Genomic DNA, 42,568 nt, shown 5'->3' on the forward strand with positions numbered 1-42,568 from the left:
GAGCCACTCGGGAAAAAGATCCCGCAGCGAGGAAGCCGCTGAGGTTCCGCCACCCGACCACCAAAGCAGAACGAGCCCGAAACTCAGAGCTTCGTCAACGGAACACTTCCGATCAGCATGAGGCGGACCGTGCCCGAGCTGCCGAAGTCGATGGTGGCCGTCGCGCGCGGCCCTTCGCCTTCGGTGGCCAGCACCGTGCCCAGGCCGTACTTGTCGTGGGTCACCCGGTCCCCGGCGTCCAGCTTGATCGACACCGTGTCCTTCCAACCCGGCGCTCCCGTGCTGCGCAGCCCGCGCGCCGCCACCGATGCCTGCGCCGAGTCCGAGCCGCCCCGGTCGAAGCCGCTGCGCCCGCCCCACGTGCTGCGCACCTGCGGCGCGGAGCGTTCCGGCTCGATGCGGCGCCACTCCAGCAGTTCCTCGGGGATTTCACCGAGGAACCGCGAAGCCGGGTTCGTCATGGGCTGACCCCACGCCGAGCGCATCAGCGCCCGCGACAGGTACAGCCGCTGCCGGGCGCGGGTGATGCCCACGTAGGCGAGCCTGCGCTCCTCCGCGAGCTCCGCGGGATCGCTCAGCGCCCGCATGTGCGGGAAGATCCCGTCCTCCCAGCCGGTGGAGAACACCACCGGGAATTCGAGGCCCTTCGCGGTGTGCAGCGTCATGAGGGTGACCACGCCGTCGCCGGACTCCGGCAACGAGTCGGCGTCCGCGACCAGCGACACGCGTTCCAGGAACGCGGACAGCGAATCGTCGGCGGGCAGGCCCAGCGCCTGCTCCTCGGTGTCCTCCACGGCCGGTTCGGGCGGGGCCACCACGGCTTCCGCCGACGGGTCGGTGGCGTTTGCGGCGACCTCGCCTGCTTGGGGCGCCCGAGCTTCGGTGAACTCCCTGGCCACGGTGACCAGTTCCGTCAGGTTCTCCACCCGCGTCGCGTCCTGCGGGTCGTCGCTGGCTTCCAGCTCGCCGCGGTAGCCGGTGCGTTCCAGCACCTTGTCGAGGACCTCGGCCACGTCGGATTCGCGGGCCGCCTCGCCGAGTTCGTCGAGCAGCGCCACGAATCCGGCGATCTGCTTCTGCGCGCGCGTGGCCAGCGCCGGGATCCGGTTCTGCGAAGCCAGCCGCAGGGCGGCGGCGAACGAGATCCGCTGCTGGTCGGCGTGCGCGGCGACGACCGCCTCCGCCCGGTCCCCGATGCCGCGCTTGGGCACGTTCAGGATGCGCCGCAGGCTCACCGTGTCGTCCGGGTTGTCCAGCACCCGCAGGTAGGCCAGCGCGTCCCGCACTTCGCGGCGCTCGTAGAACCGCACGCCGCCCACCACGCGGTAGGGCAGGCCGAGGCGGATGAAGACCTCTTCGAAGACGCGGGACTGGTTGTTGGTCCGGTAGAACACGGCGATGTCGTTGAAGGTGACCTCGCCGCCGTCGACGAGCCGGTCGATCTCACCGGCCACGAACGCGGCCTCGTCGTGCTCGTTGTCGGCGACGTAGCCGACGATCGGCGCCCCGTCACCGGCGTCGCTCCACAACCGCTTGTCCCGGCGGTTCGGGTTGCGGCGGATCACCGAGTTGGCCGCGGTCAGGATCGTCTGGGTGGAGCGGTAGTTCTGCTCCAGCAGGATCGTGCGCGCCTGCGGGTAGTCCCGCTCGAACTCCTCGATGTTGCGGATCGTCGCACCGCGGAACGCGTAGATCGACTGGTCGGCGTCGCCGACCACGCACAGCTCCGCGGGCGGGGTGCCCAGCTCGGTGTCCTCGGTGCCGACGAGCTCCCGGACCAGCGCGTACTGCGCGTGGTTGGTGTCCTGGTACTCGTCGACCATCACGTGCCGGAAGCGGCGCCGGTAGTGCTCGGCGATGTCCGGGTGGCCCCGCAGCAGGTCGACCGTGCGCATGATCAGGTCGTCGAAGTCCATCGCCTGCGAATCGGCGAGCCTGCGCTGGTAGGCGGCGTAGACCTGCGCGACCTTGCGCTCCATGTCGTTGCCCGCGCGCTCAGCCGCCTCCTCCGGCGTGACGAGCTCGTTCTTCAGGTTCGACACCTGGATCGACAGGGTCCGCGCCGGATAGCGCTTCGAGTCGAGCTCCAGCTCCCGGCCGATCATCGTGATCAGCCGCTTGGAGTCGTCGGAGTCGTAGATGGAGAAGTTCGACGACAGCCCCAGCGTCTTCGCCTCGCGGCGCAGCACCCGCACGCACATCGAGTGGAACGTGGAGACCCACATCGCGTTCGCCCGGCGCCCCACCAGGTCGCCGACGCGTTCCTTCATCTCCGCGGCGGCCTTGTTGGTGAAGGTGATCGCCATGATCTGGCCGGGGTGCACGCCCTGCGCCAGCAGGTGGGCGATGCGGCTCGTGAGCACCCTGGTCTTGCCGGAACCGGCGCCCGCGACGATCAGCAGCGGCGAACCGGAGTGCACCACGGCGTCGCGCTGCTGCGAGTTCAAGCCCGCCAGCAGGGCGTCCGGTGCGTGCCCCGCCGGGCCGGAACCGGACTCGGAGGAACCGTCGTGCGGGAGATCGAAGAGGGTGCTCATCGCCGGTCCACGTTACCGGCAGCCCCCGACAGCCCACGCCCGCGCCCGGCCGCCCGAACGCCCCCGGAACCGGTCCCACCCACCGGGAGCACCCTCCCGGCTGGTGGCCGGTGGGTTGCGGGCTGTGGCAGACTGGAAGGCGTGCTGACACGGAAGCGCATCTCCTGCGCGAACTTTTTCTACGGGCGGACCGGGATTCCGACGCCCGTAGCCGTGTGAGCGCACACCACTACGACGCCCCGGAGTCCTCGGACTCGGGGCGTTTCACATGTCCGGTCCGGGGTGGGGCCGATTCGGAGGACGAGTCATGAACGCCGCTGTGGACGGTGACCAGCACCAACCCGAACCGACCGATCCCTCGGACGCCGCCGCGCCTCCTGCCACGGAGGTCATCTCCGGCTTCCGCGAGGAGATCGACTACCTCGACGCCGAGATCATGCGCCTGATCAAGCGCCGCGCCGAGGTCTCCCGGCAGGTCGGCGAGGCCAGGATGGCCGACGGCGGCCCCCGCATCGTCTACAACCGCGAGATGGACGTGCTCGCCCGCTACCGCGAACTGGGCCCGGAAGGCCGCGAACTCGCCATGATCCTGCTCCGCCTGGGGCGTGGACGGCTTGGACGCTGACGTCGAGCATGCGAGTCTCGCTCGGCTTGGCGGGTGAGGGGTTTTGGGGCCTTCCCCGGTTTGGGCGTGTGGTTGGTGCGGTGCGGTGGAAGGTCTTCTTCAGTGATTGCTTCCACGGCTCTTTTTGCTCTGGTGTCCGGGTAGCGGAACCTCAGCGGCTTCCTCGCTGCGGGATCATTTTTCCAAGTGGCTCCGCCACGAGGAAAAATGCTGTCCTCGCGAGGAAGCCGCTGAGAACCCGCCGGTGAGCGGCTTGTGGACGTGGGCTATGCGCTTCGCGCATACAGGCACGGCCTTCGGCCGCAAGGCAAGCATCGCTTCGCTCGCCCATTGCACGGACTTCGACCGCAAGGCACGGCTACGCCGCGAGGCAGGCGGGCTTCGCCGCCTACTGCACGGCTTCGCCGCTAAGCACGGCTTCGCCGAGCGGGCGTGGCTTTGCCGCCAGGGTCAGTGGGCGGTCCAGCCGCCGTCCATGGGGAAGGACGATCCGGTCACCGAGGCGGTGTTGGGGCCGCACAGCCAGTAGATGAGATCGGCCACCTCGTCGGGTTCCACCAGGCGCTTGACCGGGGTTCGGGCCAGCAGGACGTCTTCCACCACTTGTTCTTCCGGCACTCGGTGCAGCTCCGCCTGCTCCGCCACTTGGCGCTCGACCAGCGGGGTGCGCACGAAACCGGGGCAGATGCAGTTGGAGGTGACTCCGTAGCCGGCCGCCTCGACGGCGATGGTCTTGGACAGGCCTTCCAGCCCGTGCTTGGCGGCCACGTAGGCGCTCTTGTAGGGCGAGGCGCGCAGGCCGTGGACCGAGGAGATGTTGACGATGCGCCCCCAACCTCGTTCGTACATCCCGGGCAAGGCCGCCCTGGCCAGGCGGAACGGGGTTTCCAGCATCACCTTCACCAGCTTGGTGAACATCTCCGGCGGGAACTGGTGCACGGGTGCGACGTGTTGCAGGCCGGCGTTGTTGACGACGATGTCGGCGTGCTCGCCCAGCGGCGCCGCCGCGGCGGGATCTTCCAGGTCGACGATGCGGACTTCGGCGCCGATCTCCTCGGCGATCAGCTGCACGGCTTCGGCTTCGCGGTCGACGACGATGACGGTCGCGCCGCCTTCGGCGAGGCGGCGGGCGGCGGCGGTGCCGATGCCGCTGGCGGCGCCGGTGACGACCGCCCGCTTGCCTGCCAGGGAGTACGGGTCCGGGAGGCCAGGAGACGGGGAACCAGCCGGGCGATCACTCATAGCCTGAGAACCTATGCGTGATGCCGATCTCAATCCAGTGGATCGGCACAACCGCTTTCGAGGCCTGCGGCACAACCCCAGCTCGGCGGCGAACTTGCCCGGCGGGGCCTCAGGGAAATCACCCATACCGGACGGGAGCGGGACAGGGCAGACTGGAGGCATGGGTGCACTCATCGGGATCGTCGCGTTGCTCGTGACCTTGGTGGCGGTCGTCGCCGCCGTCGGGCACGGAGCTTATTTGGGGATGCTGACCTCGGCGGCGAAGAAGCGGCCCGGCGGTCAGCCCGTGGTCGACTTCGCCCGCAAGCGCCTGCCCGTCGCGGGCGCGACGGTGGGCGTCACGTTGGTGAGCCTGCTGATCGCTCTCAGCGGGGGCGTGGGTGCGGACGTGTTCGCGATGCTGCTCGGTGCCGGTGGTGGCGCGGCGTCGCTCAAGGCGCTGCAGACCAGCCAGTCGAAGTTCCGCAACAACGACTACTGAGCCGCACGAGCCGTTCCGCCGAAGGCGCGCGGTCCGCTCCGCGCAGGAGCGGACCGCCACCCGGAACCGACGTCGCCGCGATCGGCTCCGCCAGGATTTCGCAAGATGAAATCCGGTAGGACCTGTAGCTCGTTCGGGCGGTCCTCGCCGCAATCACCGCCTCGTGTGACGCGCGAGGCGGGTGATGCTGCCTAGCCTCCCCGACCATGACCCCTTCGGCGGTGCCGCGTCCAGCGGTGCCCTCCGCGTCGGCGCAGACCGGTGCTCAGACCGCTGATCGCCCCGCCCCGTCGTGGCCTCCGCAGGCTTCTCCCGGCGCTACCCGGAGCATCAGCTGGAGCGGCTTGATCGAGCAGCCCGCTCCGGGCGCGGGACCGCACCGGATCCGGGCGGTGAGCGCCTGCACTGCGGACACCGGCAGGCACGACCCGTTCGACTTCACCGGCACCGGTGCGCTGCCCGCGCTCAGATCGGTCGTCCCGGTGAGCGCGGCCGAGCCGTCCCGCGACGAGCCCACCGATGATCTTCCCGGTGCGGACCCGTTCAGCGACACCACGCCGGTGGGCGGGCTGCACAAGTTCGACCTCGGCATGGTGCCCGCCTCCGTCACGCCGCCGCGCTCCTCGCGGCGCGCCGCGTGGTTCGCGGTGGCGTCGTCCGGTGCCGCGTTCGGCGGCCTGCTGCTGGTCGCGACCGCCCTGGTGGGCCCGACCACGTCGATCGAAGGCCTGCAACTGCCCGGGATGCCGCGCGCCACGCACTTTCCCGCTCCCGCCCCGGAACGCGTGATCGCCGGGCCGCCTTCGCTCTCCGAGCCGTCGCCCACGTCGGCACCCGGGCACCTGCCGCAGCGGGGAGGAGCACCGCTCCCGCCCCCGTTCCCGCACCTGCCACCGGCCCCGGCGGATCTACCGGCCGCCGCCGCGGCACCGCCACCGGAGGCCTCCGCCGCATCGGCTCCGGCACCCGAGCAGTCGGGAGCGGCAGCCCCGCCACCGGAGCACTCGTCCACCGCGGCGGCGCCGTCGCCGTCGATCACCTATCGCGGCGAGCTGCTGACGCTGACCGATCCGCGGACGGTGGCGGCGCGCTCCGGGAACTACTTCGCCGCGGTGCGCGGCGGCGACCTCCAGGCCGCGTACGCGATGACGACCGGGCGCCTGCGCGACGGCGGCTTCGCGGCGTTCGCCGCTCCGTACCGGGACGCCGCGTCGATCGAGGTGCTCGGCGTGTCCGCCTCCTCGTCGAGCACGGTGACCACGCTGCGCATCACCCGGGCCGACGGCGAGGTGTCGCAGCAGCAACGGCGCTTGCGCTTCACCTCGGGCTACGACCCGCGGATCTACGCCGACGACGCCGCTACCTGACCAGAGAAGCCGCTACCCGGAGTGATCGGTTGGGCTGTTCGAGACCACCGCTCAGCGAGACCGAATCCCTTTCAGGTGAAGTCCCACCGAGAAACCGCCCGAGCACGCTCAGTGAGGAGTAGGAGTGCAGCCAGAGCCGCCGTGTGACACCCGATCCGGCTACGCAGGACTGCCACTCGGTCGGCCTCGACCCGAAGGAGGCTCGGCGAACCGAGATGCGGCACCGAAACCCCACGCCGAGGGGAAGCCGTCACCAGGACGAACCGCAAGACACTGGAACGCGCGCCGACCGGCTCCCGGAACCCGTCGCGCTCCCGCCGACGACGTGGCGCCGGACCGGACGGCACGAGAAGTGCCGATGTCACACCGAAAGCGCCTCGGACGAACCGGCCACCGCGCGCACCACCGGCTCCCGGAAGGACAAGGACACCGAACCGCTCGTCCTGCGCCCCGTCTTCATCGAGGCGAACCCGCCAGGCCGCGCGTCCCGGCCGGGTTACGGCACCGTCGCCGAACTGGTGCGCCGCAGGCCGAAACCGCTCTGGTTCGCACCGCAACCGCTGCGGCTGAGCGCGGAGGAATCGGCCCGCACCGAGCAGCTCGTCAACGACCTGCTCGCCGCCGACGAACCGACCTTCGCCCAGCCGGAGTCACCGGGAGCCCGCGTCCTGGTGGGCACGCTGTGCACCGCGCTGATGGTCGGGGCGGCGGTCGCGACGGCGACGCTCACCGGGGCCGCCCCGCCCGGCGGCGAAACCGCGCGCGCCCCTCGACCGGAGGCGTTCGCGCCCGGCCTCGCCGTCGAAGTGGAGCGACCGGCCCACCACGCGGTGCTGGTCGACCCGGCCGCGGGCAGCGAACGCGCCGCGGCGGCGTCGGCCCGGGAGTTCTACCGCCGCCTGGACCGGTCCCCCGAGCGCGCCGAGCAGCGGCTCCTGGCGGACGTGCCCACCAACGGCCACGCCCCCTGGCACGAGGTGATCGGGGTGCGACCGCTGCGGGTGCACGCGGAATCCGCACGCCGGGTGCTGGCCACCGTCGAGGTCGCGCACCGGGACGGGTCGCGGTCGGTGCTGCGCCAGCGACTCGCCCTCGGCACGACCGGCGGACCGGAGCGGATCGGGGCGGAAACGCTGTCGCTGCAACACTTCCCCCGCTGACGGCGCACCTCGGGAACGGGCGTACCGTCGAGGTGGCAATCACAACGATGCGACAACGACGTTCCGGCGTCCGTCGCAGCAGAGTCCGCTGCCGGGTCCGTTCCGGCACGAACCGGACACCCGCCGCACGCGCGGTGCCGGTGCGGGCACGCTCCGCCGCCGAACCGAGCGCTCCACGTGTGGACTGCGGAAACACTTCGGGCGGCGGGAGCGATCAGACCTACGACGGCAGCTCGCAGGACGCCGCGGGAGATCGGTACCGCGGATCTCACGACTTCGGGTCTACGGCGCGAAGGCGTCGGCTAGGCTGCCGTACCGCGGCCAGTTACGGCCCCCGGCCGAACCGGGTCGCGCTGAACGAACGTGTTACTTGTCGGAGGGCCGAACCGGTCCGCTCAAAACGCCGATGCCCGACGGGGCGGTGCCGATCCGGATGTGTCCGGGTGGAATCCGCACCGAGCGGGCATCGATAGCAGTACGGGGAGACGTCGGTGAGCGACGAAGGTCGCCTGGTCGCCGGACGCTACCGAGTGCAGCGACGCATCGGCAGTGGCGCGATGGGCGTGGTGTGGGAATGTATTGACGAACGCCTGCATCGCACTGTCGCGGTCAAGCAGTTGCTGTTGCAGCCCGGACTGGACCCGGGTGAGGCCGAGGAAGCGCGGCAGCGGGCAATGCGGGAAGGCCGCATCGCGGCGCGCCTGCAGCACCAGCACGCGATCTCGGTCTACGACGTAGCCGAGGACGAAGGCCAGCCTGTGCTGGTCATGGAGTACCTGCCCTCCACCAGCCTGGCGGCGATGATGTCCGACCACGGGCCGTTGCCGCCTCGGGAGGTGGCTCGAATCGGTGCTCAGGCGGCAGCCGCGCTCGGTGCCGCGCACGCGGCGGGAGTGGTGCACCGCGACATCAAGCCGGGCAACATCCTGCTCGGCGACAACGGCACGGTGAAGATCACCGACTTCGGCATCTCACGCGCTCAGGGCGACGTGCAGGTGACGAAGACGGGGATGCTGGCGGGCACGCCCGCCTACTTGTCGCCGGACGTCGCGATGGGCCAGGAGCCCTCCGGCGCCTCCGACGTGTTCTCGCTGGGCGCGACGCTCTACGCCGCGATCGAGGGCAGGCCGCCGTTCGGCTTGAACGAGAACACGCTGGCGCTGCTGCACTCGGTGGCCGCGGGCCGCATCGAACCGCCGCAGCAGTCGGGCGCGATGGCCCAGCCGCTGATGGCGATGATGCAGGTGCGCGTCGAGGACCGGCCGGACATGGCTCAGGTCCGGGAGATGCTGCTGGCGGTCGCCGACGGCAACGCGGTCACCTCGGTGCCCACGATGGCCGCGCCGATCCCGCCGGCGATCAGCCCGGAGCACGGCGGCAGCAGGCCGGACCTGCAGCCGACCAGCGTCGTCGGGCACGACTACGGCAACGGCACCGCGTACTACGACGAGGACCCGTACGGCGCGCAGGACTCCAATCCGCGCACCGCGTACCTGGGCGGCGCCGATTCGCGCAGCGACGTGGCGCTGGAGGACCGGCCGAAGCGCAGCAAGCGCCCGGTGGTGATCTCCGGGATCGCCCTGGCCGCGGCGGCAGTGGTCGCGGTGCTGGTGACGTCGGCGTTCCTCAGCGGCGGCAACGAGACGGACCCGGCGGGCAACCAGACCGGGACCAGCCAGCAACCGCAGATCCCGGTTCCGCCGCCGCAGACGACGGCGTCCTCGGAGAGCCAGACCTACGAGGAGGAGACCTCCTCGGAGGAGACCTCCAGCACCCCGACGTCCTCGCAGCCGTCGTCGCAGCCGACCACGACGCAGCAGCCGACCTCGACGCAGTCGGAGCCGACCGAGACGTCCGACGACAGCGACGATCAGCCGACCTCCACCCAGGAGACCGGCGCGAGCGAGTCGAACTCGCCGCAATCGGGCAACGTCACCGCGTACCGGCTTCCGGGCTGATCGGCCCGGGTGAGTCGCTCTCCGGGCCGGGGACGGGCATCTGCGGATGCGTGTCCCCGGCCCGGTGCGTTTGGTCCGGGTCGGTTCGCGCACCCGGACCTAGTGCGTTCAGCAGCCACCGCACCAGTAACGTGAAGCCGATGAGCATGAGCCGGTCTCGGGGGCCCGGTCCGTACCGTCGAAGCCGCCACCACTGCAGCATCAGGAGAGACCTGTGAGCGCCGAGGGCCGTTTGATCACGGGCCGTTACCGGTTGGAAAAGCGCATCGGCAGCGGCGCCATGGGAATCGTGTGGCGCGCGGTCGACGAGCGGCTGCACCGCACGGTTGCGGTCAAGCAGCTGCTCCTCCAGCCCGGTTACACCGATGAGGAGACCGAGGAGGCGCGCCAGCGCTCGATGCGCGAGGGCCGCATCGCCGCCCGGTTGCAGCACCAGAACGCCATCGTGGTCTTCGACGTGGCCGAGGACGAGGGCCAGCCGGTGCTCGTCATGGAGTACCTGCCGTCGCAGAGCCTGGCGACCGTGCTCAGCGAGCAGGGCGTGCTGCCGCCGCAGTCGGTGGCCCGGATCGGTTCGCAGGTCGCGGGCGCGCTCGCGGCGGCGCACATGGCGGGCATCGTGCACCGCGACCTCAAGCCCGGCAACATCCTGCTCGGCGACAACGGCATCGCGAAGATCACCGACTTCGGCATCTCGCGCGCCATAGGCGACGTCGCGGTGACCAAGAGCGGCATCCTCGCCGGCACCCCCGCCTACCTGTCCCCCGAGGTGGCGCTGGGCCGCGACCCGGCTCCCGCCTCAGACGTGTTCTCGCTGGGCGCCACGCTGTACGCGGCGGTGGAGGGCGAGCCCCCGTTCGGCACGGACGAGAACGCGATCAGCCTGCTGCACCGGGTGGCGCGCGGCCAGGTGGAACCGCCGCGCCAGGCGGGGCCGCTGGCTCCCGCGCTGATGCAGCTGCTGCTGCCGGACCCGGTGGACCGGCCGACGATGGCGCAGACCAGGAGCATGCTGCTCGCGGTGGCGGAGGGACGACCGCTGCCCGGCGGGTCGACGCCGTCCTCCGGCTGGCAGCGCCCGGCCGCGGCGCCGCAGCAGGGCAGGCAGCGAGATGCCGCGGCGACCCGGGTGGGCGCCCCAGCGCCCGCGGGCTCCGGCAATCCCCCGACCCAGGTGGGTCAGCCCGCGGTGGCCGAACCGGCCGGTGGCGGTTCCTCGTCGCGCAAGGCGGTGCTGCTGTGGGCGGCGGCGCTGCTGGTCGCGGTGCTGGTGGGAGTGCTCACGGCGAGCGCGTTCGGCTCCGGTTCGGATCAGCGCGACCAGTCGCAACCGGCTCCGACCGCCCCTCCTCCCGTTCCCGAGCCGGTGCCGACGACGACGGCACCGACCACGACGTCCGCGCCGACGTCCTCGGCTTCGCCGACGACGAGCAGCACGTCCAGCTCGGCCACCTCCAGCAAGGATGACGACGACGAGCAGCCGTCGAAGGACGAGATCGAGGACGTGGTGAAGACCTACTACTCCACGGTGCCGGACGACCTGGACAAGTCCTGGTCGCTGCTGGGGCCGGGGTTGCAGTCGGTCGGCAAGGACAGCTACAAGTCGTTCTGGCAGTCGATCGACGACGTGAAGATCGTGTCCGGCCCCAAGTCCGCGGGGTCGAAGGTGCTGGTGGTCCTGCAGTTCGAGAAGGACGGCAAGACCAGCAAGGAGCGCCACGTGCTCGGCATGGTCGCTCGGGACGGCAAAGCGCTGATCAACAGCGACTCCCGGATGTGAGGGGGGCCGCCGCCTCAGGCCCCGGCGGCGGCGGTCAGCGCCGCCAGCAGTGAGCGGGTGGCCGGTTGGTCGGCCACGGTTTCGCGCGTCGCGACGTGGATGCGGCGGATCGGTTCGGGCCTGCGCACCTCGCGGACGACGACGCCGGGGTGCAGGACGCGGGTCGCCAGGCGCGGTTGCAGGCCGACGCCCAGCCCGGCGGCGACGAAGCCCTGCGCCGAGTAGTCCCCACCGGTCTCCAGTGCGATCCGCGGCGTGAACCCGGCGGCGCCGAAGGCGTCCCGCAGCGATTCCGCGCACGGCCCCGCGCGCATGGCGTCCCCGAGCACGAAGGGCTCGTCGGCGAGCCGGGCGAGGTCGATCCGCTCCTCGTCGCACAGCGGATGCCCGAGCGGCAGCACCAGGTGGTACGGCTCGTCCACGAGGTGTTCGACGCGGACTCCGCGCGCTCGGGGCACGTCGCGACCGACGACGATCACCGCGATGTCGGCTTCGCCGGTGGCGACCTCGCCGAGGATCCCCTCGTCGATCATCTTCAGGTCGAGCCGCACCTCGGGCCGCTCCGCGCGGAACTTCGCCACGGCGGGCGGGATGAGCCCGACCCCGGCGGTGTTGAAGTAGCGGACGCGCAGCACTCCGGTGCGGCCCGCGCGCAGGTCGGCGAGTTCGGCGTCGGCGTCGGCGAGCAGCCCGGCCAGTTCGGTGGCGCGTTCGGCCAGCAGCCGCCCGGCCGCGGTGGGGCGCACGCCGCGGCCCACCTTCTCCAGCAGCGCGGTACCCGCTTCGCGTTCCAGGGTGGTGATCTGCTGGCTGATCGCCGAGGGCGTGTAGCCGAGGTTGGTGGCGGCGCTGCTGATCGAGCCGCCGGCGACGACGGCTCTGAGGACCTGCATCCGGCGGGCGTCGAGCATGCCCTCAACACTACAGCAGACCTGAAGAGTTCATTCACTTTATTTCGATTGTGCTAATCGGTCGTCCGCTGGATCGTGGTGTTCGCGATCGCACGCTCACACCACTGCTCCACCGCCCCGTCCACTGGACGGGGCGGATTCTCGAAGGGACGAACGATGAATCATCCGGCGAGCTACCTGCGGGTCGGCGCGTTGGCGCTGCTGTGGGGAGCCAGCTTCCTGCTGATCAAGCTCGCGCTGACCGCGCTGTCACCGGTGCAGGTCGCGTTCACCCGCATCGCGCTCGGCGCGGCGGTGCTGGTGGTGCTGTGCGCGGTGCGCGGAATCCGGTTGCGCGGGGATCGGCGGCTGTGGACGCACGTCGCGGTGGCCGGGTTCTTCGCGAGCGCGCTGCCGTGGGTGCTGTTCAGCATGGCCGAGCGCACCGTGGATTCCGGGCTGGCCGGCGTGCTGAACGCGACGACACCGCTGTGGACGATCCTGTTCGGCTTCCTGGCTGGCACGGAGCGCGGCCTGTCACCGCGGATGCTGGCGGGCCTGGCCATCGGGTTCGGCGGCGTGCTGCTGATCATGGCGCCCTGGGACGGCGCTGCGAGCGGGATCGGGCTGGTGGCGTGCCTCGGCGCGACGGCCAGCTACGGGATCGCCTACGTGCACATCGGCCGGAACCTGACCGGCTCGCGCGACGGCGGGCCCGCACCCGTGCCGCTGGCGATGGCGGGCATGCAGCTCGTCGCCGCCACCGGCATCGCGGCGTTCGCGCTGCCGCTGGACGGGCTCCCGCCGGTGCGCTTCGACCTGGTCGCGCTGCTGGCGGTCGCGGTGCTCGGCGTGTTCGGCACCGGAGTGGGCTTCGCGCTGAACTACCGCCTGATCGCCGACGAGGGCCCCACGGCGGCGGCGACCGTCACCTACCTGATGCCGATCGTCTCGGTGCTCTTGGGCGCTCTGGTCCTGGGTGAGCAGATCGGCTCCCGAGTCGTGCTGGGCATCGCCTTGGTCCTCGCGGGCGTCGCCCTGTCCCGCCGGAACCGAACCCGAGTCCCCCGCTTCCCCGCAGCCTCCGGCGCTGAGGTCTACACCGACCTGGCCACCAACCACCCCATGAAGTAACCCCGAAGCTCGCCGAAGCCGTGCTCAGCGGCCGAAGGCCGTGCCTTGGGCGGGCGAAGCCACGCCTGCCTCGCGGCCGAAGGCCGTGCCTGTATGCGCGAAGCGCATAGCCCACGTCGAAAAGGTGACCACCCGCGGGTTCTCAGCCGGTCTCTCGCGAGGACAGCTTTTTCCCTCGTGGCGGAGCCACTCGGGAAAAAGATCCCGCAGCGAGAGACCGACTGAGGTTCCGCCACCCGGACACCCGAGCAGAACGAGCCGTCACACCAACCGCCGATCCGAAGCCCAGCGGGAGAGTTCGTACCGGTTGGACAGCTGGGTCTTGCGCAGCACGCTGGAGACGTGGGTCTCGACGGTCTTCACCGAGATGAACAGCTCCGACGCGATCTCCTTGTACGCGTAGCCGCGTGCGAGCAGCCGCAACACGTCCCGTTCCCGCGGGGTGAGCAGGTCGAGTTCGGGGTCGCCGATGGGCGCGGAGTTCGGCCCTTGGGAGAACGCGTCGAGCACGAACCCGGCGAGCCGCGGCGAGAACACCGGGTCGCCCGCCGCGACCTGGCACACCGCGTCGGCCAGTTCCCGCCCGGAGATCGTCTTCGTGACGTAGCCGCGCGCGCCGCCGCGGATCACGGCGATGACGTCCTCGGCGGCGTCGGAGACCGACAGCGCCAGGAACACCACGTCGGGGTGGTCACCCCGCACCCGGCGCAGCACTTCGGCGCCGCCACCGTCGGGCATGTGCACGTCGAGCAGCACGACCTGCGGCTCGTAGTGGGCGATGCCCGCGACGGCCTCCCCGACGGAACCGGCCTCGCCCACCACTTCGACCTGGTCGGGCGCGGTGGCGAGTTCGGCGCGCACCCCGGAGCGAAACAGCGCGTGGTCGTCGACGAGGAACACGCGAACCGGAGGCCGGTCCGTTCCGTCGCTGGTCATGAGTCCTCCTCCGTCGACCACCGCTGCGGTCGGCTCATCAGCTGGTCTTCCTGGGCATGTCCATCTGCACTTCGGTGCCCGAGCCGGGCGCGGTCTTGATCCGGACGGAGCCGCCGTTGCGCTCCATCCTCCCCTTGATCGAGTCGGCGAGCCCGTGCCGATCGTCGGACACCCGGTCCGGGTCGAACCCGGTGCCGCGGTCCCGCACGAAGATCGACACCCGGTCCGGTTCGACCTCCGCGTAGACGCTGACCTCGCCCACCCCGGCGTGCTTGGCCGCGTTCACCACGGCCTCCCTGGCGGCGGCGAGCGCGGCGGTGAGCGGCTCGTCGAGTTCGCAGTCTCCGACGACCACCTGCTGCACGGTGATCGCGAAGGCGTCCTCCACCTCGCCGCAGGCCCTCGTGAGCTGCGCAGACAGGGTCTGCGGCGGCTTCTCGCCCGGTTGCGCGGCGTCGGTGGGCTGCTGGTCGCCGTCGGTGCGGCCGTAGCCGTCGGGGCCGTAGAGCCAGGTCCGCAGCTCGCGTTCCTGCCCGCGGGCCAGCCGGCGGACCTCGCGTTCCGAGTCGGCCTGCTTCTGGATCAGCGCCAGCGTCTGCAGCACCGAGTCGTGCAGGTGGGCGGCGATCTCGGCGCGCTCCTGCGAGCGGACCCGACCGGCGCGCTCCACGTCGAGGTCCCGCATCAGCCGCATCCACCACGGCACCGTGAGCACGGCGGCGCCGATCAGCGCGGTGATCGTGGACAGCATCGCGAACTGCAGGTCGCTGACGGTGGCCGAGCCCGCCAGGAACACCACCGCGCCGATCACCACGAGCGCGGCGCCGGAGATGATCCGCACCAGCGCGGCCCGCCCGCCTCCGCCGCCGAGCACCGCTCCCGCCATGCCGGAGCGGGCGCCTTTCCGCCAGCGCCGCCGCTGCGATTCGTCCGCTTCCCGCCACACCACGGCCGCCCCGACCAGCGCGACGCCGAGCGGGCCGGTGAGCCAGCCGGGCAGGATGCCCAGCAGCCCGACGGCGACCGCCAGGCCCAGCCCCAGGATGATCAGCCCGAGGCCTTGCTGGCGTTCGCGATCGGTGACCGGAGGTTCGGCGCCCGCGCTCTGCGGCACGAAGATCCACAGCAGCCCGTAGGCCAGCACCCCGGCACCGCCGAACGCGGCGAGCACCGCGAACGTCGCCCGCACGCTCAGCACCGACACGCCCAGGTGGTCGGAGAGCCCGCTGCAAACCCCGGAGACCAGCCGTCCGCCGCGGCGCCGGTACAGCTTCGGCCCGCTCTCGCGGACGCCGTGCGCCGAGTGCGGGCCGCGCACCACGTGCCCGAACGGAACCGTCGGCGCTTCCGGGGCGGCCTGCGCGGAACCCGGAGCGTGCGGTGGGACCGACGGCGCGGGGCCGTGCGGAGCGGCGGTCGCGGCGGTGCGCGACCGGCGGAGCGCGCGTTCGTGTTCGCGCTGGGACCGGGTTCTCACAACAGTGATGGTCACACGCGCGCAAGATCAGGTGCATCGGGGAATTCCCAGGGCGTTCGGGGCGCCTCTCAGGGGCGTCCCCGATGCGTCGGCGATCGCGGCGGCTCGATAGTGGGTGGCATGAACGGCAACGACAGCGTCGGCGACACCCTGCGCGAGATGTGGGAGACCCGGCCGGCCCGGCCGCGGCAGGGCCGCAGGCTCACCGGGGTGTGCGCCGCGATCGGCCACCGCTACGGCATCGATCCGGTGCTGGTGCGGGTGGCGTTCGTGGTGGCGACCATCCCTGGTGGCGGCGGCCTGGCCCTGTACCTGGCGCTGTGGGGGACGCTGCCGAACGCGGAACCCGTCGAGGAGCGGCACCGGCTGCTGCGAGTGCTCGGCCTGATCGCGGTGGTGGTCATCGGCATCCCCACGGCGCTCGGCATGCTCTACCCGCACGGCTGGCTCGTGTTCGCGGCGGCCACCGGCGGCCTGTACCTGCTGCACCGCAGCCAGCACGAGCAGGCTCCCGCCGTCGCGACCGCGCCGCCCGCGGCGGCACCGGTCGGGGAGAACACCTGGGTCTACCCGAGCTCCACGTCGAGGACCGAACCGCCGAGCTGGGACCCGCTGGGGGCCGCTCCGTTCGCGTGGGACCTGCCGGAACCGTCGCAGGAAGCCGAGGCGCCGCAGCCGAAGCGCCCGTGGATCGGCTGGCTGGCGGTGGGCGTGGCCGTGGTCGCCTTCGCCGTGGTGCCTGCGGTGGGCGGCAGCGCCGCCGCCGCGTTCGCCGTGGCGCTGGGGGTGCTCGGCGTCGGCATGCTCGCCGGCGCGTTCCTGCGCGGCAGCCGGATGCTGATCGCGTTCGCGCTGCCCGTCGGCGCGCTGGCCCTGCTGCTGGGTGCGGTGGAGGACGATCAGCATTCGTCGGCGTCGGAGTGGAGCCCGCCGCGCAGCCAGCAGGTCGTCGCGACCAGCTCGGCCGGGCTGCAGGAGTACTACCCGCACATCCCGAACGGCCGGATCACCTTGGACCTGCGGCAGCTGCGGCTCACCGGGGACGAGCGGATCGAGACCCGCGCGAGCGTCGGCGACGGCCACGTGGAGGTGCTGCTGCCCCCCGGTCTCGACGTGACCGCGACCTGCACCACGAACAACGGCGCCGTGGACTGCCTGGGCAACCGCCAAGCCGGCAGCGATGCGCGCAACGAGCTGGAGATCAACGACCCCGGGGTGGACGGCCCCGGAGGCGGGCAGCTGGAACTCGACCTGTCCGCCGACAACGGCAACGTGGAGGTGCACCGTGGCTGACAACGCCCGCGACGAAACGAGCCCCGCCCACCGCCCGGACACCCCGCTGCTGGTGGCGGGAGCCCTCGCGCTGACCGTCTCGGGTTCGGTGCTGTTCGGCGGCTCGCAGGACTTCTGGATCGAGTGGTCGCTGGCGGGAGCGGCCGTCCTGGTCGGCATCTTCCTGCTGATCGCCTCGATGCGACGTCGAGATCGGTGAAGAGCTTGCCGGAGTGGTTCGCGTAGCGGGACGGGGGGGCGGAACCTCAGCGGTTTCCTCGCTGCGCGATCTTTTCCCAACTGGCTCCGCCACGAGGGAAAAGCCGTCCTCCCGAGGAAACCGCTGAGAACCCGCCGGTGGTCCGGCTGCCTGCGAGGTCGCTGCTCAGCGGCTCCGCCGCTGACAGGACGACGAAAGAAGATCATTGCGCACGGCCCCGCGAGCACCCCTGTGCGCCGACCCGATCCGGTTCGTGGGGACCGTCGCGCTCTACGCTGCCATCCGATGTCTGCCTCGACCGCAGTGCAGGCGAAGGGGGAGGAAGCGGATGAGCGTGCCCGGCGGGCGGCCGACGCTGGAGGATGTGGCGGCTCGGGCGGGGGTGTCCCGGGCGACGGTGTCCCGGGTGATCAACGACTCGCCGCGGGTGAGCCCGGAGGCGCGCGACCAGGTGGCCGCCGCGGTCCGCGACCTCGGCTACGTGCCCAACCGCGCGGCCCGCGCGCTGGTCACCCGGCGGACGGGCGCGGTCGCGCTGGTGCTTTCGGAACCGGAGAACAAGTTCTTCGACGACCCGTTCTTCGCCTCCACGGTCCGCATCGTCTCCCAGCACCTCTCCACCGGGGACAGCCAGATGGTGCTGCTGATGGTGCACCGGCCGGATGATCACGCGCGGATCGCCCGCTACCTGGCCGCCGGGCACGTGGACGGCGCGCTGGTTCTCGCTCCGCACCGCGACGATCCGCTGCCGGAGGCGGTGCGGGAGCTGCCGCTGCCGGTGGTGTTCGGCGGCAGGCCGTGGATCCCCGAGCACGGCCTGCACCTGGTCGACCACGACAACGTCGGCGGTGGCAGGCAGGCCACCGAGCACCTGCTGTCGCTGGGCAGGCGCAGCGTCGTGACCGTCGCGGGCCCGCAGGACGAGTACGCGGGCCTGGAGCGGCTGCAGGGTTGGCGGGAGGCGACCGGGGCGGACGACGCGGCGACGGCGCTGCGCGCCGAGCCCGGCGGGTTCACCGAGCAGGGCGGCGAGCGGGCCATGGCCGAGCTGCTGGCTCGGGTGCCGGACCTGGACGCGGTGTTCGTGGCGAACGACCTGATGGCGATCGGCGCGCTGCGGGCGCTGCGCGAGGCCGGTCGGCGGGTCCCGCGGGACGTGGCGGTGGTCGGGTTCGACGACCAGCCCGCGATCGCGCCGCACACCGATCCCCCGCTCACGACGATCCGGCAGGACCCGGCGCTGCGCACGGTGCACATGGTGGAGTTGATGCGGCGGTTGATCGCGGGCGAGCGGGTCGCGCCCGGCCGGGAGATCCTGCCCGTGGAACTCGTCCGCCGGGACTCGGCGTGATCGTCCGTCCGGGTGGTGGAATTCCGTTCTCCCCACACCCGGAGCGGCGAAAGAAGATCATCGAATCGAGCATTCGAATGCGTTCGCGAGGCATTGTTTCCGGTCAATACTGGCAATAACGGTGATAATCGATTCGCCGAATCGCACAACCGGGTTCCGATGACCTCCCAATAGCGGCCGATCGGCGTAATCAGCCCCGGACTGCATCGATATAGCCTTTACCGGAACGTTTCAGGTGAGCAGCCTGTTCCGTTGAGAGCGCTCCCACCCTTCAACGTCCCCCCCGCGAAGGAGATTTCCGTGTCCCGAACCGGTTTCAAGGCGGCAGCAGGCAGCACGCTCGCCGCGCTTTGCCTGTTCCCGTTCGCCACCGCCTCGGCCACCCCCGCACCGGCCGCTGACGCCGCGCAGCCGAAGGCCGAGGTGTTCTTCGACGACTTCTCCGGTGCCGAGCTCGACCGGTCCAAGTGGCAGGTCGAGGTCACCGGGGAGAACTTCGGCACGGTCAACCAGGAGCAGCAGGCGTACGTCGACTCCCCCGAGACCATCTACATCGAGCACGACGACGGGGCAACCGGCGCCACCAACGGTGCGCTGGCCCTGCACGCGCGCAACACCCCCGGCTTCCAGGCTCCCGACGGGAACACCTACGACTTCCAGTCGGGCCGGGTCAACACGAAGGACAAGTTCGAGTTCACCCACGGCAGCTACTCGGCGCGGCTGAAGCTGCCCGAGGGCGGCACCAGCCCGGGCCTGTGGCCCGCCTGGTGGTCGCTGGGCGCGAACATGGACGAGGTGGGCTGGCCGCAGAACGGTGAAGTCGACGTCATGGAGAGCGTCGGCGAGCCGTGGACCAGCGTCGCGCTGCACGGTCCCGAATACCACGGCGACACCCCGATCGCGGGCCAGCAGCAGTTCGAGGGCATGGACCCCGCGGACTGGCACACCTACAAGGTGGACTGGACGACCGATGGATTCGTCTTCTCCGTCGACGACAAGCAGATCTACGAGATCACTCGCGCCGAAATGGAGCAGAACGGCTGGACTTGGGTCTACGACGACCCGCAGTTCATGATTCTGAACTTCGCCACCGGTGGTCAGTTCCCGAACGGCGTCAACGGCGTGACCGAACCCTATTTCGGACTGCCGCAGGAATCGGTCGACAAGATCAAGTCGGGTAATGCCCGCTACCTGATCGACTGGGTCCGCGTCGAACAGTGATTCCCGATCACGTGCGTCGTGATCCGCGCCCACGACGCCCGTGAACCGGGTGGAGGCGTAGCCCCGGCGCGTGCCCGGTCCGATCCCGGCCGCACCGCGGGCCACGCCCCCGAACTTCCCGAAGTGAACGGACCGTTCGCCCGCAGTCATCGGGCGAACGGTCCGTTCGTCGTTGCGGGGTCGCGAAAGCAGAACGGACCGCGCGGTCGTCCGCGCGGTCCGTTCCACTCACTTCCGGAGCCGGGTCACTCCCACTCGATGGTGCCCGGCGGCTTCGACGTCACGTCGAGGGTGACCCGGTTGACCTCGGCCACCTCGTTGGTGATGCGCGTGGAGATGCGCTCCAGCACGTCGTAGGGCAGCCGCGTCCAGTCCGCGGTCATCGCGTCCTCGCTGGAGACCGGCCGCAGCACCACCGGGTGCCCGTAGGTGCGGCCGTCGCCCTGCACGCCCACCGACCGCACGTCGGCGAGCAGCACCACCGGGCACTGCCAGATGTCCCGGTCCAGCCCGGCCGCGGTGAGCTCCTCCCGCGCGATGGCGTCGGCCGCGCGCAGCGTCGTGAGCCGGTCCGCGGTGACCTCGCCGATGATCCGGATGCCGAGGCCCGGTCCGGGGAACGGCTGCCGGTGCACGATCGTCTCCGGCAGGCCCAGTTCGAGGCCGACCCGGCGCACCTCGTCCTTGAACAGCGCCCGCAGCGGCTCCACCAGCTGGAACTGCAGGTCGTCGGGCAGGCCGCCGACGTTGTGGTGGCTCTTGATGTTCGCCGCGCCGGTGCCGCCGCCGGACTCGACGACGTCCGGGTAGAGCGTGCCCTGCACCAGGAAGTCCACGTCGCCGTCGGCGTCGGCGACCAGGTCCCGCGCCGCCTTCTCGAAGCTGCGGATGAACTCCCGGCCGATGATCTTGCGCTTCTCCTCGGGGTCGGTGACCCCGGCCAGCGCGTCGAGGAACTGGTCGACGGCGTCCACCGTCACCAGCTTCACCCCGGTGGCGGCGACGAAGTCCCGCTCCACCTGCGCCCGCTCGCCCGCGCGCAGCAGCCCGTGGTCGACGAACACGCAGGTGAGCTGCTCTCCGATGGCCCGCTGCACCAGCGCACCGGCCACCGCGGAGTCCACGCCGCCGGACAACCCGCAGATCGCCCGCCGGTCGCCGACCTGGGCGCGGATCGCCTCGACCGTGTCGTCCACGATCGACGCCGTCGTCCACTGCGGCTTGATGCCCGCGATGTCCTGCAGGAACCGGCGCAGCACCTCCTGACCGTGCGGGGAGTGCACCACCTCCGGGTGGTACTGCACGCCCGCGAGCCGGCGCCGCCGGTCCTCGTAGGCCGCGACCGGCGTGTCCTTGCTGCCCGCGGTCACGGTGAAGCCCTCGGGCGCCTTGCTGACGGAGTCGCCGTGGCTCATCCACACCGGGTGGTGGCCGGGCAGGTCCTCGTGCAGCGTCCCGCCGTCGCCGGTGATCTCCAGCTCGGTGCGCCCGAACTCGCGGGTGCCGGTGTGCTCCACCGTGCCGCCGAGCGCCACGGTCATGACCTGGAAGCCGTAGCAGATGCCGAACACCGGCACCCCGGCCTCGAACAGCGCCGGGTCGACCTGGGGCGCGTCCTCGGCGTACACGCTCGCCGGTCCGCCGGAGAGCACCAGGGCGGCCGGGTCGCGCCGGACGATCTCCTCGACGGGCGTGTCGTGCGGCACGACCTCGGAGTAGATCTGCGTCTCGCGGACGCGGCGGGCGATCAGCTGCGCGTACTGGGCGCCGTAGTCGACGACGAGCACAGGGCCCTTCCCCTCGCGCGGCGGACCTGCTGCCGAGGACTGTTCAGGGCTGTTGGCGATACCGGACACGTCGTCGAAACCTCCAGGCGAATGCGTGCGCTGCACCCATCATCCCAGCTAGCCCGCACCACCCGGCCAGCGGCTCCGCCACCGGTCGCGCTCACGTGCCCGGCCGCCACCGCGATCACACCAGCGGCAGCCGCAGGGCCCCGGGAGCGTCGGCGGGCACCGCCGGGCTCTTCGGCGCGACCGGGTCCATCCGCCGGTAGCCGTCGGCCTGCTCGGCGCGCCGGTCCGGCTCGCCCTTGTTGGGCCACATCGAGAACGCCCGCTCCGCCTGCGCGGTGATCGTCAGCGACGGGTTGACCCCGAGGTTCGCGGTGATCGCCGAGCCGTCCACGATCGACAGCGTGGGATGTCCGAACGCCCGGTGGTACGGGTCGACGACCCCGTGCTCGGCGTCCTCCCCGATGGCGCAGCCACCGATGAAGTGCGCGGTCATCGGCATGTCGATCAGTTCGCCCCAGGTGCCGCCCGCGATGCCGCCGATCTTCTCGGCGACCCGCTCGTTGGCTTCCTCACCTGCGGGGATGTAGCTGGGGTTGGGCGCACCGTGGCCCTGCCGGGAGGTGAGCCGGGAGCCGAACAGGCCGCGCTTGACGCGGGTGATCAGCGAGTTGTCCAGGCTCTGCATCACCAGCAGGATGATCGTGCGCTCGCTCCAGTTGCGCACGATCGCCATCTTCAGCGCCTTCACCGGGTCGTTGCGCACGAACCGCAGCCACTGCTTCCAGCGCGGGTCGGGCTGACCGCCCTTGGTGGGGAAGGTCTGCAGCAGCCCCATCGCGTTGCTGCCCTTGCCGTAGCGGACGGGCTCGATGTGGGTGTCCTCGTCGGGGTGGAACGACGAGGTGATCGCGACGCCGCTGGAGTAGTTCTGCTCGCCCAGCTCGCTGACCTGCGCCCCGATGATCGCCTCGGAGTTCGTCCGGGTCAGCTCCCCCAGCTTCGCCGACAGCCGCGGCAGGTCGCCGCGGTCCCGCGCCCGGTGCAGCAGGTTCTGGGTGCCCCAGGTCCCGGCGGCGACGACGACCTGGTCGGCGGTGAACACCTTGCTGCCGAAAGCGGTCTTCGCCCCGGTACGCCGGGTCCCGATCCGCCAGCGCCCGTCGCCGCCCTCGGTGAGCCGGTGCACGGTGGTCATCGGGAACACCTCGGCACCACCGGCCTCCGCGAGGTGCAGGTAGTTCTTGACCAGCGTGTTCTTCGCCCCGACCCGGCAGCCGGTCATGCAGGCACCGCATTCGGTGCAGCCGGTCCGGGAGGGTCCGGCGCCGCCGAAGTACGGGTCGGCGACCGTCTCCCCCGGCTTGCCGAAGTGCACGCCCACCGGGGTCGGGTGGTAGCTGTCGCCGACGCCCATGTCGGCGGCGACCTGCTTCATCACCACGTCCGACGGCGTGGTCGTCGGGTTCGTGACCACGCCGAGCATCCGGCTGGCCTGGTCGTAGTGCGGGGAGAGCTCGGATTCCCAGTCCGTGATGTGCGCCCACTGCGAGTCGTTGTAGAACGGCTTCAACGGCCGGTACAGCGTGTTCGCGTACACCAGCGAGCCGCCGCCGACCCCGGAGCCGGCCAGGATCAGGCAGTCCCGCAGCAGGTGGATGCGCTGGATGCCGTAGCAGCCGATCTGCGGTGCCCACAGGAACCGGCGCAGGTCCCAGGAGGTCTTCGCGAACTCGTCGTCGCTGAATCGCCTCCCGGCCTCCACCACGGCCACCCGGTAGCCCTTCTCGGTGAGCCGCAGCGCGGCGACGCTGCCGCCGAAGCCGGAGCCGATCACGACGACGTCGTAGTGGAGGGGTCCTTGGTGACCTTGAGCACCGTTGCTGGAAGCCATGCCGACACGTTAGCCGTCATTACTCGCGGGTAGCTAGACCTTTCCGCTACTCCGCACGGCGGATTCACGAAGACGAGGCGGGCTGGAGACCGAGCTCCGGACCCCACAGGACCACGCACCGCGAGCTTTGATCTGCCGACTCGCGACGCCCCCACCCCGGCCTCGCGACCGAAGCCGTGCCTTGGGCGGCGAAGCCCGCCTGCCTTGCGGCCGAAGGCCGTGCCTGGATGCGCGCCAGCGCATAGCCCACGTCGAAAAGCCGACCACCCGCGGGTTCTCAGCGGCTTCCTCGCGAGGACAGCTTTTTCCCTCGTGGCGGAGCCACTCGGGAAAAGATCCCGCAGCGAGGAAGCCGCTGAGGTTCCGCCACCCGGACACGAAAGCAGAACGAGCCCGACGATTCACCGCCGCAGCGTCAGGCCGACCTTCTGGAACTCCTTGAGCTCCGAGTACCCCGTCTTCGCCATCGAGCGGCGCAGGCCGCCGAAGAGGTTGATCGCGCCGAACGGGTCGCTGCTCGGCCCGAACAGCAGCGTTTCGAGGTCGGCACCGGCACCGGTGAAGCCGACGATCTCGCTGCGCGGCAGGCTCGGGTGCGCGGCGGCGGACGTCCAGTAGTAGCCCTGCGCCGGCGCCTCCTCCGCTTCGGTCAGCGCCTCGCCGAGCATCACCGCGTCCGCGCCGCACGCGATCGCCTTCGCGATGTCGCCGGAGTAGGACAACGCCCCGTCGGCGAGCACGTGCACGTACCGGCCGCCGGTCTCGTCGAGGTAGTCGCGGCGCGCGGCGGCGGCGTCGGCGATGGCGGTGGCCATCGGCACCCCGATGCCCAGCACCTGCGTGGTCGTCGCCGAACGGGACTGGCCGAACCCGACGATCACTCCGGCGGCACCGGTGCGCATCAGGTGCATCGCGGTGCGGTAGTCGCCCACGCCGCCCGCGATCACCGGCACGTCGAGGTCCGCGATGAACCGCTTCAGGTTCAGCGGCTCACCGTCGCGCGCGACGTGCTCGGCCGAGACGATGGTGCCGTGCACCATGAGCACCTCGACCCCGGCTGCCAGCAGGTCCGGGGTGAGCTCCTCGGCGTGCTGCGGGCTGACCCGCGCGGCGACGGTGACCCCGGAGTCCTTGATCTCCTTGATCGACTGGATGAGCAGGTCGTGGCGCACGGGAGCCGCGTGCAGCTCCTGCAGCAGCGTGATCGCGGCGGCCGGGTCCTCGTTCTCCTCGGCGGTGCGCACGACCTCGAGCAGCTTCTCCTCGACGTTGGAGTGCCGCGCCCACAGCCCTTCGGCGTTGAGCACGCCGAGACCGCCGAGCTCACCGACGCGGATCGCCGTCGCCGGGGACACCACGGCGTCCGTCGGGTGCGTCACCAGCGGGATGTCGAACCGGTAAGCATCGATCTGCCAGGCCAGCGACACGTCCTTCGACGAACGGGTCCGCCGGGACGGGACGATCTCGATGTCCTCCAGGTCGTACCCCCGCATGGCCGTCCGGCCCATGCCGATCTCAACCAGATCCCGCACGTCAAGTCCTCCCTACCAGCACCACAGCACTCCAACGGAGCATTCTCTCTACTCCGGGCTCGGACCTCGCATCCGCCCCGGTCTTTCGGCTTCGACGCCCGGTGGGCGGCGGGAGGACTCAGGCCTGCGGAGCCACGCCCGCTACGGCCAGCCTGAACAGCCTGTCGGCTTCGGCGGCGGCGTCCGCGCGGTGTTCGACGGCCAGCACGATGCCGACGATCAACGTGATCAGGTCGGCGAGGGCGACGTCCGGCCGCACCGCCCCGTCCCGCACGGCGCGGTCCAGCAGCGGTGCTCCCGCTTCCTCCAGCACCCCCGCGCAGGAGTTGCCCTCGACGGGGTCGACGTCGGGTCCCGTGTAGGACAGCGCGACCGCCAGGCCGCGGACGGAAGCGCAGTAGGCGACCACCTCGCCCAGCCAGCGCAGCAGCGCCTCGCGGCCGTCCGGCGCACCGGTCAGCTCGGCGGCGCGACGGCTCAGGGCGTCGATGCGGCTGTGCGAGACCGCTTCGAGCAGAGCGCGACGAGTGGGGAAGTGCCTGCGCACGGTGGCCGATCCGACTCCGGCGGTGCGGGCGATCTGCTCCAGGGAGGCTTCCGCGCCGCAGGCGGCGACCTCCTCCTCCGCCACGGCGAGGATGCGGGCGTGGTTGCGCCGGGCGTCCGAACGCTGCGCGCCGGTCACGGCGTCACCTCCTGCTTCACAAAACGGCGGGTCCCGCCGTATCGTACGGGAACGCAAACGGCGGACCCCGCCGTTTTTCCCCGAGGAGCAGCATGCCCACTCCACCCGCACCCGTCCTCGTCTCCGGCGCCACCGGCAGGCAGGGCGGTGCCACCGCCCGCGCCCTGCTCGCAGCGGGCACGCCCGTCCGCGCCCTGGTGCGCGACCCCGCGACCGAACGCGCCGCCGCGGTGCGCGCGCTCGGCGCCGAACTGGTGACCGGCGATCTCCGCGACCGCGACTCCCTGGCACCGGCGGTCGACGGCGTCCGCGCCGTCTTCTCCGCGCAGATGCCCGAGCTCACCGAGGACGGCTTCGACTTCGACGGCGAGATCACCCAGGGCACCAACCTCGTCGAAGCGGCGCGGGCCGCCGAGGTGCCGCAGTTCGTGCACACCTCGGTCAGCGGCGCCGGTCAGCACACCGAGGTTCCCGGCATGGCCGACGGCCGGTGGAGCGTGGCGCACACCCTGGGCGTCAAGAGCACGATCCAGGACCGGGTCCGCGAAGCCGGTTTCCCCAGGTGGACGCTGCTCAAGCCGGCGTTCTTCATGGCGAACTTCCTGCCTTCGGCGGGCTTCCTGTTCCCGCGCGGTGTCGAAGGAGGCCTGGTCAGCGTCCTCAAGCCGGACACCCGCCTGCCCCTGATCGCGACGGCGGACATCGGCACGGCGGCGGCTGCCGCGATCGCCGAGCCGGAACGGTTCCACGAGGTCGAACTGGAATTGGCAGGAGACTTCCTGCCGGTGGAGCGGATCGCCGGAATCCTCTCCGGCGCGCTCGGCGTCCCGCTGACGGCCCCCGACATGACCGAGGCCGAAGCGCGGGCCGCCGGGATGCCGGACATGGGCGCCGGCCACGAGTACCTGAACGTGGTCGGCCAGCCCGCCCGGCCCGAGTTCGCCGCCGAACTGGGCATCCCCACCACCACGTTCGAGCAGTGGGCGGCGGAACACCTGCACGCAGGCGCGTGACCCGAGGACGAGGGGCTCGGGAACCGATCGGCTCCCGAGCCCCCGCACCTCATCGGGTCGTGTAGTTGGGCGCTTCCACGGTCATGGTGATGTCGTGCGGGTGCGACTCCTTGAGCCCCGCCGCCGTGATCCGCACCAGGTTCGCCCGCTGCAGCTCGGGCACGGTGGACGCCCCGGTGTAGCCCATCCCCGACCGCAGGCCGCCGACGAGCTGGTCCACGACCTGCGACAGGGGCCCGCGGAACGGCACGCGGCCTTCGATGCCTTCCGGCACCAGCTTGTCCTCGGAGAGCACGTCGTCCTGGAAGTAGCGGTCCTTCGAGTAGGACTTCGACTGCCCGCGGGTCTGCATCGCGCCGAGCGAACCCATGCCCCGGTAGACCTTGAACTGCTTGCCGTTGACCAGCACCAGATCACCGGGCGACTCCGCGGTGCCCGCGAGCAGGCTGCCGAGCATGACGCTGCTGGCCCCGGCGGCGATCGCCTTCGGGATGTCCCCGGAGTACTGGATGCCGCCGTCACCGATCAGCGGCACACCCGCCGGGCGGCACGCCTGGTCGGCCTCGTAGATCGCGCTGATCTGCGGCACGCCCACCCCGGCCACGACGCGGGTCGTGCAGATCGAACCGGGGCCGACGCCGACCTTCACCGCGTCCGCCCCGGCGTCGACGAGGGCCTGCGCCCCGGCGCGGGTCGCGACATTGCCGCCGATCACGTCGACGGAGTGGCCCAGTTCCTTCTTCAACGTGGCCACCGTCTCCACCACGGCACGGGAGTGGCCGTGCGCGGTGTCCACGATCAGCACGTCGACTCCGGCGTCGACCAGCGCCATCGCGCGCTCGTGCGAGTCGGCGCCGACGCCGACGGCCGCACCGCACAGCAGCCGGCCGTCCGGGTCCTTGGTGGCGTTGGGGTACTGCTCGGTCTTGACGAAGTCCTTCACCGTGATCAGCCCGCGGAGCTTGCCCGCGTTGTCCACGATCGGCAGCTTCTCGACCTTGTGCCTGCGCAGCAGGCCGAGCGCGGCTTCGGCGGTCACGCCGACCTGCGCGGTCACCAGCGGCGCGGGCGTCATGATCTCGCGCACCCGCCGGGTGTGGTCGGCTTCGAACCGCATGTCTCGGTTGGTGATGATGCCGACGAGGGTGCCGTCCGGGTCGGTCACCGGGACGCCGGAGATCCGGAAGCGGGCGCACAGCGCGTCCACCTCACCCATGGTGTCCTCCGGCGAGCAGGTCACCGGGTCGGTGACCATGCCCGCTTCGGAGCGTTTCACGACCTCGGCCTGCGCGGCCTGCTCCTCGACGGACAGGTTGCGCTGCAGGATGCCGACACCGCCCTGGCGGGCCATGGCGATCGCCATCCGCGCCTCGGTCACGGTGTCCATGGCCGCGGACACCAGCGGCACCCGCAGCCGCACGTTGCGCGACAGCTGCGTAGCCGTGTCGACGCCGCTGGGGATCACATCGGACTCATCGGGAAGCAGCAACACGTCATCGAAGGTCAACCCGAGCGTCGCGAACTTCGCAGGGAATCCGGGGGCGGTCAGTTCGCTGGTCATGGCGAGGCGGTGTGCCTTCCTGCAAGCAACGGTGTGGTTACCGAAGGTTCCGGGCGGGGGCGCATCGGCGATACCGGGCCACCGGAAACGGCGGTTCGACGACGTCCCCGGCGCGAGCGGCAGGTGCGATTACCCCATGATAGAGACCCGCTGGTCAGGGATGGTCAGCGGTGGGGCGCCCGCGCGGGCGCCCCCGCGCGGGCGCCCCGAGCGGGAGTGCAGGTCGCGGTGGGCGGTACCGTGCCGTCCGTGCCGCACGATCCGCTGCCCCCAGACCCGTTCGCGGGAGACCCGGACGATCCGAGCAGAGCGCTCGACGACCAGGACCCCGAGTTCGGCCCGCCGCTGGGCGAGGACGAACGAGCCGAACTGCTGTCCGATCTGACCGACCTCGCGGTCTACCAGGCGTTGCTGGAGCCGCGCGGAGTCCGCGGCATCGTCGTGGACTGCACCGACTGCGGCGAGCCGCACTACCACGACTGGGAGCTGCTGCGCTCCAGCCTGGAGCAGCTGCTGCACGACGGTCGGATGCGCCCGCACGAGCCGGCGTTCTCCCCGGACCCCAGCGATTACATGAGCTGGGAGTACTGCCGCGGCTTCGCCGACGGCGTCACCGAGACGGAGAACGAGAGCAGCCGCTGACGGTCCGCTCGATCGGCTCCCGCGGCGATGCCGCGCGTCCACCGCGGCTCTGATCCGCACGTCTCACGCCCCGGTTCGGCGCGCACCGGAAGGCATCCACGATCAGGTCCTCCCCGCGGTCGGACGAGCCGCGGGCCGAAAGAACGGATCCGCGCCCTGGTGGACGCGGATCCGGATGATCTCAGTTCGGCCGGGGGAACAGACCGCCGCCGTTGTGCGGGTCCGAGGTGGAACCATCGGTGCTCCCGCTGGACGGCACGTCCGTGCTCCCGCTGGTCTCGCTCGGCTGCGTCGTCGGCTCCGTCGGCTCCTGCGAGGAGCTCGGCGTGCTCGGCGATGTCGGCGTCGGCAGGTCCGTCGGCGGCGGCTGCGGGTGGGACGGCGGCGGTGGCTCCACGGTCGTCGTCGGAACGTGGTGCGAGCTCGACGTGGACTCCGAAGTCGACGGGTCGGACGGGTTCGCGCCGTCGAACCGCTGCCGCAACGCCTCGTGCTGCGCTTCCAGCTCCTGCAGCCGATCGCCCGCGCCCTGCATCGTGTGGCGCGCGAGTTCGAGCGAGGCCCGCGCATCGCTGCGCTGACCCGAGTCCCACTGCTTCTCGGCCTGGTCGAGCTGGTTCTGGGCCTGCGCCGCGGCCTTGGTCTCCTGCGTGTGGTCGGTGTAGAGCACCTGCGCCACACCCCACAGCATGTCGCCGGGCATCGCGTCCCGCGCCGCCAGGCCGACACCGGTGAAACCGATCATGAGCACCGCCGCGGCCGAGGCCACCGGGACCAGGTGCCTGCGCCGGGACTTGCGCCGCGGACGGCTGCCCGCGGCGATCGCGGCGATCGCGGCGTCGGTGTCCACGAGGTCACCGATCGGTGCCGCGTCGACCTCCCGCCGCCACGCGACCAGCAGCGACTCCAACGCGGGCCCGGTGTCCGCGGATTCCGCGGGCACGCTGGGGTTGGTGCCGCCGAGCGCGTCGAGCAGCGCGTCGTCGGCCTGCAGTTCGGAGAGGTTCAGCGGCTCCGCGCCGACCTCGTCGGCGTCGATCAGCCCTGCGGCGGTCGCCTGCGCGGTGTCGGTGGCGGCGTCGGCCACCAGCGGGCGCTGCCGGAAGTCCAGGACGGTGGCGCCCGCGCTCACCGGCTCCGCCTCGAACTCCTCCTCGGGGCTCGCGACGCGGATCGTCGACTCCGCTGCCGCGGCGTCGTCATCCGCGCCGTCGACCCGCGCTGCGGGTTCGTCGTACGTGGCCGAATCGGCCGAATGGCCGGTAGAGTGGTCCTCGGCGTCCGGTACCGGACCGTCGGGGATCCCGGCGGTGTTCGACCCGGCTGCCACCGAGGTGGCGGAGTCGGACTCTCGATTGTCGATCAGCTCGGCTCCCTCGCCAGCGGCGGGCACGGCCGGAGAGTCCTCCGAAGCACGCGTCTCGCCCGCACGGTCGTCCTGCCGGCCGGAATCGACGGGAACGTCCGAGGCCTGCTCCCCTTCCCGGAAGCGCTCGGGCTCTTCCCGCTCGACCATTCAGACCACCTCCTCCGCGGACAGCGTCTTGCGTAGCCGGGCCAGTGCGCGGTGCTGTGCCACCCGCACCGCTCCCGGAGTCGAACCGACCGCTTCGGCGGTTTCCTCCGCGGACAACCCGACGACCACCCGGAGCAGCAGGATCTCCCGCTGCTTGGCCGGGAGGACACGCAATAGCTGCGCCATCCTGCCCGAAAGCTCACCTTGCATGGCCCGCTGCTCCGGTCCAGCCTCGGACTCCGGGGTGTCCGGAACGTCCGCCACCGGTTCGGAGCGGTTGCGGGCCGACGCTCGGTGCGCATCAGCCACCTTGTGTGCGGCGATGCCGTATACGAACGCCAGGAAAGGACGACCTTGGTCCCGGTAGCTGGGCAGCGCCGTCAACACGGCGAGGCACACTTCCTGGGCGACGTCGTCCGCCGAAGCGAACGACCGTTCGTTTCGTCCTACCCTGGCGCGGCAATACCGCACCACCAAAGGACGGATTTCGGCCAGCAAGCGCTCGATCGACTGACGATCGCCGTCGACGGCGGCGCCTACAAGTGCGTCCAGCCCGTCCCCCACGTTGCTCATCGCAGACAGCAGCCCTGGTGTTACGCGTTCAAGCGACTCGGATTTGCTCGGCGAACATCACGTGCTCCGCACGCAGCGCCGAGGTCACCGTACCGGGAAAGGACAGATCCCTGAACAGGGAGTGGGGGCCAGCGGCGGTCGTTGTCACGTAACCATAACTACCAGATATCCACCCGGGCATCGTCCGCCCAGTACGGAACTCGCACTGATCGACGGATGGTAAGGGCGGACGCGACGACCGCGATCGACTCCCGGCTCGACCTGGCCGGGTCATGAGACGTGTCCGCCGCCACGTCCCGGTGCGAGGTGGCACCGGGCCATGGCGACGGACACCGAAGTCCTGCCGACACCGCCGAGCCCGAACGGCGGCGTCGAGGTGAACCGGGTGGCGACCGGGGGCCGCGCTCCGGCGAGGGGCGTCACACAACAGGAAGGAGCTCCCACGGAACCTCCGCGGATCATCCGTCGAGCCCTCGCACGCGAGGGCTCGGTCGCCGGGCCAGGCCGGGCGCCGGAGCCGTCCGGGGCGTGCGCCCCGGGACGAGAGCGGCGCGGGGCACGGTCCGCCGCCCGCGGGCGATCGGCGCACGTGGCGCTCCGACCGGAACCCGGATGATCGAGCGAGCAGGTGGGCATCCGTGGCAGTCCGTTCGACTCAGGCGACCAGTCCCCGGCGGAAACCGTGCGCCACCGCCTGCGCCCGATCCCGCACTCCCAGCTTGCGGAAGAGCCGGCGGGCGTGGGTCTTGACGGTGTCTTCGGACAGGTAGAGCTCGCGGCCGATCTGGCCGTTGCTCTTGCCCTGGCTCATCCCCCGCAGCACCTGCAGCTCCCGCTCGGTGAGCTGCACGCCCGGATCGGACGGCTGCCGCGGCGCGGGGACGGACGTGCTGGCCAGGGTGTGCGCCAGCGCGGCGACCAGTTCCGGCCGCGAGGCGTCCCAGCGCAGGTATCCGCGCGCACCACCGGCGATCGCCGCCGCGATGCTGCCCGCGTCGTCCGGCGCACCGAAGACGATCACATTGGCTTGAGGATGGGCGGAAACGAGCCGTCTGGTGGCCTCGACACCGTTCGGCACCGCTCGCTGGGTGCCGACCAGGACGACGTCCACCGCTTGCCGCGCGAAGCGGGCGAGCAGCTCATCACCGTGGGCTACGCAATCAATCCGACTCACTCCCGGGACAGCAGACATCACGCGAGTGAGTCCTTCCCGGACGCTACGTCGGTCATCGCAGATCAGGACCGTCGTCACGGGAACTCCTTCCTGCAGGCGGGTGACGTTCCACTTCCCCTATCGGACGCAGCGGGGCGGACCTTGACACGATCTAGTGCTGAATCCGTCCAGAGATCGGCTCACGCCACCCCATCGAGATATTCACCGGAACGGAGCAGGGGCCGACGCGGGCACGCACGCTTTCCTGCGTCACCCGCCGATTAAGGCCCGTACCTGCGATGTTCACCCGTGCGTGGGCCTGCCGGGCGATCTGCCACCCGATCTCGCGACACCCGGCAATCAACTGAATACGTTGGACTGTGATTTGCATCACATTCTAGTGGAGAACAGTCCGGCCGATCAGTTCGGCGGCGCTTTCGAGTGAAGCGACCGCCTCGGCGTGCCCGGGTAACCTGCCCGGAGCCCACCCGGCCCCCACCGCGAACACCCGGGCGCGCTGCCGTTTGATGGGCAGGTCGGCCAGCAGCGCCGGCGCCGCGTAGTGCGGCTGCTCGGCCCACAGCACGATCACCGCGGGCGCCGCCCGGCGCACCGCCGCGTTCAGGCCCTCCGGCGGCAGGCCCGCTCCGAAGAGCCGGTGGCCGACACCGCGCGAGGCCAGCTCGGCGGCCAGCGCGACCAGTTCCAACTCCTGCTGCTCCCCCGGCACCGGCGCGAGCAGCACCGGGCGCGGATTGCTCGGCTCGGGCGCGTTGGCCAGCACCGCCCGCAACGCCGTCGACGCGCTGTCGGCGAGCAGGCGTAACGCCTCCACTCCGGTTCCGGTGTACTGCCAGCGCTCGCTGACCGCGGTCAGCACCGGGGACAGCACCTCGCGCCAGGTGGCGAGCACGCCCTGCTCCTCGATCGACTCCGCGAGCAGGCGCTGCTGGTGCCAGGCGTCCAGCGCGAGCACCGCGCGACCGAGCCCGCGGGCGCGCGGTCCGGCGCCGGTGAGGCGCAGCCCCCGCCCCCCCGGGTTGGACGTCGACTCGACGGCCGGGGGCTCGAGGGGATCCAGGACGCCGGAGATGAGGACGGGTTCGGCCGGCGTGGGCGGGGCGTCCTGCGCACCGCCGTCGGAGTGGCGTGGCAGTGGCGGGGTGGCCGCCAACGCGTAGCGCGCCGCCTCCGCCGGGGAAGCGCCGCGCAGCAGCGCGCGCTGCATCTGCTCGAGCCGGGCCACGTCCTCCGGCCCGTACCGGCGATGGCTGCCGGAGGCGTGGCCGGTCGGACCGAGCCCGTAGCGCCGGTCCCAGGTGCGCAGCGTCGCGGGAGCGACGCCGAGCCTGCGCGCGACGGCGGCCACCGTCAGCCGCGGCTCCTCCGGGGTGGATCCGAGCACGCCTGCGGTGAGGCCGGGGTCTTGGTCGGCACCTCGCTCGCCGGAGGCCGCGGCCGTCTCGCGCGCGCGGCGGTGCCTTCCGGCGTCCGCCTGAGCGCCGTCGCCAGCAGGCCGCTCCCCCGCCTCTCTGGCGATCTTGCGGCGGGCGTCGTCTCGATCTTCGTCGGCGTTCGCCGCGCCGCGGGGGAAGGCCGGGCCGTCCAGGTGGTCGGCAAGTCGTGGATCAACCTCCCGGGCAGCGCCGTGCTGCCCGGACAGGGGTTCCTCCCGCATGGTCACGCGGTCATGTTCCGGATCGAGGCGGCCGGTGGCAAGCGGGCGCTCCCGGAAGCCACCGGTCAGAGATCACCCGTCAGTGAACAGCTTTCGGCGCGAAAGGGGTTGAACAAGTATTGGCGCGGTTCTACCTTGGATCATGCGAGGCCACGGCAGCCGCCGTGGCGGGGAGGGGATCCACCGGTGGGAGGTGGTTGTCGCAATGGCCGACACTCGACGTCTTCCAGGCCCGAACGCCGATATCTGGGACTGGCAGATCAAGGGTTCGTGTCGCGGAATGGACAGCGCGTACTTCTTCCATCCCGACGGCGAACGCGGCCCGGCAAGGGCGCGGCGTGAGGCGAAGGCGAAAGAGGTGTGCCAGCACTGCCCGGTTCTCGATCAGTGCCGTCGGCACGCGCTGGCAGTGCAAGAACCCTATGGAATCTGGGGTGGGCTCTCCGAGTCCGAGCGCGAAGTGATCATCAAGACCCGCAAGCGCAGGGTGGCCGCAATGGCCGGATGAGACGCGACCGCCGCGACGAACGGCGGTGGCGGCGCCGCACGGGCAGGCCGCATCGGATGACTGCGAGGGGCGTCATCCGCGGCGGCCCCCGGGGCAGGCGTGCGAAAAGATCAGGGGCGGCACCTATCGGTGCCGCCCCTGATCTCGTGTTGCGCCCCTGAACCGGGCGCGCCGGACAGGCGCACCCGGTTCAGCCGGGGTCAGTGCGAGTGGCCGTGACCGTGACCGGCCGGCTCGTCATCCTCCTCGGGCTTCTCCACGACGGCGCTCTCGGTGGTCAGCACCATGCGCGCGATGGAGGCCGCGTTGGCGACCGCGGAGCGGGTCACCTTCAGCGGGTCGACGATGCCCGGCTCGATCAGGTCGCCGAAGGCCAGGGTCGCGGCGTTGTAGCCCGCACCCCAGTCCAGGTCGCGGACCTTGGAGACCACGACGGCGCCTTCCTGGCCCGCGTTGCTGGCGATCCAGAACAGCGGCGCCTCCAGAGCCTTGCGGACCAGCCGCACGCCGGTGGCCTCGTCACCGGAGAGGCCGAGGTCGCCTTCCAGCGCCTTGGCGGCGTGGATCAGGCTGGAGCCACCGCCGGGCACGCTGCCCTCTTCGGCCGCGGCCTTGGACGCGGCGACCGCGTCCTCGATGCGGGACTTGCGCTCCTTGAGCTCGGTCTCGGTGGCCGCACCGACCTTGATCACCGCAACGCCGCCGGCCAGCTTGGCCAGCCGCTCCTGCAGCTTCTCGCGGTCCCAGTCGGAGTCGCTGGCCTCGATCTCCTTGCGGATCTGCTCGACCCGCGCCTGCACGTCGTCCTTGCCGCCGTGGCCGTCGACCAGGATGGTGTCGTCCTTGGTGACGGTGACGCGGCGGGCGCTGCCCAGGACCTCGGGGCCGGCCTCGGAGAGCTTGAGCCCGACCTCGGGGGCGATGACCTGCGCACCGGTGACGGCGGCCAGGTCGTCCAGGAACGCCTTGCGGCGGTCGCCGAAGTACGGGGCCTTGACCGCGACGACCTTGAAGGTCTTGCGGATCGCGTTGACGACCAGGGTGGACAGCGCCTCGCCCTCGACGTCCTCGGCGATGATCAGCAGCGGCTTGCCGTTCTGCGCGACCTTCTCCAGCAGCGGCAGCAGGTCCTGGATGTTGGAGATCTTGTCCCGGTGCAGCAGGATCTGGGTCTCCTCCAGGACGGCTTCCTGCCGCTCGGAGTCGGTGACGAAGTACGGCGAGACGAAGCCCTTGTCGAACTGGACGCCCTCGGTGACCTCGAGCTCGGTGGCCAGCGTCGAGGACTCCTCGATGCTGATCACGCCGTCCTCGCCGACCTTCTCCATGGCCTCGCCGACCAGCGCGCCGATGTTCTCGTCGCGGGACGAGACGGTGGCGATCTGGGCGATGTTGTCGCGCCCCTTGACCGGGGTGGCCTTGGCCTTGAGGGCCTCGACGACCGCGTCGGTGGCGGCCTGGATGCCCTTGCCCAGCGAGGCCGGGTTGGCGCCGGCGGCAAGGTTGCGCAGGCCTTCCTTGACCAGGGCCTGGGCCAGCACGGTGGCCGTGGTGGTGCCGTCGCCCGCGACGTCGTTGGTCTTGGTGGCGACGTTCTTGGCGAGCTGCGCGCCGAGGTTCTCGTACGGGTCCTCGAGCTCGATCTCGCGCGCGATGGTGACGCCGTCGTTGGTGACCTGCGGGCCACCGAACTGCTTGTCCAGCACGACGTGCCGACCGCGCGGTCCGAGGGTCACCTTCACCGCGTCGGCGAGCTGGTTGACACCGCGCTCCAGGGCGCGGCGCGCCTGCTCGTCGAAGGCGATCTGCTTAGCCATGTTTCAACAGCCCTTCAGCATGGATGTTCAGGTGCCGGTCGCGGACGTCCCGGCGCGAGCTCCGCCCGACCCGTGCACCGCCCGGCCGGAGGCCGCGAGCGCTCTCGCGGGGCCGGGGGCGTGGTCCGGTCGGCTGTCGCCTGGGTGAGACGTCGGGGCGGCGGAGTCGCCGCGTCGCCGAGGGGCGTGCGGGGCGTGGCGTCCGGCCTGGGATAAACCACCGCCCCGGCGGTCCCGGAGGCGGGACCACCGGGGCGGTGGGTTGCGCATGGTGCGGAAGTCGTCAGTTGACGACGGCCAGCACGTCGCGGGCGGAGAGGATCAAGTACTCCTCGCCGTTGTACTTGACCTCGGTGCCGCCGTACTTGGAGTAGATGACGACGTCACCTTCCTGCACGTCCACGGGAACGCGGTTGCCCTTGTCGTCGACGCGACCCGGGCCGACGGCCAAGACCTTGCCCTCCTGGGGCTTTTCCTTGGCGGTGTCCGGGATCACGATGCCGGACGCAGTCGTCGTCTCGGCTTCGCTCGCCTGAACAACGATCTTGTCCTCAAGCGGCTTGATGCTCGCCACGGTGTGACCTCCACCTTCTGGGGCCTGCGTAAGCGTTGGCTCTGGTCTGGGTGACGGCTCCGTAGCTCCCCGTCGTCGCGGGTGCCGGGGCGCTGCGGCGCCGTGCTGATTGGCACTCTACCCAGCCGAGTGCCAAGGCTCAACCACCGGGCACCCGTTCAGCCGTCACTCGAAGGCGGACATCGGGCGAGCGGGGCTTTCCCCGAGCTCCACGACTCGACCTGCCGGAGCCGTCGCGGTCTTCCGGGCCCGGCCTTCCGGGAGCGCCGTCGGCCGCGGGAAGCGGAGCCGAGCCCGGGCGCGCCGCTGGTCCGAGCGGGTGATGCCGGTGCCCGCGAGGAAGGACCGGCTCGCACGGAGGCTTCCGGATCACCCGCGCGATCTTGCGCCTGTGGCGGCGCCGATCTTCGCCGGGCGAACCGACCAGGTGAGCGGCGGGACGCCCGCGCGAAGCGGGCCGGGCGGCGACGCGGCGCGGTCGCCGCCGACCGGCCCTGATACCGATCTTCGCAGGTAGATCGGCATGCGGGAAATGTCACCGGAGCCCGATGGCGGTTCACACCATCGAGGCAATGTGGCTTAGGTTCTGCCGCATGGCTCCGACGAAGCCCACGAATCGCCCGTGGGAACGCCGCCCTCGCCCATCCCGTCCTCCCGGTCCGTCCGGGCCTCCCGGCCGGTCCGGCTGGCGCCCTCGCTGACCTTCCTCCCGGCCCGGTTCGAACCGGCCTCGGGAGCAGCTGCAGCGCGGGCACGGTGATCAACAACCCGTCTTCGCCAGAAGTTAACCGGATGCCCACCGGGCGCGGATACCTTTCCACTCGTTCGAGTGAAGCCGAAAGCAGGACACAGCCCTGTTCGGCGTGCTCACGCACGCCTAGACGGCAGCCACCGACGTTCTGGGAGGACCGCCCGAATGCCCGACCCCACCACACCTCATCCCCGATCCGTTTCCCGCCGGGCCGTGCTGCTCGGCGGCGCCGCCGCGGTGGGCACCGCCGCGTTGAGCGGAACCGCCTCGGCCGGACCGCTGTCGCTGCCCGGCGCGGGCACCGGCAGGCTCGCCGACCCGTTCACGCTCGGCGTCGCCTCCGGTGACCCGCTGCCGGACGGCGTCGTGCTCTGGACCCGCCTCGCCCCCGACCCGACCGCCGACGACGGCACCGGCGGGATGCCCGGCAAGGTCGTCCCCGTGCAGTGGGAGGTCGCCGAGGACGAGCGGTTCAGCCGCGTCGTCCGGCGCGGCGAGGCCCAGGCCGCGCCCGAGCTCGGGCACAGCGTGCACGTCGAACTCGAAGGACTCCGCCCCGGCGCCGAGTACTACTACCGGTTCCGCGCCGAGGGCGCCGTCTCGCGCACCGGGTTCACCCGGACCGCGCCGGCGCCGGGCTCGATGGACGCGCTGACCATGTGCTTCGCGTCCTGCGCGCACTTCGGCCAAGGCCACTTCACCGCCTACCGGCGGATGGCCGAGGACCAGCCCGGCCTGGTCCTGCACCTCGGCGACTACCAGTACGAGTACGCCGCCGAGGCCGACGACGTGCGGGCGGTGCTCGGGCCGGAGACCCGCACGCTGGCGAACTACCGGCAGCGGCACGCCCAGTACAAGACCGACGAGGACCTGCAGCTCGCGCACGCCGTGGCGCCGTGGATCGTCGTGTGGGACGACCACGAGACCGAGAACAACTGGGCCGACGAGACGCCGGAGAAGCCGGATCCCGGTTTCCTCGACCGGCGCGAGGCGGCCTTCCAGGCCTACTACGAGAACATGCCGCTGCGGTCCACGGCCAAGCCCGAGGGCATCGACATGCAGTTGTACCGGCGGTTGCAGTGGGGCGGCCTCGCCACGTTCCACATGCTCGACACCCGCCAGTACCGCGACGACCAGCCCTGCGGCGACGTCGGCAACGTGGACTGCGCGGAGCGGCTGGAGCCGGACCGCACGATCACCGGCGCCGAGCAGGAGCGCTGGCTGCTGGACGGGTTCGCGAACTCCGCGGCGCGCTGGGACGTGCTGGGCCAGCAGGTGTTCTTCTCCCGGCTGGACAACGACCTCGACGACGGCGTCGCGTTCAGCACCGACTCGTGGGCCGGTTACGTGGCGAACCGGGACCGGATCGCCGCCGGGCTCGGACAGGTCCGCAACGGCGTGGTGCTCACCGGGGACGTGCACCGGCACTGGGCGGCGGAGGTCCAGGCCGAGCACGAGAACACCGACTCGGCCGTGGTCGGCACCGAGCTCGTCACGACCTCGATCACCAGCGGTGGCGACGGGGACGACGACGCGAAGGACGCGGTGCTGGCGGAGAACCCGCACATCAAGTTCCACAAGAACCGCCGCGGCTACGTCCGCACCCGCTTCACCGCGGACGAGCTGCGCGCCGATTACCGGATCGTGCCGGAGGTGACGAAGCCCGGCGCGGCGGTGCGCACCGAGCGGAGCTTCGTGGTCGCCGACGGCGATCCGCGGTTGAACCCGGCGTGAGCCTCGCGGGTGCCGCCCGGTCGCGGGCGGCACCCGTTCGGCCCCCGCACGGCGAGTTCCGGTCGCACGGCACACTTGCCTGATGCGTGGGCGATGGTGTGCGGCGGTGGGTCTGGGCGCGCTGGCCGCGCTGCCGTCGGCGTGGGTGCGGGCGCGCAGCTCGGGCCGGGTGCGGACGCTCGCCGACGTGCCCGCGACGGAGGCCGCGCTGGTGCTCGGCGCCGGGGTGCGGCGCGACGGGCTGCCGAGCCGGATCCTGCAGGGCAGGCTCGTCGTGGCGCTGCGGCTGTTCCGGGCGGGCCGGGTGCGGTGGATCCTCGTCAGCGGCAGCCCGCGGTCGCGCGGGTACAGCGAACCGGTCGTGATGCGGGATTTCCTGCTGCGCAACGGTGTTCCGGCGGCGGCGATCGCGCTGGACGAGTCCGGTGTGGACACCTGGGCCTCGTGCCGGAGCGCGGTGGCGGCGTTCGGGCTGCGGCAGGTCACGGTGGCGACCTCGAAGTTCCACCTGCGCCGGTCGATCGCGTTGTGCCGCCGGGCCGGGATCGACGCGTTCGGCGTGGGCCACGACGCGGCGGCGGACGGGCTGCGGCGGGTGTCGGCGCGCGGTGCGCGGCGCGAGTTCCTGGCCGTGACGAAGGCGTTCTGGTTCAGCCGCTGATCGGCGGGACCGCTCTCGCAGACCGGGCAGGTCCGACCGCGGCCGTCGTTCGCAATGAACTGACTCGATGATCAGTTTCGATCGCTCGATTCCACAGCTCCCCCTCCTGCGCTCGGCCTTCCTCTAGTGAGAACGCGTCCCGAACCTGCGGCGCCGCACCCCGGACGGAGCATTGCGAATATCGCAACGTCCCTGCTAGCGTCGCCGCGCCACGGGCCGCCGCGAGCGGGCCACGACAGGGGAGGGCGCATGAACGAGGAAGTGATCATCACCGCCGCGCTGACCGGTGCGGGCGACACCGTCGGCCGCAGCGAACACGTGCCGGTGACACCCGAGCAGATCGCGGAGTCCGCAGTGCAGGCCGCGAACGCGGGCGCCGCCGTGGTGCACATCCACGTGCGCGACGTCGAATCCGGCCAGGGCTCCCGCGAGGTCCCGCTGTACCGCGAGGTCGTGCGCCGCATCCGCGAGTCCGGCGTGGACGTCGTGATCAACCTGACCGCGGGCATGGGCGGTGACCTGGTGATCGACCCGGACGACCCGCTCAAGCCGGTGGACGGCACCGACCTGGTCAACGGTCTGGACCGGTTGCCGCACGTGGAGGAGCTGCTGCCGGACATCTGCACGATGGACTGCGGCTCGCTCAACTTCGGCGAGGGCAGCCAGCTCTACATCAGCACCCCCGACATGCTGCGCGCCGGCGCGAAGCGCATCCAGGAGCTCGGCGTGAAGCCGGAGCTGGAGATCTTCGACACCGGCCAGCTGTGGTTCGCCACCAAGATGATCGAAGAGGGCCTGATCGACGCGCCGCCGCTGTTCCAGCTGTGCATGGGGATCCCGTACGGCGCCCCGGCCGACCCGGGCGTGCTGCAGGCGATGGTGAAGATGCTGCCGGAGGGCGCGAACTGGGCCAGCTTCAGCATCGGCCGCAATCAGCTGCCGTGGGTGGCGCAGTCGGCGCTGCTCGGCGGCGAGGTCCGCGTCGGGCTGGAGGACAACCTCTACCTGAGCAAGGGCGTCAAAGCGACGAACGCGCAGCTCGTGGAGCGCGCGGTGACGATCGTGGAAGGCATGGGCGCGCGGATCGCGACCCCGGACCAGGCCAGGGCGAAGCTCGGGCTGAAGCGGAGGGACGCCTGATGGGGGCTCCGGTGGAACCGGAATCGGTGCGCCACGTCGCGTGCATCGGCGCGGGCGTGATCGGCGGCGGCTGGGTGGCGCACTTCCTGGCCCGCGGCTACCGGGTGACGGCGTGGGATCCCGCGCCGGACGCCGAGCAGAAGCTGCGGCGGCTGGTCGACGCGGCGTGGCCCGCGCTGACCGAGCTGGGCCTGGCGCCCGGCGCCTCCCGCGACGCGCTCACCGTCACGTCCACTTTGGACGAAGCGGTGGCGGGCGCGGAGTTCGTGCAGGAGAGCGCGCCGGAGGACCTGGAGCTCAAGCAGGACCTGCTGGCGCGGATCGACGCGGCGACCCCGGCGGGCGTCGTGGTGTCCTCGTCGACCTCCGGGTACGGCATGACGGAGATGCAGCAGCGCTGCGCCACTCCGGAGCGGCTCGTCGTGGGGCACCCGTTCAACCCGCCCTACCTCATCCCGCTGGTGGAGGTCGTCGGCGGCGAGCGGACCGCACCGGAGGCGGTGCGGTGGGCGTCGCGGTTCTTCGAGGCGGCGGGGAAATCCGTCATCACGATGGACCGGGAGGTGCCCGGCTTCATCGCGAACCGGCTGCAGGAGGCGCTGTGGCGCGAAGCGCTGCACATGGTCGCCGAAGGTGAAGCGACCGTGGAGCAGATCGACGCCTCCATCACCGAGGGGCCCGGCCTGCGGTGGCCGTTCCTCGGGCCGTGCCTGACCTTCCACCTCGCCGGCGGCGAGGGCGGGATGGCGCACATGCTCGACCACTTCGGGCCGTCGCTGAAGTCGCCGTGGACGCGGCTGGAAGCACCGGAGCTGACCGACGAGCTGCGGGACCGGATGGTCGAGGGCTGCGAGGAGACCGCCGACGGCCGCAGCATCGCGGACCTGGTGGCCGACCGGGACCGGGCCGTGATCGCCGTGCTGCGCGCGGTGCGCGCCGTCCGAGGGGGCGGCGCGTGAGCGGCGAGTTCCGGCAGCGGGTCCGGCCCGAGTGGATCGACTACAACGGGCACCTCAGCGAGGCGTACTACGTGCTGGTGTTCGGGTTCGCCACCGACGCGGTGATGGACCGGCTCGGCCTGGACGCGGAGTACCGCACCGGGACGGGGCGTTCGCTCTACACGGTCGAGGCGCACGTCCGGTACCTGCGGGAGGTCGGGCCGGACTCGGAGCTGGTCGTCACCTCCCGCATCGTCGGCGGTGGCTCGAAGAAGCTCGTGCTGTGCCACGAGATGGTGGTGGACGGGACCTTGGTCTCGACCGAGGAGCTGCTTGCGCTGCACGTCGATTCGGCGGCGAGCCGGGCCGTTCCGTTCCCGGACGAGGTGGCGCTGCGGATCGCCGACGCCACCGAACCGGCCCCTCCTTACGCGGGCCGCGCCATCGGCTGAACCGGCGCCGATTCTTCGGGTGAACGGCCCGTTCGTCCCATGCCGTTGGACGAACGGGCCGTTCACCCGCTCCCCTCCTGCGGCTCGATGCTTGCGGGCAGCACGGCGCTCGGGGTGGCTTTCACCGAGTGAACGGACTGTTCGCCCCATCCCGTTGGACGCACGGGCCGTTCACTCGTTCCGCTCCTGAGAGCCGGGGTACGCCACGGCGTCCGGGGCCTTTTTCCGGAGTGAACGGACCGTTCGTCCCATCCCGTTGGACGCACGGGCCGTTCACCCGCTCCGCTGCCGGGGTTCGGGGG

Annotated in this window: 35 protein-coding genes; 19 read left to right on the forward strand and 16 right to left on the reverse strand. The window is 71.4% G+C overall.

Annotated elements, in window-relative coordinates; translation table 11 throughout:
- Window positions 1-83: 83 nt before the first annotated feature.
- A complete protein-coding gene (locus OOZ19_RS28320) occupies window positions 84-2,537 on the reverse strand; it encodes a UvrD-helicase domain-containing protein (protein WP_266093227.1) in 2,454 nt (817 codons plus the stop codon).
- 307 nt (window positions 2,538-2,844) lie between these two features.
- Between OOZ19_RS28320 and OOZ19_RS28325 the strand changes: the two genes are divergently transcribed.
- Window positions 2,845-3,162 (forward strand): chorismate mutase, encoded by a 318-nt coding sequence (locus tag OOZ19_RS28325; RefSeq protein ID WP_266093228.1) that lies wholly within the window; start codon window positions 2,845-2,847, stop codon window positions 3,160-3,162.
- A gap of 450 nt (window positions 3,163-3,612) precedes the next feature.
- On the opposite strand, the gene OOZ19_RS28330 is transcribed toward OOZ19_RS28325, so the two are convergent.
- Window positions 3,613-4,404: a 3-hydroxybutyrate dehydrogenase gene (locus OOZ19_RS28330; protein ID WP_266093229.1), complete on the reverse strand. Its 792-nt coding sequence runs from the start codon at window positions 4,402-4,404 to the stop codon at window positions 3,613-3,615.
- Between the two features lie 160 nt (window positions 4,405-4,564).
- Here OOZ19_RS28330 and OOZ19_RS28335 point away from each other — a divergent pair, with 160 nt between their 5' ends.
- From OOZ19_RS28335 to OOZ19_RS28355, 5 genes are all read left to right on the forward strand, one after another.
- A complete protein-coding gene (locus tag OOZ19_RS28335) occupies window positions 4,565-4,885 on the forward strand; it encodes a hypothetical protein (protein ID WP_266093230.1) in 321 nt (106 codons plus the stop codon).
- Between the two features lie 344 nt (window positions 4,886-5,229).
- Window positions 5,230-6,252: a hypothetical protein gene (locus OOZ19_RS28340; protein WP_266093231.1), complete on the forward strand. Its 1,023-nt coding sequence runs from the start codon at window positions 5,230-5,232 to the stop codon at window positions 6,250-6,252.
- Between the two features lie 215 nt (window positions 6,253-6,467).
- Window positions 6,468-7,412: a hypothetical protein gene (locus OOZ19_RS28345; protein ID WP_266093232.1), complete on the forward strand. Its 945-nt coding sequence runs from the start codon at window positions 6,468-6,470 to the stop codon at window positions 7,410-7,412.
- A 491-nt stretch (window positions 7,413-7,903) separates the two neighbouring features.
- A complete protein-coding gene (locus OOZ19_RS28350) occupies window positions 7,904-9,370 on the forward strand; it encodes a serine/threonine-protein kinase (protein WP_266093233.1) in 1,467 nt (488 codons plus the stop codon).
- Window positions 9,371-9,650: 280 nt separating this feature from the next.
- Window positions 9,651-11,150 (forward strand): serine/threonine-protein kinase, encoded by a 1,500-nt coding sequence (locus OOZ19_RS28355; RefSeq protein ID WP_507028822.1) that lies wholly within the window; start codon window positions 9,651-9,653, stop codon window positions 11,148-11,150.
- 14 nt (window positions 11,151-11,164) lie between these two features.
- Here OOZ19_RS28355 and OOZ19_RS28360 read toward each other — a convergent pair whose 3' ends face one another.
- Complete coding sequence (locus OOZ19_RS28360) at window positions 11,165-12,061, reverse strand: LysR family transcriptional regulator (protein ID WP_266093235.1); 897 nt, start codon at window positions 12,059-12,061, stop codon at window positions 11,165-11,167.
- Between the two features lie 156 nt (window positions 12,062-12,217).
- On the opposite strand from OOZ19_RS28360, the gene OOZ19_RS28365 reads away from it, so the two are divergent.
- Complete coding sequence (locus OOZ19_RS28365; RefSeq protein WP_266093236.1) at window positions 12,218-13,174, forward strand: DMT family transporter; 957 nt, start codon at window positions 12,218-12,220, stop codon at window positions 13,172-13,174.
- A gap of 261 nt (window positions 13,175-13,435) precedes the next feature.
- Here OOZ19_RS28365 and OOZ19_RS28370 read toward each other — a convergent pair whose 3' ends face one another.
- On the reverse strand, window positions 13,436-14,110 hold the full coding sequence (locus OOZ19_RS28370; protein ID WP_266093237.1) for a response regulator: 675 nt from the start codon (window positions 14,108-14,110) through the stop codon (window positions 13,436-13,438).
- A 37-nt stretch (window positions 14,111-14,147) separates the two neighbouring features.
- Window positions 14,148-15,587: an ATP-binding protein gene (locus OOZ19_RS28375; protein ID WP_266093238.1), complete on the reverse strand. Its 1,440-nt coding sequence runs from the start codon at window positions 15,585-15,587 to the stop codon at window positions 14,148-14,150.
- Between the two features lie 120 nt (window positions 15,588-15,707).
- Between OOZ19_RS28375 and OOZ19_RS28380 the strand changes: the two genes are divergently transcribed.
- The 4 genes from OOZ19_RS28380 (at window position 15,708) to OOZ19_RS28395 (ending at window position 19,651) form a co-directional block, all read left to right on the forward strand.
- On the forward strand, window positions 15,708-16,880 hold the full coding sequence (locus tag OOZ19_RS28380) for a PspC domain-containing protein (protein WP_266093239.1): 1,173 nt from the start codon (window positions 15,708-15,710) through the stop codon (window positions 16,878-16,880).
- On the forward strand, window positions 16,873-17,079 hold the full coding sequence (locus tag OOZ19_RS28385) for a hypothetical protein (RefSeq protein ID WP_266093240.1): 207 nt from the start codon (window positions 16,873-16,875) through the stop codon (window positions 17,077-17,079). The genes OOZ19_RS28380 and OOZ19_RS28385 overlap by 8 nt, the downstream gene beginning before the upstream one ends.
- A 328-nt stretch (window positions 17,080-17,407) precedes the next feature.
- Complete coding sequence (locus tag OOZ19_RS28390; RefSeq protein ID WP_266093241.1) at window positions 17,408-18,430, forward strand: LacI family DNA-binding transcriptional regulator; 1,023 nt, start codon at window positions 17,408-17,410, stop codon at window positions 18,428-18,430.
- A 300-nt stretch (window positions 18,431-18,730) separates the two neighbouring features.
- Window positions 18,731-19,651: a glycoside hydrolase family 16 protein gene (locus OOZ19_RS28395; RefSeq protein ID WP_266093242.1), complete on the forward strand. Its 921-nt coding sequence runs from the start codon at window positions 18,731-18,733 to the stop codon at window positions 19,649-19,651.
- Between the two features lie 245 nt (window positions 19,652-19,896).
- Here OOZ19_RS28395 and guaA read toward each other — a convergent pair whose 3' ends face one another.
- From guaA to OOZ19_RS28415, 4 genes are all read right to left on the reverse strand, one after another.
- A complete protein-coding gene (gene guaA / locus OOZ19_RS28400; RefSeq protein WP_507028823.1) occupies window positions 19,897-21,498 on the reverse strand; it encodes a glutamine-hydrolyzing GMP synthase in 1,602 nt (533 codons plus the stop codon).
- Window positions 21,499-21,622: 124 nt separating this feature from the next.
- On the reverse strand, window positions 21,623-23,338 hold the full coding sequence (locus OOZ19_RS28405; protein WP_266093243.1) for an FAD-dependent oxidoreductase: 1,716 nt from the start codon (window positions 23,336-23,338) through the stop codon (window positions 21,623-21,625).
- 401 nt (window positions 23,339-23,739) lie between these two features.
- Window positions 23,740-24,870: a GuaB3 family IMP dehydrogenase-related protein gene (locus OOZ19_RS28410; protein ID WP_266093244.1), complete on the reverse strand. Its 1,131-nt coding sequence runs from the start codon at window positions 24,868-24,870 to the stop codon at window positions 23,740-23,742.
- A 118-nt stretch (window positions 24,871-24,988) separates the two neighbouring features.
- Window positions 24,989-25,555, reverse strand: coding sequence for a TetR/AcrR family transcriptional regulator (locus OOZ19_RS28415; protein WP_266093245.1), 567 nt, complete (start codon window positions 25,553-25,555; stop codon window positions 24,989-24,991).
- A 92-nt stretch (window positions 25,556-25,647) separates the two neighbouring features.
- On the opposite strand from OOZ19_RS28415, the gene OOZ19_RS28420 reads away from it, so the two are divergent.
- The gene (locus tag OOZ19_RS28420; RefSeq protein ID WP_266093246.1) at window positions 25,648-26,568 is read left to right on the forward strand and encodes an NmrA family NAD(P)-binding protein; all 921 of its coding nucleotides are present in this window, start codon (window positions 25,648-25,650) and stop codon (window positions 26,566-26,568) included.
- Between the two features lie 49 nt (window positions 26,569-26,617).
- On the opposite strand, the gene guaB is transcribed toward OOZ19_RS28420, so the two are convergent.
- Complete coding sequence (gene guaB, locus OOZ19_RS28425; protein ID WP_266093247.1) at window positions 26,618-28,129, reverse strand: IMP dehydrogenase; 1,512 nt, start codon at window positions 28,127-28,129, stop codon at window positions 26,618-26,620.
- A 240-nt stretch (window positions 28,130-28,369) separates the two neighbouring features.
- Between guaB and OOZ19_RS28430 the strand changes: the two genes are divergently transcribed.
- A complete protein-coding gene (locus OOZ19_RS28430) occupies window positions 28,370-28,771 on the forward strand; it encodes a DUF5319 domain-containing protein (protein ID WP_184485785.1) in 402 nt (133 codons plus the stop codon).
- A 181-nt stretch (window positions 28,772-28,952) separates the two neighbouring features.
- Here the strand turns inward: OOZ19_RS28430 and OOZ19_RS28435 are convergent, their stop codons facing one another.
- From OOZ19_RS28435 to OOZ19_RS28450, 4 genes are all read right to left on the reverse strand, one after another.
- Window positions 28,953-30,287, reverse strand: a complete 1,335-nt coding sequence (locus tag OOZ19_RS28435; RefSeq protein WP_266093248.1) for an anti-sigma-D factor RsdA — start codon at window positions 30,285-30,287, stop codon at window positions 28,953-28,955.
- The gene (locus OOZ19_RS28440) at window positions 30,288-30,860 is read right to left on the reverse strand and encodes a sigma-70 family RNA polymerase sigma factor (protein WP_184483051.1); all 573 of its coding nucleotides are present in this window, start codon (window positions 30,858-30,860) and stop codon (window positions 30,288-30,290) included.
- Window positions 30,861-31,515: 655 nt separating this feature from the next.
- Window positions 31,516-32,112, reverse strand: a complete 597-nt coding sequence (locus OOZ19_RS28445) for a response regulator transcription factor (RefSeq protein ID WP_184483053.1) — start codon at window positions 32,110-32,112, stop codon at window positions 31,516-31,518.
- A 298-nt stretch (window positions 32,113-32,410) separates the two neighbouring features.
- Window positions 32,411-33,691 (reverse strand): MerR family transcriptional regulator, encoded by a 1,281-nt coding sequence (locus OOZ19_RS28450; protein ID WP_266093256.1) that lies wholly within the window; start codon window positions 33,689-33,691, stop codon window positions 32,411-32,413.
- 205 nt (window positions 33,692-33,896) lie between these two features.
- Between OOZ19_RS28450 and OOZ19_RS28455 the strand changes: the two genes are divergently transcribed.
- Complete coding sequence (locus tag OOZ19_RS28455) at window positions 33,897-34,199, forward strand: WhiB family transcriptional regulator (protein WP_184483055.1); 303 nt, start codon at window positions 33,897-33,899, stop codon at window positions 34,197-34,199.
- 200 nt (window positions 34,200-34,399) lie between these two features.
- Here OOZ19_RS28455 and groL read toward each other — a convergent pair whose 3' ends face one another.
- Together groL and groES are read right to left on the reverse strand one after the other, a co-directional pair.
- Window positions 34,400-36,016, reverse strand: coding sequence for a chaperonin GroEL (groL, locus tag OOZ19_RS28460; RefSeq protein WP_266093249.1), 1,617 nt, complete (start codon window positions 36,014-36,016; stop codon window positions 34,400-34,402).
- Window positions 36,017-36,299: 283 nt separating this feature from the next.
- A complete protein-coding gene (gene groES / locus OOZ19_RS28465) occupies window positions 36,300-36,590 on the reverse strand; it encodes a co-chaperone GroES (protein WP_184483059.1) in 291 nt (96 codons plus the stop codon).
- A 916-nt stretch (window positions 36,591-37,506) separates the two neighbouring features.
- Between groES and OOZ19_RS28470 the strand changes: the two genes are divergently transcribed.
- From OOZ19_RS28470 to OOZ19_RS28490, 5 genes are all read left to right on the forward strand, one after another.
- Window positions 37,507-39,075: an alkaline phosphatase D family protein gene (locus OOZ19_RS28470; protein WP_266093250.1), complete on the forward strand. Its 1,569-nt coding sequence runs from the start codon at window positions 37,507-37,509 to the stop codon at window positions 39,073-39,075.
- An 82-nt stretch (window positions 39,076-39,157) separates the two neighbouring features.
- The gene (locus tag OOZ19_RS28475) at window positions 39,158-39,736 is read left to right on the forward strand and encodes a SanA/YdcF family protein (RefSeq protein ID WP_266093251.1); all 579 of its coding nucleotides are present in this window, start codon (window positions 39,158-39,160) and stop codon (window positions 39,734-39,736) included.
- Window positions 39,737-39,985: 249 nt separating this feature from the next.
- Window positions 39,986-40,876 (forward strand): beta-keto acid cleavage family enzyme, encoded by an 891-nt coding sequence (locus OOZ19_RS28480; RefSeq protein ID WP_266093252.1) that lies wholly within the window; start codon window positions 39,986-39,988, stop codon window positions 40,874-40,876.
- Window positions 40,876-41,835, forward strand: coding sequence for a 3-hydroxyacyl-CoA dehydrogenase NAD-binding domain-containing protein (locus OOZ19_RS28485; RefSeq protein WP_266093253.1), 960 nt, complete (start codon window positions 40,876-40,878; stop codon window positions 41,833-41,835). Before OOZ19_RS28480 ends, OOZ19_RS28485 begins: the two co-directional genes overlap by 1 nt.
- The gene (locus OOZ19_RS28490; protein ID WP_266093254.1) at window positions 41,832-42,266 is read left to right on the forward strand and encodes a thioesterase family protein; all 435 of its coding nucleotides are present in this window, start codon (window positions 41,832-41,834) and stop codon (window positions 42,264-42,266) included. Before OOZ19_RS28485 ends, OOZ19_RS28490 begins: the two co-directional genes overlap by 4 nt.
- Window positions 42,267-42,568: the final 302 nt, after the last annotated feature.

Origin of the sequence: Saccharopolyspora sp. NFXS83 (genome assembly GCF_026241095.1) — a bacterium.
Taxonomy (GTDB): domain Bacteria; phylum Actinomycetota; class Actinomycetes; order Mycobacteriales; family Pseudonocardiaceae; genus Saccharopolyspora_C.

Bases quoted from the DNA above. Each gene is read 5' to 3' on its own strand.
- guaB (WP_266093247.1), bottom strand. From the start codon at position 28,129: ATGACCAGCGAACTGACCGCCCCCGGATTCCCTGCGAAGTTCGCGACG.
- OOZ19_RS28475 (WP_266093251.1), top strand. From the start codon at position 39,158: ATGCGTGGGCGATGGTGTGCGGCGGTGGGTCTGGGCGCGCTGGCCGCG.
- OOZ19_RS28320 (WP_266093227.1), bottom strand. From the start codon at position 2,537: ATGAGCACCCTCTTCGATCTCCCGCACGACGGTTCCTCCGAGTCCGGT.
- OOZ19_RS28485 (WP_266093253.1), top strand. From the start codon at position 40,876: ATGGGGGCTCCGGTGGAACCGGAATCGGTGCGCCACGTCGCGTGCATC.
- OOZ19_RS28335 (WP_266093230.1), top strand. From the start codon at position 4,565: ATGGGTGCACTCATCGGGATCGTCGCGTTGCTCGTGACCTTGGTGGCG.
- OOZ19_RS28355 (WP_507028822.1), top strand. From the start codon at position 9,651: ATGGGAATCGTGTGGCGCGCGGTCGACGAGCGGCTGCACCGCACGGTT.
- OOZ19_RS28435 (WP_266093248.1), bottom strand. From the start codon at position 30,287: ATGGTCGAGCGGGAAGAGCCCGAGCGCTTCCGGGAAGGGGAGCAGGCC.
- OOZ19_RS28325 (WP_266093228.1), top strand. From the start codon at position 2,845: ATGAACGCCGCTGTGGACGGTGACCAGCACCAACCCGAACCGACCGAT.
- OOZ19_RS28390 (WP_266093241.1), top strand. From the start codon at position 17,408: ATGAGCGTGCCCGGCGGGCGGCCGACGCTGGAGGATGTGGCGGCTCGG.
- OOZ19_RS28480 (WP_266093252.1), top strand. From the start codon at position 39,986: ATGAACGAGGAAGTGATCATCACCGCCGCGCTGACCGGTGCGGGCGAC.
- OOZ19_RS28370 (WP_266093237.1), bottom strand. From the start codon at position 14,110: ATGACCAGCGACGGAACGGACCGGCCTCCGGTTCGCGTGTTCCTCGTC.
- OOZ19_RS28330 (WP_266093229.1), bottom strand. From the start codon at position 4,404: ATGAGTGATCGCCCGGCTGGTTCCCCGTCTCCTGGCCTCCCGGACCCG.
- OOZ19_RS28380 (WP_266093239.1), top strand. From the start codon at position 15,708: ATGAACGGCAACGACAGCGTCGGCGACACCCTGCGCGAGATGTGGGAG.
- OOZ19_RS28455 (WP_184483055.1), top strand. From the start codon at position 33,897: ATGGCCGACACTCGACGTCTTCCAGGCCCGAACGCCGATATCTGGGAC.
- groL (WP_266093249.1), bottom strand. From the start codon at position 36,016: ATGGCTAAGCAGATCGCCTTCGACGAGCAGGCGCGCCGCGCCCTGGAG.
- OOZ19_RS28420 (WP_266093246.1), top strand. From the start codon at position 25,648: ATGCCCACTCCACCCGCACCCGTCCTCGTCTCCGGCGCCACCGGCAGG.
- OOZ19_RS28440 (WP_184483051.1), bottom strand. From the start codon at position 30,860: ATGAGCAACGTGGGGGACGGGCTGGACGCACTTGTAGGCGCCGCCGTC.
- OOZ19_RS28365 (WP_266093236.1), top strand. From the start codon at position 12,218: ATGAATCATCCGGCGAGCTACCTGCGGGTCGGCGCGTTGGCGCTGCTG.
- OOZ19_RS28470 (WP_266093250.1), top strand. From the start codon at position 37,507: ATGCCCGACCCCACCACACCTCATCCCCGATCCGTTTCCCGCCGGGCC.
- OOZ19_RS28360 (WP_266093235.1), bottom strand. From the start codon at position 12,061: ATGCTCGACGCCCGCCGGATGCAGGTCCTCAGAGCCGTCGTCGCCGGC.
- OOZ19_RS28450 (WP_266093256.1), bottom strand. From the start codon at position 33,691: ATGCGGGAGGAACCCCTGTCCGGGCAGCACGGCGCTGCCCGGGAGGTT.
- OOZ19_RS28345 (WP_266093232.1), top strand. From the start codon at position 6,468: ATGCGGCACCGAAACCCCACGCCGAGGGGAAGCCGTCACCAGGACGAA.
- OOZ19_RS28405 (WP_266093243.1), bottom strand. From the start codon at position 23,338: ATGGCTTCCAGCAACGGTGCTCAAGGTCACCAAGGACCCCTCCACTAC.